The organism is Mesorhizobium sp. B2-6-2 (assembly GCF_006440615.1).
Lineage (GTDB): Bacteria > Pseudomonadota > Alphaproteobacteria > Rhizobiales > Rhizobiaceae > Mesorhizobium.
This window is the reverse complement of the sequence record NZ_VFUG01000006.1, coordinates 113,883-168,444: the sequence shown is the minus strand read 5'-3', so window position 1 is coordinate 168,444 and position 54,562 is coordinate 113,883. Positions and strand designations below refer to the sequence as shown.

Genomic DNA, 54,562 nt, shown 5'->3' with positions numbered 1-54,562 from the left:
CGAAAGCACCGGTTTTTGCAGAATCTTGATGCGGCCGACCGCGTTGAAACCCAGGAACGCGTTGACGCGGTTGATCACCTCGCCGGCCTCGTGCTGCAGATGCAGCGCCGCCATGCCCTCGCAGGCGATGATCAATGTCGCCGGCTCGAACGGGTCGTCCTCATGCAGCCGGCGCGGCCACTGGATCCTTTCCGGCCGCGAGTAGGCGGCAAGGCGCGGTCCGGCGATCTCTTCCCAGGACTGCACCAACCCTATCGAGATGCCGGCGCGCTTCTTCAGCACCGGATCGAGGATCTCGGTCGCGAGATCGCTCACCGGAACGGGATTGCCGAAGGGCCTTTTCCCTGCCATGTGCGTTCTCCAGTCCCCAGCTCATCCGATCAATGACACCGCTCGATCAGACCCGCAAGGCATCACAGAAGGCCCCGTCCGGCGATACGGGATCCGGAGATACCAGCAAAGCTGGATCCCGGGATATCGGGGCCCGCCTGCTTGCCTGGTATGATGCGCATCATCGCGACCTGCCCTGGCGCGTGACGCCAAGCGCGTTTGCGCGCGGCGCAAGGCCCGACCCCTATCGCGTCTGGTTGTCCGAGGTGATGCTGCAACAGACCACGGTCGAGGCGGTAAAAGCCTATTTCCGCAATTTCGTCGAGAAATGGCCGACCGTCGAGGCGCTGGCGGCGGCACCGGCCGAGGACGTGATGAAGGCCTGGGCCGGGCTCGGCTATTATTCCAGGGCGCGCAACCTGAAGGCCTGCGGCGACCTCGTGGCGCTGCGAGGCGGCCGCTTTCCCGACACTGAGGCGGGCCTGCGCGAATTGCCCGGCATTGGTGCCTACACCGCGGCGGCGATCGCGGCGATCGCCTTCGACCGGCCGGCGGCAGTCGTCGACGGCAATGTCGAGCGGGTCGTGGCCCGGCTCTATTCAATCGAGACGCCGCTCAGCGAAGCCAAACCGCAAATCCGCGCCTTGGTGGAAAAGCTGGTCCCGCAAACGCGGCCCGGCGATTTCGCCCAGGCGATGATGGATCTCGGCGCGACGATCTGCACGCCGAAGCGGCCGCGCTGCATGCTGTGCCCGGTGCGCGAGGATTGCAGCGCCATTCTCAGCGGCGATCCGGAACGCTTTCCGGTCCGCCTGCCGAAGGCCGACAAGCCGCTGCGCAAGGGTGCCGCCTTCGTCGCCGAGCGCGATGACGGCGCCATCCTCTTGCGCAAGCGGCCCGACAAAGGCCTGCTCGGCGGCATGACCGAAGTGCCGACCACCGCCTGGACCGCCAGGGTGGATGGCGCGACGACAGCGGACGCCGCGCCTTTTCCCGCCGATTGGCGGCGCGCCGGGCAGATCGGCCATGTCTTCACCCATTTCGCTCTCGAGCTCGACATCTTTCATGCCCACGTCAAGCGCGATGCGCCCGACGGGCATTTCTGGTCGCTGGCCCATGAAATTTCCGGGGAAGCGCTGCCCACCGTCATGAAAAAGGTAATCGAGACGGCCATACCGGGCGCGACCAAAAAGCAGCACCCGCATTGAAAGGACCGCAATGACCGAAATCCGCCATATCGTCTTTGACATCGGCAAGGTGCTTATCCATTACGATCCGGACATTCCGTTCAGCCGCCTGATCCCCGATGCCGAGGAGCGGAGGTGGTTCTTCGACAATGTCTGCACGAGCGCCTGGAACATCGAGCAGGATCGGGGGCGGACATGGGAAGAGGCCGAGGCGGCACTGATCGCCGAACATCCCGATCATGCCGAGAACATCCGAAATTTCCGCCGCCACTGGCATGAGATGGTGCCGCATGCCTACGAGGATAGCGTCGCCGTCATGCTCGGCCTGATCGAGAGGGGCCACGACGTGACGATGCTGACCAACTTCGCCGCCGATACGCTTGCCGAAGCCAGGCAACGTTTCGATTTCCTCAATCGGCCGCGCGGCGTCACCGTCTCCGGCGAGATCGGCCTGATCAAGCCGGATCAGGCGATCTACGACCATCACGTCGCCGCATTCGGGCTCAAACCGCTGGCGACGCTGTTCATCGACGACAGCCAGAAAAATGTCGATGGCGCCAAAGCGGCAGGCTGGCAGGCCGTGCTGTTCACCGACGCCAAGGCGCTTAAGGCAGACCTTGAGCGGCTGGGGATTGCAGCCTGATCTGAATCGCTTGCGGCGATCCGTTGACGTTTTGATTCAGCTTCAGGCGGATCAGGCCCCTGCCCGCTCCATGCCGAGGCGGGCGATGCGGCGCAGCTCGTCGATCGGGGTCAAGCCGCCGCTGCGTTCATAGTGCCAGAAGGTCCAGCCGTTGCAGGCATCCAGCCCCTGCACCTCGGCGCCGATCTTGTGGATCGAGCCGGCGCTGTCGCCGATGGCCAGCGTGCCGTCGGCGCGCACTTTGGCCGCCCAGCGCTTCTTGGCGTCGTAGAGCGTCGCGCCCGGCGTCATCAGGCCGTTGTCGAGCAGGCTGATGAAGGCGACGCGCGGTTCGGCGCGCTTGCCGGAAAGCACGGTGAGATCGGCGCTTTCCAACGGGCGCACCGCGGCGATGCGCTCATTGGCGGCATCGATATAGGCTTGTTCGCGCTCGATGCCGACAAAGTGGCGGCCAAGGCGCTTGGCGACGGCGCCGGTGGTGCCGGAACCGAAGAAGGGATCGAGCACGACGTCGCCCGGCTTGGTCGAGGCCATCATGATGCGGGCAAGCAAGGCTTCCGGCTTCTGCGTCGGATGCAGCTTGTTGCCATTCTCGTCCTTGAGCCGCTCGCCGCCGGTGCAGATCGGAAACAGCCAGTCGGAGCGCATCTGCAGGTCGTCGTTCGAGGCCTTCAGCGCTTCGTAGTTGAAGGTGTAGCCCTTGGCCTTCTGGTCTCGCGAGGCCCAGATCATCGTCTCATGCGCGTTCTGGAAGCGGCGGCCGCGGAAATTCGGCATCGGGTTGGTCTTGCGCCAGACGATGTCGTTGAGGATCCAGAAGCCGAGATCCTGCATGCGGGCGCCGACGCGGAAGATGTTGTGATAGGAGCCGATGACCCAGATGGTGCCGCTGGGCTTCAGCACGCGGCGCGCCGCGAGCAGCCAGGCACGAGTAAAGGCGTCGTAGGCCTCGAAACTCTCGAACTGGTCCCAGTCGTCGTCGACGGCGTCGACCTTGGACTGGTCGGGCCGGTGCAGGTCGCCGTCGAGCTGCAGATTGTAGGGCGGGTCGGCGAAGATGACGTCGATCGACTTTTCCGGCAGCCGGTCGAGCGCGGCGACGGAATCGCCTTTCAGGATGGTGTCCAGCCATTCGGACCGCTGGGGGACGTGGGAAAGCTCGTCGAGAAGACGCATGGCAGACATCAAAACACCCAAAGCACGCGTTACGGTTTACTGGCTGTTATGGTTACCGATCAGCGTAAACATTCGGTGAAGGCTGCAGACGCATGCGCGGTTTGCGAAGACCGGCCCATTGGTGTATGCCGCACCGCTTGGGCCAGCCATGCCATGCTCCCCTTCTCAACTTCCGGATTGCCATGCCCCAGCCAGACCTTGTCATCTTCGATTGCGACGGCGTGCTCGTCGATTCCGAAATCATCGCCGCGCGTGTCGATGCCGAGCTTCTGACGTCGGCCGGATTCGAGATTTCGGCCGAGGAGCTTGCCGAGACCTATGCCGGCCTGACTTTCAAGGACATCATGCTGCGGGTCGAGGAGAAGTCGCGGATCCCATTCCAGGCCTCGCTGATCGACCGCGAGGAAGAACTCGTCGACCGCAAGCTGCGCGCAGACGTGCGCGTCATCGACGGCGCCCGCGAGGCGGTTGCCGCAGTCACCGCGCCACGCGCCGTCTGCTCCAATTCACGCACCGAGCGGGTTGAATTCATGCTGGAGAAAGTGCGGCTGCTGCCGTTCTTCGCCGGCCGCATCTTTTCGGGCCTTGATATTCCCAGCAAGAAGACCAAGCCGGCGCCGGACGTGTTCCTCTACGCCGCCGAAAAGCTCGGCGCCAACCCGAAGAACACTTTCGTGATCGAGGATTCCGTGCACGGCATCGCCGGCGCCAGGGCCGCCGGCATGCGCGTCATCGGCTTCACCGGCGCCGGGCACAGCTATCCGGGCCATGCCGATGCGCTGACCGAGGCCGGCGCCGAAACGGTCATCCGGCGCTGGGCGGAGCTCAACAGCACGATCGCGGCGCTGTCGGAGTGGTCGGAAGACGCCTGAGACACTATCGGTTCTTTATGACTGCGCGGACAGACGCAAACGAAACGCTGTCTCTCAATCCAGACCTGCCGCTCTCCGAAGAGCATCGTTCATGCGGGTTTGCCATCTCGTGCCGCCCGCCTTGAAACGCTCGATAACGTCAGGGTCGAGTCGAAGAAGGACCGCCAGCTTGGCGTTTGATAGCCGGGGGCGACCTCGCCTGATCAGATTCGGCTGAGCGTCTGGATCGGTCCGCGCCGCTGCAGTTATAGCAGCGTCTTCTTCATCACTATTGAAAGCTGCCTTAATTCTATCCAGCAGAACAGCCGTCCGGTCCTCTTTGGCTGAACGATCCGAATTTCGGCCTGCCTCGTCGATGGGGCGCTGCTTAGTAGCCCCTTTCGATGTAGGTGACATAGCCAGTCGCCGTCTCAGTTCGTCGCCGGGACGCGCTTCTTCCCCTTGCCTTTCGACTTGTCGGCCGAGGCGGCCGGCATGTTCTCGTCATAGCCGGCATAGGCCTGGTAGTCGCGCGCGGTCGGCTCCGGCACCACGACATTGTTGTCGACGAAGACGAATTGGGTAGCGGCCGATGGGTCGGTAATTTGCACCTGGTACGGATGCAGCTGCGAATAAAGCACCTCGTCGCCATGCTGAACCGCGATGCGGATCGGCATGGTGACGGTGCCGGGCGCGAACATCGGCCCCGGCACGACCTTGCCGGCGACGGCTATCTTCATCGACATCTGGCCGTTGGCATGGGTGCAATCGCGCGTCACGTCGGTGATCGACGCCTGGTAGATGATCTTCGCCGGATCGTGAGCGGGATCGATCGGCTGGCCGTTAGGTCCGGTCTGTGCGGCCGCGGCGGCTGCCTGGGCCTCGGCGTCGGCCGCGGCGTCAACCTTCTTTTTCTTGGGCTTCGCCGTCGTGCCCTTGGCATAGGTGTTGAAATAGGCGGTGCCGTCGCGCAGCGTCACTTTCGGGCAATAGGCGCGCAACTGGCTGGCGAGGATCTTGGGATCCTGCGGCGGCGGCGGCGCGACGGGATCCTTCTTGGTTAAACCAAAGTTAAGAATACCATTGTCGCTCGATTGGCAGCCGGCGGCGGCAAGCATAAAGCCGGTGAGCGCCAGACCCGCGACAAAACGACGGTTGACCGAATAAAACGCCATGAAACTGCACTTCCCTCTCACAAAGCCGGTGACGTATAGCAACCGCGCGGCAAAAATGCGACTGAGCGGGCTCGGAAAATTAACCAATTGCCGTGGATGACGCGACCGGCAGCAATAGGCCTTTGACGATGCAATATGTGAGTACCCGCGGGGATGCGCCCGCGCTTGGATTTTCCGACGCTGTGCTGGCCGGCCTGGCGCGCGACGGTGGGCTTTACGTGCCGCGCGAGTGGCCGCAGTTTTCGGCCGCCGACATCCGCGCCATGCGCGGCCTTGCCTATCCGGACCTTGCCATCCGCGTGCTAACGCCGTTCCTCGGCGGCGAGATCGCGGCGCCCGTCTTCGAGCGGCTGGTGCGCGAGGCCTATGCGACTTTCCGGCATGAGGCCGTCTGCCCGCTGGTGCAGACCGGGAAAAACACCTTCATCCTCGAGCTGTTCCACGGCCCGACCCTGGCCTTCAAGGACGTGGCGATGCAGTTGCTGGCGCGGCTGATGGATCATGTGCTTTCAGAACGCGGCCAGCGCGCCACCATCGTCGGCGCGACCTCGGGCGACACCGGGGGCGCTGCGATCGACGCATTCTCCGGCCGCGACCGCACCGACATCTTCATCCTGTTCCCGCACGGCAAGGTCTCGCCGGTGCAGCAGCGCCAGATGACGACGTCGAGCGCGGCAAACGTCCATGCGCTGTCGGTCGAGGGCAATTTCGACGACTGCCAGGGCCTGGTGAAGGACATGTTCAACGACCACGCCTTTCGCGACAGAGTGTCGCTGTCGGGTGTGAATTCTATCAACTGGGCCCGAATCATGGCCCAGATCGTCTATTATTTCTCGTCTGCGTTGTCGCTCGGTGCGCCCGACAGGCCGGTCTCCTTCACCGTGCCGACCGGCAATTTCGGCGATATTTTCGCCGGTTACGCCGCCAAGCGCATGGGCCTGCCGATCGAGCGGCTGATTATCGCCACCAACGACAACGACATCCTGGCGCGCACGCTGGCGAGCGGCGAATACCGCACCAGGGGCGTGTTCGCCACGACCTCGCCGTCGATGGACATCCAGGTGTCGTCGAATTTCGAGCGCTTGCTGTTCGAGGCAGCGGGCCGCGATGCCGAGACGGTGCGGCGCTATATGAACGGCCTGAAGCAGTCGGGCGCCTTCACCGTCGAGGAAGGCGAGCTCAAGCGCATCCGCGCCGAGTTCGACGCCGGCCGCGCTAGCATCGACGAGGTCGCCGCCACCATCCGCGCGACGCTCGAGGCGAGCAACTACCTGCTCGATCCGCATACGGCCGCCGCCGTTCATGTCGCCGCCGCCCAGGACTCCGGCGCGGTGCCCATGGTCGTGCTCGGCACCGCGCATCCGGCGAAATTCCCGGCGGCGGTCGAGGCCGCGAGCGGCATCACCCCTGCCCTGCCCGCATGGCTAGGCGGCTTGATGACAGCCGACGAAAAATACACGATACTTCCATCCGACTTGAAAATGGTGGAAGATTGCGTGGACCGCCACTCGCGGGCGGCGCATTAAGGAGTACTTGCCATATGGGTGTTGAGGTAAGCCGTCTGTCGAACGGCCTGACAGTCGCCACCGAAACCCTTCCAAGCATCGAATCGGTTGCCCTTGGTGTCTGGGTGAAGTCAGGCGCCCGCAACGAGCGCGACGAAGAGCATGGCATGGCCCATTTGCTCGAGCACATGGCGTTCAAGGGCACGAAGCGCCGCAGCGCCTTCGAGATCGCCTCGGAAATCGAGAATGTCGGCGGCGAGATCAACGCCGCCACCAGCGTCGAGACGACCTCCTACTACGCCAGGGTGCTTTCCGACGACGTGCCGCTGGCGGTCGATATCCTGGCCGACATCCTGCAGGAATCCGAATTCGATCCCGACGAGCTGGAGCGCGAGCAGCATGTGATCCTGCAGGAGATCGGCGCCGCGCACGACACGCCCGACGACATCGTCTTCGACCGCTTCACCGAAACGGCCTTCCGTCATCAGACCATCGGCCGCTCGATCCTCGGCACGCCGGAGACGGTCAAATCCTTCACTTCCAAACAGCTGCACAGCTTCATCGAGCGCCAATATGACGCCGAGCGGATGGTCGTCGTGGCCGCCGGCGACGTCAAGCACGACAATTTCGTGCGCGAGGTCGAGAAGCGGCTTGGCGGCTTCCGCGCCAAGGCGGCGGGCAATATCCCTCAATACGCGCAATATGTCGGCGGCGACTTCCGCGAGGACCGCGACCTGATGGATGCGCAGATCGTGCTCGGCTTCGAAGGCCGCGCCTACCATGTGCGCGATTTCTACGCCTCGCAGGTGCTGTCGATGATCCTGGGCGGCGGCATGTCGTCGCGGCTGTTCCAGGAGGTGCGCGAGAAGCGCGGCCTCTGCTACTCGGTCTATGCCTTCCACTGGGGTTTTTCCGACACCGGCATCTTCGGCGTGCATGCCGCCACCGGGCAGAGCGACATCGCCAAGCTGGTGCCGGTGATCATCGGCGAATTGCAGAAGGCCGGCGAGAGCATCCAGCAGGACGAGCTCGACCGGGCGCGGGCGCAATATCGCGCCGGCCTGATCATGTCGGCCGAAAGCCCAGCGAGCCGCGCCTCGCAGATTGCCCGGCAACTGCTGTTGTTCGGACGGCCGATCGCCAAGGAGGAATTGATGGAGCGGCTTTCGGCGCTGACCGTCGAACGGCTGACCGACCTCTCCTCGCGGCTGTTCTCGACCAAGCCGACGCTTACCGCGGTCGGCCCGGTGGGCACGCTGGCGCCCTACGAGGCGATCCTCGAATCGCTTGCGGGCCCGCAGACGACGGCCCGCCGGCTCGCCGTCTAATCTTCGACCAAAACCGTGTTCGCGCTCCCTTTCTTTCGCCGCGACCTGCCGGCACTGAAGGGCGACAAGGTCACGCTGCGCGTGCCCTTGACCAACGACTACCGCGAATGGTCGGCCGTGCGCGGCGAAAGCCGCGCCTTCCTCGAACCCTGGGAGCCGCGCTGGCAGCCGGACGAGCTCGACCGCAATGCCTGGCGCCTGCGCATCAGCCGCTACCGCGAAGATTATGCCCAAGGCACGGCCATCGCCTTCTTCATCTTCGAAAAATCGAGCGGCAAGCTCGCCGGCGGCATCACGCTCGGCAACATCCGCCACGGCGTCGCGCAGAGCGGCCATATCGGCTACTGGATCGGTGAACGCTTCGGCGGCCGCGGCATGATGACCGAGGCGGTCAAGCTGGTGTCGCGCTTCGCCTTCGATACGCTGCGGTTGCACCGGATCGAAGCTGCCTGTATTCCCGAAAATGCCCGGTCGATCCGTGTGCTTGAAAAAGCCGGATTCCGGCGCGAAGGACTTCTGCGATCCTATCTCAGGATCAATGGCATCTGGCAGGATCACTACCTCTACGCCCGGATCGCGGACGATCCGCCGGGCGATGGAACGAAGGGCTGATTGTGACGAATTTTCCGCGATTAGCGTCGCTGTTCGCCCTCATCATGACGGTCGTCGTCACGCTTTTTTCCGCCATGCCGGCTTTTGCCGTCGAGCCGATCAAGATCGCGCGCGACGACAAGGCGCTGGACCTGTCGCGGGCTGTGGAAATCTACCGGAACCAGGGTGAGAATTTCCAGGTCTCGACGGCGCCCGGCCCCGACGGCATCGTTCGGCGCATCGAGGTGGAAGCCAATGACGCTCGCTCGAGCGGCGACTGGGCCGTCTTCGCGCTCGCCAACACCACCGACCAGCAGCTCGACCGGCTGATCGTCGCGCCGCATTTCCGGCTGGTGAATTCCGGCATATTCTGGCCGGATCTCGGCTCCACGCGCATCGCCGCCATCACGCCCAGCGAGGGCTTCGCGCTCGACCGCCAGACAAGCCCGGACGCCGACGTGTTCCGGGTGACGCTGAACCCCGGAACGGTGGTGACCTTCATCGCCGAGCTCGCCTCGCCGAAACTGCCGCAGGTCTATCTCTGGGAGCCGGATTCCTACAAGGACTCGGTCAACTCCTATACGCTGTTCCGCGGCATCGTCATCGGCATTTCGGGGCTTCTTGCGCTGTTCCTGACGATCCTGTTCGTGGTCAAGGGAACCTCGATGTTCCCGGCGACCGCGGCGCTCGCCTGGGCGGTGCTGGCCTATATCTGCGTCGATTTCGGATTCCTCAACAAGATCATCGAGATATCGCCCGGCAACGAGCAGATCTGGCGGGCCGGCACGGAGGTGGCCTTGGCCGGAACCTTCGTGGTGTTCCTGTTCGCCTATCTCAATCTCAACCGATGGCATGGTCATTTCAGCTACGGCGCGCTGGTCTGGATCCTCGGGCTGCTGTTGATCGCGGGGGTGGCCATCGTCGATCCGGCGGTCGCCGCCGGCGTTGCCCGCATCTCGTTCGCCGCCACCGCGCTCACCGGCCTCGGCCTGATCATCTTCCTCGGCATTCGCGGCTATGACCGCGCGATCATGCTGGTGCCGAGCTGGGTGATGGTGCTGCTATGGCTATGCGGGTCGTGGATGGCGATCACCGGCATGCTGGACAACGACATCGCCCAGCCGGCGCTGGGCGGCGGGTTGATCCTGATCATCCTCTTGATCGGCTTCACGGTCATGCAGCACGCCTTCGCCGGTGGCGCGCTGCACCAGGGCCTGTTCTCCGACCTCGAGCGGCAGGCGCTCGCCGTCGCCGGCTCGGGCGACATCGTCTGGGACTGGGACGTGCTGCGCGACCGCGTGGTGACCAAGCCGGACATCAGTCTGCAGCTCGGCCTTGCGCCCAACAGCCTTGGGGGCGCGGCGCGCAACTGGCTGCCGGTGCTGCATGCCGACGACCGCGACACGTTCCGCACCACGCTCGACGTGGTGCTGGAGCATAGGCGCGGCAAGGTGGCGCAGAACTTCCGCCTGCGCGGCGCCGACGGCCATTACCACTGGTTCTCGCTGCGCGCCCGCCCGGTGATCGGCTCCGACGGCGAGGTGATCCGCTGCGTCGGCACCATGATCGACGTCACCGAGCAGAAGAAATCCGAGGAAAGGCTGCTGCACGACGCCGTGCATGACAATTTGACCGGCCTGCCGAACCGCGAATTGTTCATGAACCGGCTGGAAGCGATCATCTCGATCGCCCGCACCGAGGAGAAGGTGCGCCCGACGGTCTTCATCATCGATATCGATCGCTTCAAGCAGGTTAATGACGGCCTCGGCATCTCCGCCGGCGACACCATTCTGCTCACTGTCGCGCGCCGGCTGCACCGGCTGCTCAAGCCGAAGGATTCGCTGTCGCGCTTTGCCGGCGACCAGTTCGCGCTGATGCTGCTTTCGGAACAGGACCCGGCCCGCATCGCTGCCGTGGCGGACGCCATCAAGCACGCGATCAATAATCCGATCACCTTCGCCAAGCGAGAAATCGTGCTCACCGCATCGATCGGCCTGATCACCTGGACGACGGCGCAGACTTCGGCCGAGGACATGGTCAAGGATGCCGAGCTTGCCATGCACCAGGCCAAGCGTTTCGGCGGCGATAGAATCGAGCCCTTTCGTCCCGCCTTCCGCACCGTCGGCACCGACCGGCTGCAGTTCGAATCCGACCTTCGCCGCGCCATCGAGCGGCGCGAGTTCACGCTTGCCTACCAGCCGATCGTGCGGCTGGAGGACGGCAGCGTCGCCGGCTTCGAGGCGCTGCTGCGATGGGACCATCCGCGCCGCGGCATGATCCCGCCGGGGGACTTCATTCCGGTCGCCGAGAATTGCGGGCTGATCGTGCAGCTCGGCCTGTTCGCCATGCAGCAGGCGGCCGAGGACCTCGCCACCTGGCAGAAGCAGATCGGCGACGCGCCGCTCTCGGTCTCGGTCAACCTGTCCAGCCGCCAGCTCATCCGCCGCGACCTGGTCAGCGACGTCCGCTCGGTGATCGCGCGCGCCAATCTAAAACCGCGCTGCTTCCGGCTCGAGCTCACCGAATCCCTGGTGATGGACAATCCCGAGCAGACCGCGCATGTGCTGACCAAGCTGAAGCAGCTCGGCATCGGACTGTCGCTCGACGATTTCGGCACCGGCTATTCCTCGCTCTCCTATCTGACGCGCTTCCCCTTCGACACCATCAAGATCGACAAGAGCTTCGTCGACGACGCCACGCCGAAGCGCGCCGTGCTGCTCAAATCGATGGTCAACATGGCGCATGAGCTCGGGCTTTCGGTCGTGGCGGAAGGCATTTCGGATGAAAGCGACGCGCTGGAGTTGCGCCAGATGGGCTGCGAATATGTGCAGAGCTTCATGTTCGGCGCGCCGATGCCCGGCGACCAGGTATTGAAGACGCTGAGGGAGCAGTATCCGCTGACCCAGGCTTAGAGGCCGTTTGGAAACTCTGCTCCTGCGGCCATCTGGCGGCGCTTTCTGCGCTTCCGGTGCTCACGTGCGTTAAGCACGCTCCGCTCCGGTTCTCGAAATCACCACCATATGACTCGCATGAGCGAGTTTCGAAACGGCCTCTGCGTCTGCTCGGTAGGCTAAGCGTGCCCGGCGGCGGCGCTCAGATGGGCGAGGTCGATGCCGATCGAGGCAAGGATACGGTCGTATTTGCGCTCGATATCGATGTCGAAGAGAAGCTCTGGCGTCGCTGGACAGGTGAGCCAGCCATTTTCGGAGATCTCCGTTTCGAGCTGGCCAGCGCCCCAGCCGGAATAGCCGAGCGCCATGAGGGCATGGCGCGGGCCGCGGCCGGTCGAGATGGCGCGCAGGATATCGACGGTTGCCGTCAGGCAGATGTCGTCGGAGACGTTGAGAGAGGATTCCACGCGATAGTCGCCCGAATGCAGCACGAAGCCGCGGCTGCGGTCGACGGGGCCGCCGTTGCGCACGACGAAATCGCGCGTATGCGCCGGCAGGCGGATCGCTTCCTGCTCGTTCATGATGCCGAGTTGCACAAGCAAGTCCGGAAACAGCATCTGCTGCGTCTGGTTGATGATCAGTCCCATCGCGCCCTCGTCGCTATGGGCGCAGATGTAGATGACGGAGCGCGCGAAACGGTCGTCCTTCATGCCGGGCATGGCAATCAGAAACTGATCGTCGAGGAAACCGCGTCCGGCGGCCGACTTCTTGTGGCGCAGCAAGTCCATGGCCTCAGCGTAACGCGTTTCGGCAGCGCCGAAAAGATGGTGCCAGTCCCCGATGTCACGCAAATATGATACCGGGAGAGCGATGAAGTCATTGCGCGGCCAAGAACGGACGGTCAAATCACCGCATGCGATACATGAAATTACTGGTTCTCGGCGTCGTTTTCGGGTGGGCTACAAGCCTGCCGGCCGAGGCCTCCTCCTCCAACTGGTACAACAGTGAAGGCGGCAAGGTTCGGCTGGTGACCACCGGCAAGCCCGACGAGGCCGGCAAGATCCACGGCGTGCTCGACATCGCGTTGAAGCCCGGCTGGAAGACCTATTGGCGCGATCCAGGCGACGCCGGCGTGCCGCCGCAACTCGACATATCGGGCAGCACCAATGTCGCCGACGCGCAATTGTCGTTCCCGCCGCCGCAGCGGCATGACGACGGCTACGGCAAATGGGCCGGCTACGATCGTCCGGTGTCGCTGCCGGTGACGTTCACGCTGTCTTCGCCCGACCAGCCGGCGACCATCGATGCCAACATCTTCCTCGGCATCTGCGAGACGATCTGCATTCCAGTGCAGACCCGGCTCAGCGTCGATCCCGGGTCCGATCCCGATAACGCGAGCGACGCGGCCCTGGTGAAAACCGCGCTTGCGACGCTGCCCTCCCCGGCGCGGTCCGATTTCGGCATCAGCGTGCTGTCCAGCAACCATGAGACCCTTGTCGTCCAGGCGCAGTCGCCCGGCGATCCGCAATCCGTCGATCTCTTCATCGCCGGCGAGCGCGACTACATGTTCGGCGCGCCGGTGCGCAGTCAGAAGGATGGCAAGCTCGTCTTCACCGTGCCGATCCTCGACCGGCCGTCGGCGGCGCCGACCGATGGCGGGCTGTATTACACGCTGACCAGCGCCGAGGGTTCGGTGGACGGCCTGCTGCCTTTCCCTTGATCCAGGGTCTTTCCGAGCCGCAATTCCGCACGGAAAACCGCTGCACACTTTTCCTGGAATTGCTCTGAAGAGTTGCCGGAGCCCGCGCAGTCCGATATCGAAGGCATCGATCCTTCCCATCCCACGAGCGAGGCACCCCATGACCATTGCGGTTGGCGAAAAACTGCCCGAGGCGACCTTCAAGACGATGACCGCGGACGGCGCAAAGTCGATCACCGGCGACGAGATCTTCACCGGCAAGAAAGTCGTGCTGTTCGGCGTTCCCGGCGCCTTCACGCCGACCTGCAGCAACAACCACCTGCCTGGCTATCTGGAGAACCATGACGCCATCCTGGCCCGCGGCGTCGACACGATCGCCGTCGTTTCGGTCAACGACGTGCATGTCATGGGCGCCTGGGCGCGGTTCACCGGTGGCGAAGGCAAGATCCTCTATCTCGCCGACGGCAGCGGCGATTTCGCCAAGTCGGTGGGACTCGACAACGATCTTTCCGCTACCGGCATGGGCCTGCGCTCGAAGCGCTTCTCAATGATCGTTGACGACTGCAAGGTGGCGGCGCTCAATGTCGAGACCAAGCCAGGCGTCGACGAGAGTGGCGCGGCGAAAATCCTCGAGCAGCTCTAGATCAGGATCAGTTTCGTTGACCACATGATCTTGTCCGAAAACCGGTTCCCACTTTTTGCGTTCGCTGACCTTCGGTTCAGGATCATGCTCTGATGCTCGACACCATCTGGCGCGCAGTGGCGATCGGCATCGGCGCCACGGTGTTCATGGATATCTGGGCGATCGTCCTCAACAAGGCAATCGGCCAGCCATTGCCCAACTGGGGCATGGTCGGACGCTGGGTGCGGCATCTGCCGGAGAGGGTCTTTCACGACGATATCGGCAAGGCGGCGCCCTATGCGCATGAAAAGGCGCTCGGCTGGGCATTCCACTACCTCGTCGGCATTCTCTACGGCGTGATCCTTGTCGTGCTCGCCGGCGCAGGCTGGCTGGCGGCGCCGACATTCCTGCCGGCCTTCATTCTCGGCATCGTCACGGTCGGGGCCGGCTGGTTCCTCCTGGCGCCGGGCATGGGCGCCGGCTGGGCGGCGTCCAAGCTTCCCAATCCGATGAAGGTGCGCGCGCTCAATCTCGTTGCGCACACGGTGTTCGCGCTCGGCATGTTCTCGACGGCGCTGCTGATCCGCTGACGATTCCGGCACCGGCAGATGAGCTGAATCAGAACAGACGGTTCAGGTCCCGGCGCCCGTCCACGACGCGAACGATCTCGACCAACTCTACCGGGCCGTCGTCCGCGTCCGGTACCGTTTCGTAGAGCAGTACAAACGGCGCTGCCACCAACATGCGCGTCGCGGCCCGAATGTCAGGCCGCCTTACGCCCATGCGTGGTTAGTCCGCCAACTGCAGCGCCCGGTCCTCTATCCAGTCGTAGTAGCGATCGGCGGCCCTCAAGCTTTCGCTGCCGATGGTTACATAGATGTCGATTAAATCGGCTCTGGCCGCTGGTGACCAGACTACCTTAACGGCCATTCGGCGCGGCGTCCTTGAGCCTCTGCCGAGCTTCCTTTCTGAGGGCGTCAAAGTCCAAGGGCTCCGGTCTCCCGCTCGCCTTGCCCTCGTCCCAGAGCTGTTGCAGACGGCGCAAGTCCTCTTGGCGCAGTTCTCGCTTGGCCAACCAGTCTCGCACCGCTTCGCGCACGATTTCGCTCGTGGTCGCGTATTCGCCGGTTTCCACGGCCTCACGCATGACGGCCGCCTGCTGCGTCGTGACCGCCACGCTGATTTTTTCCACGTTTGCCATCGGCAGCTATCCTTGCTCTATGGTAGTAAATAATACTCCCTTTGCAGGACTGCAATCAATGGCACTGCTGATCCGCTAGACGATCAAATGCTGTGATCGGACCTCCTCCCGCCGTCGGCCGGCCTGGCTGCAGACCTAATAACTCTGGGTCGAGCGTCGCGCCTTTGCTAGCGCCGGCCGCTTCGGCTGCGCTGCGGGCTGCGCCGCCAAAACAGGCTTCACCGGACCCTTCTTGAACGGTGCCATGCCCTGCCGGGCCAGTTCGTCGGCGCGCTCGTTCTCCGGGTGGCCGGCATGGCCCTTAACCCAGTGCCAGACGACCTTGTGACGCCGGTTGGCCTCGTCGAGCGCCTGCCAGAGCTCGCCATTTTTGACCGGCTTCCTGTCGCCGGTCTTCCAGCCGTTTTTCTTCCAGCCGTGGATCCATTTGGAGATGCCGTCCATGACGTATTTGCTGTCGGTGTAGAGGTCGACCGCGCAAGGCTCCTTCAGCGCGTTGAGCGCGGTGATGGCGGCGAGCAACTCCATGCGGTTGTTGGTGGTCTCGGCCTCGCCGCCGGACAGCTCCTTGGTGACGCCGTTGTAGCGCAGCACTGCGCCCCAGCCGCCCGGCCCGGGATTGCCCGAGCAGGCGCCGTCGGTGAAGATCTCGATCTGCTTGTTCATGACAGCCCGTATTCGGATGGCGACTTGATGGCGCGGTGGAAGCGCATGCGGCGGATATATTCGGTCGGATCGCGCTTCATCACCAGCCCGCCATCCGGAATGGTCAGCCAGTCATAGAGGCGGGTCAGCATGAAGCGCAGCGCCGAGCCGCGCGCCAGCATCGGCAGCGCCGCCTTCTCGTCGTCCTGAAGCGGGCGCACCGACTGGTAGCCGGCCAGCAGCGCCGTCCCCTTGGTCAGGTTGAAGGAAAAATCCTTCTCGAAGCACCAGGCGTTGAGACAGGTGGCGACATCATAGGCGTAGAGATCGTCGCAGGCGAAATAGAAGTCGATCAGCCCCGACAGTTTCTCGCCGAGGAAGAAGACGTTGTCCGGGAACAGATCGGCGTGGATGATGCCCTTCGGCAGGCCGGTGGGCCAGTTGCGCTCGAAATCGGCGAAATCGGCGTCGACCTCAGCTGCCAAGCCGGGCTCGACCTCGTCGGCGCGCTCGTGCGAGGCCGCCCAGAGCTTGCGCCAGCCGTCGATGGCCAGCGCATTCGGCCTTCGCATCTGAAAATCCTGGCCGGCAAGATGCAGGCCGGCGAGCGCCTTGCCGACTTCGCCGCAATGCGCGGCGGTCGGCCGCCTGAGCGACAGGCCTTCGAGGAAGGTGATGATGACGGCGGGCCGGCCGGCGAGCGTGCCGATGACGGTGCCGTCATGCGCGGTCACCGGCAGCGGGCAGGAAATGCCTTTCCTGGCGAGATGGCCCATCAGGCCGAGAAAGAACGGCAGGTCGGCCTTGTCGACGCGCTTCTCGTAAAGCGTCAGGATGTAGGAGCCGGTCGAGGCGTGGACCAGGAAATTGGAATTCTCGGTGCCTTCGGCGATGCCCTTGTAGGAGAGCAACTCACCCACCGGATAGGCCTTGAGGAATGCGGTCAGCTCGCCTTCGTTGACGTCGGTGTAGACGGCCATCCGGTTTCACGCCGCTCCGTTGACGAAGGCCATGTCGGCCGCCGTCAGTTCGACATCGCGCAACACCCGCATCACCGGAAAATCCTCCGTTTCCGTGGCCGTGACGGCCAGATCGATGGTGACATCGAAGCGTTGCCGGAACGCGTCGATGATCTCGTCGACGATGATTTCCGGCGCCGAGGCGCCAGCCGACAGGCCGAGCGTCCTGATCCCGGCGATCTCATCCCACGGAATTTCAGCGGCGCGCTGCACGAGAAGCGACATCGTCGCGCCGGCGCGCTCCGCCACTTCGACAAGGCGACGCGAATTGGACGAATTGGGAGCGCCGACGATGAGGAAAAGATCGGCGCCAGCCGCCGTCTCCTTCACCGCTTCCTGGCGGTTGGTAGTGGCGTAGCAGATCGATTCGGCCGCGGCCGCATGCAGTTCGGGAAACCGCTCTTGCAGCGCGCGAATGATGCCCGCGGTGTCCTCGACCGACAAGGTCGTCTGGGTGACGAAGCCCAGCGCCGAAGCGTCGACGGGCACGAAGCGCGCGGCGTCAGCCTCGGTCTCGATCAGCGTCACCGCGCCTTCCGGCAATTGGCCCATCGTGCCGATCACCTCCGGGTGGCCGGCGTGGCCGATCAGGAGCACATGGCGACCGAGCCGCTGGTGGCGCATCGCCTGCTTGTGCACCTTGGAGACGAGCGGGCACGTGGCGTCGAGGTAGAAGAGATTGCGCGCCTGGGCGTCCGCCGGCACCGATTTCGGCACGCCATGCGCGGAAAAGACCACGGGCGACTGGCGATGCTCCGGCGGAATCTCGGACAGTTCCTCGATGAAGACGGCGCCGAGGCTCTGCAGCCCTTCGACGACGTAGCGGTTGTGCACGATCTCGTGGCGGACATAGACCGGCGCGCCGTATTTCTTCAGCGCCAGCACGACGATCTGGATGGCGCGGTCGACACCGGCGCAGAAGCCGCGTGGCTGGCAGAGTCTGATCGTCAGCGGTGGCTTTTTCTGGGTCATGAATGCAAGGCCGATTCAGTCGGAACCAAGAACATGATGCCGAAAAGTGTGAAGCGGTTTTCGGACGACATCATGCTCTATCTGTTTGATTAGGCGAAATGAGGTGCGCACCCCTGCCCTGTCAAGAGCGACGGCGCTCACTGCTCCTGCGCCGGGCGGCGCAACCTTAGGATCAGCACGGCCGCGAGAGCCGCGGCCAGCCCGTACCAGGTGACGGCATATTGCAGGTGGTTGTTCGGCAGGTCGATGATGGTGACGCCGCCGACCGGCAGGCCGCCGGGATTCGGCGTCTTGTCGGCATCGACGAAGAACGGCACCAGCACGAAACCGGCAGGCAAACCGGCGGTCGCTGCCATGACGTCGCGGTCCTTCCAATAGAAGATGTTCTTGGCGACGTCATTGTCGGGAAGCATCATCGACGGCTTCGCGGGCAGCGGATTGCGGGCGAGCCCGGTCACCGTCACCTTGCCGGCAATTTCGCCCTGCCGGCGCTTGGAGGGATCCTTGAGGTCATAGGGAACGAAGCCGCGGTTGACGAGCACGAAGCGGCCGTCCTCGAGCTCCAGGGGCGTGTAGACGTTGAAACCGCTGTCGCCTTGCCAAGTGGAAAAGAAGTGCCGCTCGCCCTGGTGCAGGAAAGTGCCTGTCACCGTCACGGGCGTGTAGTCGACATCGTGGGAAGCGGCGAATTCCTTCTCCACGTCCGCCAGCGCCAGCGGTGCGGAATGGGTGCGCTTGTCGATGGTTGCGAGCAGGCCTTCCTTCCAGTGCAGGCGCTGGACCTGCCAGGTGCCGAGCCCGATCAGGATCACGAACAGGACAAGGCCGAGGCCAAGCAGCAACGCCGTGCGCGGCCGCGAAGGGCCGGCAACCAAACCGGTCGTCTCGCTCATTCGTTGGAATCCAGCCTGCCCTCCGAGGCCTTTTTCGAATACTGCAAGGTGATCAGCACACCCTTGATCAGGCGTAGCGCCGTCAGGCACAGCACCAGGGCGAGCGGTATCCACAACATGAAGTGCAGCCAGAGCGGCGGGCTGAACGTCACCTCCATCCACAATGCGAGACCGACGACGACGAAGCCGATGATCAGGATGACGAACACGGCCGGCCCGTCGCCCGCATCGGCGAAGGAGTAGTCGAGCCCGCAATTGTAGCAGCGCTTGCCGATGGTAAGGAACCCCGAGAACAGCTTGCCTTCGCCGCAGCGCGGACAGCGGCCATGCAGGCCGGCCGAGATCGGATCGATGGGTGGCCAGATCGCCTTGTCTTCGCTCATCTTCTCACCCTAGACCTTTTCGCCCCAAAGAATAAGGCGGCCACGTCGCCGCAGCCGCCCTTGGGACTCCCAAACCCGTCGGTTTAATGGCCTTCGATCATGGCGCCGTTCGAGGCCCAGACATAGATCGCGCTGAACAGGAACAGCCAGACCACGTCGACGAAGTGCCAGTACCAGGCGGCCGCCTCGAAGCCGAAATGCTGCTTCGGCGTGAAGTCGCCGCGCATCGCGCGCACGAGGCAGACCAGCAGGAAGATGGTGCCGATGATGACATGGAAGCCGTGGAAGCCGGTCGCCATGAAGAAGGTGGCGCCGTAGATCGAATCCCTGAAGCCGAACGGAGCGTGCATGTACTCGTAGGCCTGCACCATGGTGAACAGCATGCCGAGGCCGACGGTCAGCACCAGGCCGTTGATCAGGCCCTTGCGGTCGCCATGCAGAAGCGCGTGGTGCGCCCAGGTCACCGTCGTGCCCGACAGAAGCAGGATGATGGTGTTGTAGAGCGGCAAGTGGAAGGGATCGAGGACTTCAAGCCCCTTCGGCGGCCACACACCGCCGGTGAAGGCGGTGCGGGCATACTGGTTCGCCTCGCCGGGGAAGAGACTTGCGTCGAAGAAGGCCCAGAACCAGGCGACGAAGAACATCACCTCCGAGGCGATGAACATGATCATGCCGTAGCGCAGATGCAGCGACACGACGCGCGTGTGATGACCCTCATGCGCTTCCTTGATGGTGTCGGACCACCAGGCGAACATCGTGTAGAGCACGATGATCATGCCGATGAAGAACAGCCACGGATTGGCGATGTTGTGGCCGAAGACCGGGAAGTTGCCGGCCTTCAGATACTGCATCAGGCAGACGCCGCCGATTGCGGTGACCAGCGCGCCGATCGAACCCAGGAAAGGCCACGGGCTGGGGTTGACGAGATGGTAGTCGTGTTGTGGTTTTGCGTGCGCGTCTGCCATATCAACCCCCGAGGCTTGCGTCGGAATCTGGAACTTTGTTGCTGCTGCCAGCGGCCGGCGCCGACGAGGCGACCGGCTTTTTGTTTTCGACCGGGAACATCGTGTAGGACAGGGTGATGGTCTTCAAGTCCTTGAGTTCCGGCACGTTGACGATGTCTGGATCGACATAGAACACGACCGGCATGTCCAGCGTCTCGCCGGGCTTCAGCGTCGTGTCGGTGAAGCAGAAGCACTCCACCTTGTTGAAATAAGCGCCAGCCATTTCCGGCTGCACGTTGAACGAGGCGCGGCCGGTGATGGTGCGGTCGAACTTGTTGGTGGCGCTGTAATGCGCCTGCGCCGTCGCGCCGATCTTGATCGTCACCGAGCGGGCGACAGGCTCGAACTGCCATGGAATGCCGTTGGTGTTGGCATCGAAGCGGATGGTTATGTCGCGGTCGAGCACGCGTCCGGCATATTGTTTCTCGGCGCGCTGCGTGGTCCCGCCATAGCCGGTGACCTGGCAGAACATCTTGTAGAGCGGCACCGCCGCATAGGCCATGCCGACCATGCCGGTGAAGAAGGCGAGGCAGACGGCGGCGACGATGCCGTTGTTCACCTTGCGGGGCTTGCTGCTGGCCTCGCCGCCCATCAGCCGCCTCCCAGCAGGCCGGAGCCGGTGATGCTGGCCCCGCTGTGACCGAAGCGCACGATGGTGGCAGCATAGAAGACGACGACCAGCGCTGCCAGCGCGAGACCGATGGCGATGGAGCGGTTGCGGCGCGCCTTCTGCTGGCGTTCGGTCAGCGTGACCAGTTCGAGTTTCTTGTCGGCCACGATCATGCTCCCCCCATCATGAGGACGCGCCCGACCACGCAGTCGACGAGATAGGCGGCAAAAATAGCGAAGAGATAGAGCAGCGAATAGCCGAACAGGGCCTTGGCCGGCTTCATCGCGCGATCATCGTCGGCCATGGCAAGCACTTTCCAGGCATACCAGACGAACCCCGCGCCGAGGGCCGCCGAGACGACGCCATAGCCGGCCGTTGTGTAGCCGAGCGCCCAGGGCAGCACCCCGACCGGCGCCAGGATCAGCGCATAGGCAAAGATCTGCCGGCGGGTCGAGGCCTGGCCGGCGACGTTCGGCATCATCGGGATGCCGGCGCGGGCATAATCGTCGGACTTGAAGAGAGCCAGCGCCCAGAAATGCGGCGGCGTCCACAGGAAGATGATCAGGAACAGGATCACGCTTTCGAGGCTGACCGAGCCGGTCACGGCGGCCCAGCCGATCACCGGCGGGATGGCGCCGGCGGCGCCGCCGATGACGATGTTCTGCGGCGTCCAGCGCTTCAGCCACATGGTGTAGACGACGGCGTAAAAGAAGATGGTGAAGGCCAGAAGCGACGCCGACAACCAGTTGATTAGCACGCCGAGCGTCATCACGGACAATACCGACAGCACCAGGCCGAAGCTCAGCGCTTCGCCTGGCGTGACGCGGCCGGACGGCACCGGGCGGCCGGCGGTCCTGGTCATCACCGCGTCGATGTCGGCGTCGTACCACATGTTGAGCGCGCCGGAGGCACCGGCGCCGATGGCGATCGCCAGGATGGCGATCACCGCCATGAGCGGATTGATGGTGGCGGGTGCCGCGATCATGCCGACAAAGGCCGTGAAGACGACCAACGACATGACGCGCGGCTTCAACAGGGCGAAGAAATCGCCTGCTGTCGCTTCCGACATGCGAAAGCCCGCTTCCTCCATCAATCTGTCCTCGGCAAGCGCCATGCGTACTTAAAGTCCATCATTCCGTTGGCAAAGACCGCCGGACGAGCCGGCGGCCGCGTATGCGTTGTGACGCCGCCTACTTGATCTTCGGCAGCTGTTCCCACTGGTGGAACGGCGGCGGCGAAGGCAGCTGCCATTCGAGCGTGGTGGCACCCTCGCCCCACGGGTTGGCGCCGGCGACACGCTTCTTCTGGAAGGCCTCGAACACGCCGTAGAGGAAGATCGCGACACCGACGGCTGCGATGTAGGAGCCGTAGGACGACACCATGTTCCAGCCCGCGAACGCGTCCGGATAGTCGACGGTACGGCGCGGCATGCCGGCCAGGCCGAGGAAGTGCTGCGGGAAGAAGATCAGGTTCACGCCGACGAAGGTGACCCAGAAGTGGGTGTTGGCGATAACCGGCGAGTACATGTAGCCGGTCATCTTCGGGAACCAGTAGTACCAGCCGGCGAAGATCGCGAACACCGCGCCCAGCGACAGCACATAGTGGAAGTGGGCGATGACGAAATAAGTGTCGTGCAGCGAGCGGTCGAGGCCGGCATTGGCCAGCTGAACGCCGGTGACGCCACCGATGGTGAACAGGAAGATGAAGCCCAGCGCCCACAGCATCGGCGGCTTGAAGGAGATCGAACCGCCCCACATGGTGGCGATCCAGGAGAAGATCTTCACGCCGGTCGGCACCGCGATGACCATGGTGGCGAACACGAAGTAACGCTGCGTGTCGAGCGACAGGCCGGTCGTGTACATGTGGTGCGCCCAGACGATGAAGCCGACGGCGCCGATCGCGACCATGGCGTAGGCCATGCCGAGATAACCGAAGACGGGCTTCTTCGAGAAGGTCGAGACGATATGGCTGACGATGCCGAAGCCCGGCAGGATCAGGATGTACACTTCGGGATGGCCGAAGAACCAGAACAGGTGCTGGAAGAGGATCGGGTCACCGCCCTGGTCCGGCACGAAGAAAGCGGTGCCGAAATTGCGGTCGGTGAGCAGCATGGTGATGGCGCCCGCCAGGACCGGCAGCGACAGAAGCAGCAGGAAGGCGGTGATCAGCACCGCCCAGGCAAACAGCGGCATCTTGTGCAGCGTCATGCCGGGAGCGCGCATGTTGAAGATGGTGGTGATGAAATTGATGGCGCCGAGGATCGACGACGCGCCGGCGATATGGATCGACAGGATCGCGAGATCCATCGCCGGGCCGGGCTGCCCGGACGTCGAGAGCGGCGGATAGATGGTCCAGCCGCCGCCGACGCCGAAGGCGCCCGGCGCGCTCGGCACAAACATCGAGGAGAGCAGCAGGATGAAGGCCGGCGGCAGCAGCCAGAACGAGATGTTGTTCATGCGCGGGAAGGCCATATCCGGCGCGCCGATCATGATCGGCACCATCCAGTTGGCGAAGCCGCCGATGAGCGCCGGCATGACCATGAAGAAGATCATGATCAGGCCGTGCGCGGCGCCGAAGGCGTTGTACATGCTCTTGCCGCCGTCGATGGCGGCGTCGCCCTGCATGCCGTAGACCATCTGGGCCAAGCCGCTGAAGATCTGGATGCCCGGCTCCTGCAGCTCCATGCGGATGGCGACCGAGAGCGCGCCGCCGACGATGCCGGCCATGATCGCGAAGATCAGGTAGAGCGTGCCGATGTCCTTGTGGTTGGTCGAGTAGACCCACCGGACCCAGCCATGTGGCCTGTGGTCGCCGTGATCGTGAGCTGCAGCCTCTGCCATGTTCCGCTCCGTTCCCTAAATCTTGCTAACCCGCGGCATCAGTTGCCGGCGGCCGCTACCTTGTTGGTACCATCGATCTCGGCCATCAGCGCCTTGTTGGCGGCAGGCACGTCGGACTTGGCCGTATCCAGCCAGGTCTTGAACTGCGCATCGGACACCACGCGCACGGCGATCGGCATGAAGGCATGGTCCTTGCCGCAGAGCTGCGAGCACTGGCCGTAGTAGAGGCCTTCCTTCTCCGCCTTGAACCAGGTCTCGTTGGTGCGGCCGGGAACGGCGTCCATCTTGATGCCGAAGGACGGCACGGCGAAGGAATGGATGACGTCGGTGGCGGTGATCAGCACGCGCGTCATGGTGTTGACCGGCACGACCAGCTCGTTGTCGACCGCCAGAAGGCGCGGATAGCGGGCGCGGTCTTCCTTGCCGGCCTTGGCGCGGTCGCCATCCTGGAGAACCGCCGAGTTGAAGGAGAAGGTCTTGTCGACCTGGTACTCGTAATCCCAGTTCCACTGGTTGCCAGTCGCCTTGACGGTGAGCTTGGCTTCTTCCGGCGGCGTGTACTGCGCGGTGAGCAGCTGGAAGGAAGGAATGGCGATGAGCAGGAGCACGATCACCGGCCCGACCGTCCAGATCACCTCGATCAGCGTGTTGTGGCTGGTCCTGGACGGCACCGGATTGGCGCTGGCGCGGAACCTGACGATGCAGACCAGCAGAAGCACCAGCACGAGGATGGTGATCGGGACGATGAACCACATGGTGTAGTTCCCGAACCGCTCGATCTGCCGCATCATGTCGGTCGCGGGCGCCTGGAAGGTCATCTCCCATTCCCGCGGCTGGTCGGCACGGGCCGCCGCACTGGAGAAGAGCACGGCCGAAGCGGCCGCACCTGCCAAGAATTCAGCGCTTGCCAGGAATTTCCTCATCGCCCTCTCGTCTCCCATTTCCCGCGATCTGGTCGCACCAATAACGGACGCTGCCAGGATCGGGAATCCCGGGTCTGTCCCGAGGGTGGTTCAAACCATACTCTATTTCCCTCCGCAAGAAAGGAGCGGAGGAAACCGTGCGGCATTTTTGCGCGCAGGCCGAAGGCCGCGTTCGGCGCCCGCCATGCTATATGCGCGACGGTCGCAATTCGGGCGAATTTGCTTTGGAAAAGCATGCAATTGCCGGTATCGGGGCGGACCGGCGGAGGTCTCGTCCTTTACTTGGCCCCGGCGCGGCTTAAAGTGCCGTGATTCGCAATGGAGCCGTTATGACTTCCTGGCTTTCGAGAACCCTGGCGAAGGTCGTCCTTGCCGTCGCCTTGCTCGGTGTCGGCGTAGCCGTCGGCGCCCCCGCCTCGCCTAACGACGCCAAGCCGCCGAGCGGCACGGTGAAGTCGACGCATGGCGCGTGGTCGATCATCTGCGATACGCCTGCAGGTGCCACCTCAGAGCAATGCGTGATGATGCAGAACGTCGTCGCCGAGGACCGCCCTGAAATGGGCCTTTCGGTCGTGGTGCTGCGCACCGCCGACAACAAAGCCGAGATCCTGCGCGTGCTGGCGCCGCTCGGCGTGCTGCTCCCCAACGGCCTTGGTCTCAACGTCGACGGCAAGGATATCGGCCGCGCCTATTTCGTGCGCTGCTTCCAGGACGGCTGCTACGCCGAGGTGATCCTTGAAAAGCCGCTGCTCGACACGCTGAAGAGCGGCACGTCGGCCACCTTCATCGTCTTCCAGACGCCCGAGGAAGGCATCGGCATTCCCGTCGATCTCAAGGGCTTTGCGGACGGCTTCGCCGCCCTACCTTGATCTTCTTGCCCATGCACCGCGGCCATTTCCGACGCTGAGGTCGGATGGCGAATGCGGATTTGGCGGCAGGAGGCTCCATGCGCACGTCGTTGTCCGCTTGCATCGCTGGGCTGGCGCTGACCAGTGCGGTTTCGGTCGCCCGGGCAGAGGATGCCGAAATCCTCCAGAGGCCCGATCCGGCGGCGGTTCTCGATATCGCCAAGGGCTTCGGTTCCGCCAGGATGGGCAAGGACGACAACGGCGATCCGATGATTTCGGGGCGGATCGACGGCGTTAAATACCTGATCTATTTCTATGGCTGCGAAGACCACGAGAACTGCAAGTCGCTGCAATTCGCGACCGGCTACGCCGACCCGCTTACCGCTGACCAAGCCAACGCCTGGAACGCAAAATACCGCTGGGTGAAGGCCTATTCGGGCGACGGCTCGAATTTCAGGATGGATGTCAGCTTTGCCGGCGGCATCACCAGGGCCAATCTCGAGGAGCAGTTTTCCAATTGGAACGCGATGGCCGGCAACATCAAGGACTTCGTCAGCGGCAAGTGACGGCGGCGCAATCGTCGGCTTGACCCAGTTGGCGATTGTGCGACGGCAGCTTCGCGCCTACATGCCGAGGAACGATTTGTTTCCATGAATGGATTTGCCATGAACAGCCTGATCGGCCAATTCGACATTTCCGACGATCGCGTCAAGGAGATCGTCACCGAGACCATCAAGGGCGCCGACGACGGCGAGCTGTTCCTCGAATACAGCGAGAGCGAAGCGCTGATGTTCGACAATGGCCGGCTGAAGACGGCCAATTTCAACACCGACCAGGGGTTCGGCCTGCGTGCCGTGGCCGGCGAAGCGAGCGGCTATGCGCATTCCAGCGATCTCTCCGAAGCCTCGCTGCTGCGCGCGGCCGACGCCGTCTCGGCTGTCAAGGGCGGCTATTCCGGCACATTGGCCGGAGCGCCCGCCCGCACCAACCGCCATCTCTATGGCGACGAGAACCCTATCCCCTCGCCGTCCTTCGAGGCCAAGGCCAAGCTGTTGCAGGAGATCGACGGCTGGCTGCGCGCGAAGGATCCGCGCGTGCGCCAGGTGACGGCGTCGCTTGCCGCCTCGTGGCAGCATGTCGAGATCGTGCGCGGCGACGGCCAGATCGTGCGCGACATCCGCCCGCTGGTCCGCATCAACGTCTCGGTCGTTGTCGGCAGCGGCGACCGGCAGGAGAGCGGCTCCTACGGCATGGGTGGCCGCAAGAGCTTTGGCGAATTCGTCGGCGAGGAAAGCTGGAAGCATGCGGCCAGTGAGGCGCTGCGGCAGGCGCTGGTTAATCTCGAGGCCGTCCCTGCGCCGGCGGGCACGTTCGACATCGTGCTGTCCAGCGGCTGGCCGGGCGTGATGCTGCACGAGGCGGTCGGGCATGGGCTCGAAGGCGACTTCAACCGCAAGAAGACATCGGCCTTCGCCGGCCTGATGGGCCAACAGGTGGCGGCGAAGGGTGTCACCGTGGTCGATGACGGCACCATCCCCGAGCGGCGCGGCTCGCTGACCGTCGACGACGAAGGGACGCCCTCGGCGCGCAACGTGCTGATCGAAGACGGCAAACTCGTCGGCTATATGCAGGACCGCCAGAACGCCCGGCTGATGGGCATGAAGGCGACCGGCAACGGCCGCCGCGAGGGCTATGCGCACCAGCCGATGCCGCGCATGACCAACACCTATATGACCTCGGGCGACATGGAGCCGGAAGAGATCATCGCCTCGGTCAAGAACGGCATCTACGCCGTTTCCTTCGGCGGCGGGCAGGTCGACATCACGTCGGGCAAGTTCGTGTTCGGCTGCACCGAAGCCTATATGATCGAGAACGGCAAGGTGACGCAGCCGATCAAGGGCGCGATGCTGATCGGCAACGGCCCTGACGCCATGCACCGCGTCAGCATGATCGGCAACGACATGAAGCTCGACAGCGGCATCGGCATGTGCGGCAAGGCCGGACAGGGCGTGCCTGTCGGCGTCGGCCAGCCGCATCTGCGGATGAACCAGATGACGGTGGGCGGCACCAGAGTTTGAGGTCTAACCGATACCTTCGTCTTACACAGGTAAGGTGCTATGACCACCTCTGAAAAGCTGACGACCACCATCTCGACCAAAGGGCAAGTGATCCTGCCCGGCGCCATCCGGAAACGGAGACAGTGGGGCCCGGGAACGAGGCTCGAGGTTGAGGAAACGGCTGAGGGAGTGCTTTTGAACCTGGCGCCTGTGTTCGCGGCGACGCAGCCGAACGATGTCTTTGGCTCCCTGCCATCCCCTGGCGCGCCGAGGACACTGGAAGAAATGGACGCCGGCGTCCTCGCCGAAGCACGGCGGCGCCACGCTCGCTATTGATGCCAACATTGTCGTTCGCTGCCTGACGAACAAACATCCCGAGCAGTCTCCGCGCGCCAAGCGGTTGATTTCGGCTTGAATGCATCCTCCACCTTGAAGTGAACACAATCGTGTTAGGACATTATTAATTGTTTAATTGGCGGGGCGGGCGTTTGCGCATTAGCTTCTCGCCAGTCTTCTCGTTGCGGTGGTGTCGGCAATGCAGCGTTCCCCCGGCGTCCTGACCTCTTCTTTCCTCATTGGCCTCGCTTCGCTGGTTGGCGCATCATCGCTGCAAATCAGCCCTGCAGCGGCGCAGTCGTCGCTGTTCAAGCTAGCGGCTGCGAGCTCCGCCACAGTCGGCGGCAGCACCAGCGTCCCATATGGCTGGCTCGATTTCTGTCATCGCCGGCCGAAGGAATGCAAAGTGCCTGCCCTGCCTGCCACAAGCGTCAGGCTGACGGCGCAGAACATGAGCATCCTCAAGCGGGTAAACCAGAAGGCGAACCGGTCCATCAAGCCCATCAGCAATTACGACCACTGGGGCACGACGATGGACCACTGGGACTATCCGACGGACGGCAAGGGCGACTGCAAGATCTACGCGCTCTACAAGCGCAAGCTCCTCCTGGAAGCGGGCTTCCCCCGGCAGGCGCTGCTGATGACGGTGGTGCGCGATCTCCACAATGAGGGCCACACCATTCTGACGGTGAAAACCGACAAGGGCGATCTCGTGCTGGACAATCTGGTCGACGAGGTCAGGCCCTGGAACGCAACCGGCTATTATTTCCTGAAACGCCAATCGCAGCAGAACCCGAACACCTGGGTGTCGATCAACCAGCGCGGCGGCACGGCGAAACGGCTGTCTCCGAATTCGTAAGGGCCAGAGCGTTTCACGGAAACGGCGAGCCGCTCTATCTGCTTGGGTTGCAATTCCGCACGGAAGGCTATGGCGAAGTCGCCGAGCCCGAACCTTTCACCTTTTCCCGCAATCGCTCCCGGCGTGACCAGAGCGGTCTGGTCTGCTTTGACGGCCTGATCCGTCACATTCTCCACCTCGCAAATTCATAGGCCGAAAAATCCGGCCCATGAACGAGCGTCGCCGCCCGCGGCCAGGCAAGCCTTGCTGGCCTACTGCTGGCAGGGCGGCTCGCCAGGATGCCCGCAGGTCGGCTTCTTGTTTCCCTGCGGCGGCTGCTCCCTGGGCTGCTGCGGCAGGCGCCGTTCCTGTATCTGAGGCTGAGGCCGTAGCTGCTGCTGCAAGCGTCTTTCTTGCATCTGAGGCTCAGGCCTCAACTGCTGCAGGCGTCTCTCTTGCAGCTGAGGCCTTGGCTGCGCCTGGAACTCCGGCCTTTGCGGCCTGAGCACCTGCACGTTCGGTCTTTCCTGCTTGAAGTTGCGCTGGGCGTTGGTGCCTGCGCCGGCGGAACCCTCTTCGCCGTTCGGCAGCCTGCGGAACTTCCTGTTTGCATTGGCCGAACCCTGATTCTGGCCGGAGAACACACTCGGATTGTTTCTCCTGAGCCGCTCCTGCACGCTCGCCCGATTGTCGGCCGGCGCGCCGTTGACGGTCGGCAGCTTGCGGAACTTCTTACCTCTATCGCCTCCGTTGACCGAGCCTTTATCGCTCGGGCCGACAGCTGTCTGGCCTGCCGACAGATCCTTGCGTATCAGCTTCCTCGGCCTGCCTTCGTTCTGACCGGACAACGCATTCGGATTGTTCTTCCCGAACCTCTGCTGGGCGTTCCGCCCGTCCTCGCCCGGCGCGCCGTTTACGGTCGGCAGCTTGCGGAGCTTGCCCCTCTTGCCCTGATCGTTGACAACTCCGTTCTGCTGGCCGTTGCCCGTAACGGCGGCGCCGGCATTCCCGGTAGCCTGCTGGTTGCCACTCGCCGTGCCTTGCTTGCCCTGCACCTTCCTGTTGGGCGCGTTCTGGCCGTTGAGCACCGGCTTGCCGTTGACGAGCGGCAGCGCTTTGCCGTCAGCTCCCCGCAAGGCGTGATCGGTCGGGAGCTTGCCCGTCGTCTTCGCCTGCGGCGTCGCACCCGGCTGCTGGCCCTGCGTGACAGCCTGGCCCGGCTTCAGCGGCTGGCCGCCCTGGTTCTGCTTGAACAGCGCTGCCCTTTTCTGCAGCAACGGCGGCAGCGTCACCTTGGCTGCCAGGGAGGCCGCGCCCGCACCAGCCGCCATCTTCCGGCCGGTGGTGAGGCCGCTCGGTGCATTGGCGCTCGGCTGTCCGGCCTGATTGGCCGGCTCGTTGTTGATCGTCGTGTTGTTGATGACGGTCGTGTTGTGAATGTTGTTGAAGATGATGTCGTTCGGCGGCGGCACGATGTCACGCGGCGGCCTGACCCAGACCGGCACGGGGACGAAGACCGGCGTCGGCAGGACGTAAACATCGACCGGCGGCGGGGGCGGCGGCAGCACGACGAAATCCGGCGGCGGCGGCGGCAGGAATACCACGTCGATCGGCGGCGGCGGCTCGAAGTCGAAATCGGGATCGTCGAAATAGAGCACCGGCCTGTCGACATAGATGATTTCCTCCGGCGGCGGCGGCGGCACGTCGTAGACGATGACGGTGAAGCTCGTCGGTGGCTCGAGCTCGGCGTCGAAATGCTCCAGGCGGCGGCGCGCGTCCCAGGCATGCAGCCCGTGCGGATAGCGCCCGAGGTAGGACCAATAGGCCTCCGGCGTATCCCGCAGCCACGTTTCGCGCCAGGTGATCGCCTCGCGCCGCGCCGCGATGATGGCCCGCACACGCTTTGCCATCGGATCGTGCGGATAGGCGACGAGGAATTCCTCGTAGCCGCGCATGGTGTCGCGATCGAGTGCCGCGACATAAGCGTCATGCGCATTGAAGTCGCGGATCGGTCTGGTTCGGTTGGCCCGTTCTTCGGCCTCCGAAACCTTCGGCGGCGGCGCGTCCGGAGCGCGTTCGAAGAAGACGAAGGGCGCGCTGACCTTCGAGGCGTCCCACGGAACTTCGGCGCCTTGCGTCACCTCGTTGACGCGTAGCCGCGTGCGGTCGAAAACATCGTCAAGCGATATGCCGCCTTCGCGCATCATCTCGGCGAGCGCCTGAGCATAGGCGCCGTATGGGCCCTTGCCTTCCGGCGCAACCGTTCCGGGCGCCGCGTTGAACGCAATCAGCATGTTGGGGTCGGGGTCGACCAGCGCGAGCCCGCTGGCCAGCGGCTGGCTCATTTTCGGAAGAGCATTCGGCCGTGCCGCGTCGAGGACGACGATATTGACCTTCGCCGGCAGTCCCGCCAGAGACCTGGTGATATCGGAGAGCCGCATGGCCTGCAGCGGCACGTCGGCCGGATTGGCGATCTGGGCGTCGACCGGCAAGAAATAGTTCTCGCCTTCGAACTGCACGCCGCGGCCGGCGAGGTATACGAAAACGGTCGCGTCCGGACCGGCGGCGGAAACCTTTCCAAGGAAATCGCGCAGCGCGCCACGCAACGATTCCTGGTCGACATCGCGTGCGCCGACCACATCGAACCCAGCTGCCTGCAGGGTCTGCGCGATCAGACCGGCGTCATTCGCGGAGGTGACCAGCGCATCCGACGGATAGGCGGCGTTGCCGATGACGAATGCGAGACGTTTCTGCTGTTGGGCGAGCGCGCCCGTCGTGGACGCGACGGCGAACGCGACGAAAACGACGACAAGGCCGATGACTTTCCGAAGCGAGCGCATTGCAATCCGCCATCCTTGTCCGCCATTCATTCAACGCGATAACGCCGGAGAGGCAGGAATGTTTCCCTAACCGCAGAATTAAGACCCCGCAAAAAGGCGGCTTTAGGGCGCAATTCCGTCGAAAGAACAGAGGCTTCATAGTTTTCACGCGAGCCTCCGGCCGCGAGCTACCGCCGCCGCTTCGGCTTCTCCAAAAGCGCGACGGCCTCGACATGCGGCGACCACAGGAACTGGTCGATCGGCGTGACGCTCTTCAGCGTATAGCCGCCATCGATCAGGATGCGCAGATCGCGTGCGAGCGTCACCGGATTGCAGGACACGGCGGCGACCAGCGGCACGTCGGAACGGGCGATCTGCTTCGACTGGTCCTCGGCGCCGGCGCGCGGCGGATCGAAGACCAGCCCGTCGAAGGCGTTCAACTCCTTGAAGGTCAGCGGCCGGCGAAAGAGGTCGCGGCGTTCGCTGGTCACCCGCTTCAGGCCGCCGGCAAAGCGGAAGGCGCGGTCGAGCGCGGCAAGCGCCGGCGCATCGCCCTCGACGGCATGGACCTCGGATTGCGCGCCGAGCCTGAGCGCGAAGCTGCCGCAGCCGGCAAACAGGTCGGCGACCTTCCTGGCGCGCGACAGATGCTGGCCGACGAGGCTTGCCATCGCCTGCTCGGCGGCCTCCGTCGCCTGCAGGAAGGCGCCGGGCGGCACGGCGACCGCGACCGGTCCGAACTGCACCACCGGCTTCTTCGGCTCGACGACAATCTCGCCGTCGACGGAAAGCCGCGCCAGGCCCTCGGCCATGACGAAATTCGACGCAATGCGGCGCTGATGGTCGCCAAGCTTGCCGGCATCCTGCACGGCAATGTCGAGGCCCGAGGCCGTGACTGTCACCGTCATATGAAACGCCTTCGGCGTCGCGCAGACCAAGCCGGCCAGGGCGCGCAATTTATCGAGCGCCGAGACGATCGCCGGCAGCGAGATCGGGCATTCCTCGATCGGGATGATCTCGGAGGACAGCGCGCGCACGAAGCCGAGCAGCATGCCGGCGTCCGTGCGCCTGGCGCTGAACGTGACGCGGCGGCGGGTATGCGGCGCGCAAGGCACCAGCGCAGCGATCTCGCAAGCGATGCCCTTGACCTTCAGCGCCTGCACAACCTTCTCGCGCTTCCATTGCCGGTAGGCTTCAGCCTCGTAATGCTGCAGCGCGCAGCCGCCGCATTCGGTGAAATGGCGGCAGGCCGGCTCGATCCTATGCGGCGAGGCTTCCAATACCGACATCAGCGCGGCGCGGTCCTTCTGGCGCGCGGCCGTGACCGTTTCGCCGGGCAGCGTGAACGGGATAAAGACCTCCCCGCCTTCGGCATTGGCGATGCCGTCGCCCTGCGAACCGAGCCTTGCAATGGTGAAGCGTGTGCTCATCGCCCGTCCTTCATGGCGGCGAGCAGGAATTCGCGGTTGCCGTCGCCGCCTTCGATCGGCGACGGCTGGAGTCCCAGCACGCGCCAGCCGGGAACGCCAGCCAACCAGTCGCGCAGGTTCCCTGCAATCCGCTCGGCATCGCCCGGGTCCTTGAGCAGGCCGCCCTTGCCGATGGCCTCGCGACCCGCCTCGAATTGCGGCTTGACCAGCAGAACTGCGTTGGCGCCCTCGCCCGTCAATCCCAGCGCCGGCGGCAGCGCAAGCTTCAGCGAGATGAAGCTGACGTCGCAGACAAGGAAACCGGGAATACGGCCGCCGAGATCGGCTGCCGTCAGATCGCGCGCGTTCAGCCCTTCGATCACGGTCACACGCGGGTCGCCGGCAATGTCTGGATGCATCTGGCCGTGACCGACATCGATCGCTGTGACATGCGCCGCGCCGCGCTCGAGCAGCACCTGGGTGAAGCCGCCGGTCGAGGCGCCGATATCGAGCGCCTCGCTGCCGGAAGGATCAAGGCCGAAACGGTCAAGGCCGGCGATCAGCTTCAGCGCCGCGCGCGATACATAGGCCCGCGCCGGATCGTCGATGGCGACTAGGCAGTCCGACGCGACGGGCTGGCCGGGCTTGCGGGCGACGGCGCCGTCAACCGTAACCGCGCCGCGCTCGATCGCGTCGCGGGCGCGCGAACGGCTGGCAAACAGGCCACGCCCGACGAGCAGTTCGTCGAGCCGCTGGCGCCGGCTGGCTGGCAAAGGGGAACTCATCGGCCTTCATTGGCGAAAGCCGGGCGCGAACGCAATGGTTGAATATGGCGCAAGAGGCTGCAGAATGCCGACAGGAACAGGCGGTTCGTCAGCCGGTGGAGGTGGCAATGCTGAGGGGTACCTGTCATTGCGGCGCGGTTCATTGGACGCTGGAAGGCGATCCCGGTGGTATCACCGCATGCAATTGCACGCTTTGCCGCCGCTACGGAGCGCTCTGGGCCTATGACTATGTCGATGAGCGCATTCGCGTCGCCGGGCCGCTGAAATCGTACACACGCGCTGAGGTGGCGGAGCCCGCGCTGGAAATCCTGTTCTGTCCGACCTGCGCCTGTGTGGTCGCCTGGCGAGGCCTGCGTTCCGGCAAGGGCGGCCGCACGCGCATCGCCGTCAATGTCAGGCTGGCGCCGCCCGAGGAGGTCGCCGACCTGCCGATCGACCATTTCGACGGCCTCGACACTTTTGACGACCTGCCGCGCGACGGCCGTTGCGTGCGCGATATGTGGTTCTAGAAAATGGTGCGCGACACCTGGCGCTCGACGGCGGGCATCAGGCCGTCATTGCCGGAGGCTTGCTTGCGCGGCGGCTCAACCGGAGTGAGCGCGACGGGACCTGCATCCGGCAGCACGACGAGTTGAGGAACCTGCTTATAGGAGAAGCCGCCGCGAATATTGCCCATCTTGCCGGCAACGATATCCAGCACCGCCTTTTCGAGATTGCGGTCGTAACGCGTCTCGGCTGCGACCGGCGCAATCATGCCCGCCAAAAGGGCCATGCCGCACAGAAGCGTTTTCATTTTTGTTAACTCCCTGCCTGGCCCGAACTTCTAGCAGGGCGCCGTTGAGAATCGGCCAAGAGACAGGGTAAGCGAACCGCCAAGCGGGAGCGTTAACAGATACTTACATCTGGCAGCCGGCAAACCGATTGAGCGTCTTGAAGCTCTGATTCAGGCGCGCTGCGCCTGCACGCCGCGACCGAACGCAGCAAAGACAGTGTGCACGATACCGGCCGAATCCAGGCCGGCATCGGCATACATCTTTTCCGGCTTGGCATGGTCGGTGAACGCGTCCGGCAGCACCAGCGGCCGCACCTTGAGGCCGCTTTCCAGCAGGCCTTCATGGGCGAGGAAATGCAGCACCTGGCTGGCGAAGCCGCCAATGGCGCCCTCTTCGACGGTCACCAGCACCTCATGCGAACGGGCGAGCCGCCGGATGAGATCCTCGTCGAGTGGCTTGGCGAAGCGGGCGTCGGCAACGGTCGTGGAAAGGCCCGCAGCGCCAAGTTCCTCGGCCGCCATAAGGCAATCCTGCAGCCGCGTGCCGAAGGAAAGCAGCGCGACCTTGGTGCCTTCCTTCACGATGCGGCCTCTGCCGATCTCCAGCAGCGCCCCGCGCTCCGGCATGTCGACGCCGACACCATTGCCGCGCGGATAGCGGAAGGCGATCGGGCCGTCATCATAGACAGCCGCGGTGCGCACCATGTGGCGCAGTTCCGCCTCGTCTGCCGCGGCCATGACGACAAAGCTCGGCAGCGTGGTCAGGAAGGTCGTATCGAAAGCGCCGCAGTGAGTGGCGCCGTCGGCGCCGACGAAACCGGCGCGGTCTATCGGAAAACGCACCGGCAGTTTCTGGATCGCCACGTCATGGACGACCTGGTCGTAAGCGCGCTGCAGGAAGGTGGAATAGATGGCGGCGAAGGGCTTGTAGCCCTCAGTAGCAAGGCCGGCGGCGAAGGTCACCGCATGCTGCTCGGCAATGCCGACATCGAAAGTTCGCTTGGGAAACACCTCACCGAAGAGATCGAGACCGGTGCCGCTCGGCATGGCGGCGGTGATGGCGACGATGCGGTCGTCGTCACGCGCTTCCTGGATCAGACTCTCGGCGAAGACCTTGGTATAGGCGGGCGCGTTGGCCGGCGCCTTGGCCTGCGCGCCGGTGATGACATCGAATTTGTTGACGCCGTGATATTTGTCGGCTGCAGCCTCCGCCGGCGCGTAGCCCTTGCCCTTCTGGGTCACGACATGGATCAGCACCGGGCCTTTGCCGTTGTCGCGGACGTTCTTCAGCACCGGGATCAGATGTTCGAGATTGTGACCGTCAATGGGGCCGATGTGATAGAAGCCGAGCTCCTCGAACAAGGTGCCACCGGTGACGTAACCACGCGCATGCTCGACCGCACGGGTGATGGCGCGGTCGGCACGCTTGCCTAGGTAGGAAGTCAGCTTCTTGCCGAAATCACGTAAGCCCAGATAGGCCTTGCCGGAAGCGAGCCTGGCCAGATAGGCGCTCATGGCGCCGGTCGGCGGCGCGATCGACATGTCGTTGTCGTTGAGGATGACGATCAGCCGGGCGTCGAGCGCGCCGGCATTGTTCAGCGCCTCGAAAGCCATGCCGGCCGACATCGAGCCGTCGCCGATGACGGAAATGACATTGTTGCGGCCGCCCGACAAGTCGCGCGCCATGGCCATGCCGAGACCGGCCGAAATCGAGGTCGAGGAATGCGCGGCGCCGAACGGGTCGTATTCGCTCTCGACCCGCCGGGTGAAACCAGAGAGGCCGCCTTCCTGGCGCAGCGTACGGATGCGGTCGCGGCGGCCAGTCAGGATCTTGTGCGGATAGGCCTGGTGGCCGACGTCCCAGATCAGCCGGTCCTGCGGCGTGTTGAAGACATAGTGCAGCGCAACCGTCAGCTCGACGACGCCGAGGCCGGCGCCGAGATGACCACCGGTCTGCGACACGGCGTCAATGAGCTCGGCGCGGAGTTCCGCGGCAAGCTGCGGCAGCGCGCTTTCATCAAGCGTCCGCAAATCCGCCGGAATGCGGACCTTGTCGAGCAGCGGCGTGTCTGGCTTCACTCGGGCGCGTCCTGCCTTATCGATCGAACACGGCGCTACCAGCAGATTGCGCCATAATCATGCGCGGGAATAGGCCGCCGGCGGGCGAATGTAAATGCGCGCCAGTGACGCGCAAGGCGGACCCTAGTTCTCGGGCAGCGGAATAAACTCTTCCTCATCGCCGGGAACGATATCGAAGCGGCCCGTCTTCCATTCCTGCTTGGCCTGCTCGATGCGTTCCTTGGAGGACGAGACGAAATTCCACCAAATGTAGCGCTTGGAGCCCAGCGAAGCGCCGCCGAACAGCATGAAATGCGCACCGCGCTCGGAAGAAACGACTATCTCCTCGCCGGGCTTGAACACCAGAAGCCGTTCGGCCGGGAAAACATCGCCGGCGATCGAGATGTTGCCCTCCAGCGTGTAGATGGCGCGCTCCTCGGCATCGGCTGGAATCTTCACGCTGGCACCGGCGGCCAGCCTGAGATCGGCGTAGAGCGTGTCCGATGCGGTCGCCACGGGCGAGCGAAGGCCTGAGAACGCGCCGATCACGATGCGGCCGCTGACGCCCTCGGCATCGATCTGCGGCAAGCTGGCCACCGACGTGTTCGCGAACACCGGAGCAATCTCCTCCTTGCCGTCGGGCAGCGCCAGCCAGGTCTGCAAGCCCGAGACCGACATCGGCGCGCCGCGCAATTCCTGTGGCGTGCGCTCTGAATGAACGATGCCGCGCCCGGCTGTCATCAGATTCACGTCGCCCGGCGCGATCACCATTTCGGTGCCGAGCGAATCGCGATGCCTGATCCTGCCGTCGAACAGGTAGGTGACGGTGGAAAGCCCGATATGCGGATGCGGACGCACGTCGAGCGCATGGCCGGCGCGCAGGATCGCAGGGCCCATGCGGTCGAAGAAGATGAACGGCCCGACCAGCCGGCGCTTTGCCGTCGGAAGAGCGCGGCGCACCTCGAAGCCGCCAATGTCCTTGGCGTTCGGAACGACCATCAGCTCGATCTGGTCGCAGGCGAAGGCATCGCCGGGTTCAGGGTCGTTTCCGGGAAAAAAGCTCATGACTACCCTCAGGCGAAACGCAGCGCCGACCTTGCCTTCGCCTTGGCGGCCTCTTCCTCGCGATTGCGCGGTTCCTGGTTGGTTTCGAGCGAATCGATCAATTCGCGCGCAGCGGCCGCGATCGCTTCCACTGCGTGATAAAAAGCGTGCTCGTTGCGCTTGGACGGCTTCGTTGAGCCGGCCAGCTTGCGCACGAACTGAAGCGCTGCGTCATGCACTTCGTCATTGGTCGCCGGCGGCTCGAAATTGGCCAAGGTCTTGATGTTGCGGCACATGGCTTGAACTCCTTACCTGCTTTCTTTGCCCTTACCCGGTCTGAGATCATCCGCTGAGGTGTTGAGATTCAGGTCAGGCCGAGCCGAAAATGGTGATTTCCGAGAACCGGAGCGGAGCGTACTTGAAGTACGTGAGCACCGGAAGTTGCCATTTGCAGGCCGGCTTCACCTGAATATCAACACCTCAGTCGGCGTCCAGCGGTTCAGTTCCCATCGGCTTGCCGTCGCGCGACAGCCTGATCTTCTCGACCTTGTCCTCGGCCGCTTTCAGCAGCCGGTCGCAATGCGCCTTCAGCGCTTCGCCGCGCTCATAGATCTTGATCGACTGGTCGAGCGGGACGTCGCCGCGCTCAAGATCATCGACGATCTTCTCAAGCGCGTCGAGCGCCTGTTCGAAGCTCATCGCCTTGACGTCCTCATTGCCTTCCAATGCCATACCCTATCCCTTCATCAGCCGCCCGACATGGGCGGCGACTGAAAATGCCAGTCCCTGCAGATCGTAGCCGCCTTCCAGCAGGCTGACGAGCCTGTTGGAGCTATGGCGGCCGGCGCGTTCCATCAATTGCCCGGTCGCCCAGTCGAAATCGTCCTCGGTCAGGTTGATCTCGGCCAGCGGATCGCGGTGGTGCGCGTCGAAGCCGGCGGAAATGATAATCAGGTCCGGCGCGAACGCATCGATGGACGGCAGCACGCGCGACAGGAATGCGTCGCGGAACAGGTCGCTGCCGGTCTGCGGCGAAAGCGGCGCGTTGACGATGTTGCCGGCGCCGGTCTCGCCCTTCGCGCCGGTGCCTGGGTAAAGCGGCATCTGGTGCGTCGAGCAATAGAGCACCGACGGGTCGTCCCAGAAAATGTCCTGCGTGCCGTTGCCGTGATGGACGTCCCAGTCGACGATGGCGACGCGCTCGGCCTGGTGCTTGTTCTGGGCGTAGCGGGCGGCGATCGCCGCCGTGTTGAACAGGCAGAAGCCCATCGCCGTGGTCTTCTCGGCATGATGTCCAGGCGGACGCGCGGCGACGAAGACGTTTGCCGCACGGCCCTCGAAGACGTCGTCCACCGCCGCGTTGGCACCGCCGATCGCGGTGATCACGGCCTGCCAGCTTTTCGGGCTGGCGCTGGTATCGGCGTCGATCGACACGATCCCGCTCTCAGGGATCGCCGCGCGCACGCGCTCGACGAAATCCTCGGGATGCGCATAGAGGATCGTTTTCTCGTCGCCTTCCGGCGCCTTGACGCGGTCGAGCGCCGAAAACGCCTCGTCGTCGAGCACGCGCTCGATGGCACGCAGGCGGTCGGGCCGCTCGGGATGGCCGGGCGGCGTGAGGTGTTCGAGGAAGATCGGGTGCGTATAGAGACGGGTGGCCATGGCGCCTAATCTAGGGACCTGGCGGCCGAATGACCATGTTTGGCAGGCCGAATGGCTGGGGAAATCGCGTCTTGCCGTGTCGCTAACGCCATTGGCGCGGCCCAAGCTTCGCTGTAAGGTCGCATCGCTGCCAGGTGCCCGCGACGCGGGAGAATCGGGAACACGGTTGAACTCCGTGGCGTGCCCAACACTGTAAGGGGGACCGCGCCGGCACACGCCACTGTCGAAGACGGGAAGGCGCCGGATGCGGGACGATCCCGAGCCAGAAGACCGGCCCGGCAGACATGGTTTTCCGCTTGGTCAGGCGGGGGACTGCTTGTCGCAAGGGGAAAAGCGATGACGGCAGCAGCGATCGCCGCGAGCGGCGACGACTTTGACCAATTGGCGCGCGACGCGGTCTACCGGGCGATGTTCACCAGGCGCGACGTGCGCAGCCATTTTGTCCCCGACGATCTCGATGACAATGTGCTGGCCCGGCTCATCACCGCCGCCCATCACGCCCCGTCGGTCGGCTATATGCAGCCGTGGAATTTCATCGTCATCCGCGACGCCGCAAGGCGGCAGCAGGTGCGCGACCTGTTCCTCGCGGCGCGCGAGCAGGAATTGCCGGCGATCGAGGCGGAACGGCAGGCGCTCTACCGTAAGCTGAAGCTCGAAGGCATCTGCGAAAGCGCGCTCAACCTGTGCATCACCTGCGACCGGCAGCGCTCGAAGGACTCGCCGCTCGGTCGCTGGCACAATCCGGAGATGGACCTCTACAGCACTGTCTGCGCGGTGCAGAATTTCTGGCTGGCGGCGCGGGCCGAAAGTGTCGGCGTCGGCTGGGTGAGCATCATCGAGACCGAGGCGCTGAAGCGGCTTCTCGCGATCCCGGAGCATGTCACGCCGATCGCCTATCTCTGCGTCGGCCGCGTCTCGGCCTTCGCGCCGAAGCCGGACCTCGAGGCGCATGGCTGGGGCAAGCGCCTGCCACTGCCCGAACTGGTCATGAGCGAGACGTTTCGCGGCGCCGGCGAGGCGCCGCTTAAATCGGCGATCGCAAAGCTCGGCGGCGCATCAAAGCCATGATCAGGCAGCCCTCGGCGTGTCCCAGCGCGAGCCGCCGCCAAAAGAGCCCAGCGCCTTGTCGCGCAATTCCCTGAATTTGGACGAGGTCTCGGCGAGCCGCCGGTCCCATTCGGGATTGGGCGCTTGGCCTTCAATGGCTTCAAAATAAACCTGCATCAGCGAGGCGATGGCGAAGGGCTCGATGAAGGCTGCCTTGAAGGCCCAGGCAAAGACGATGGCTAGCACGAAGGCCCAGCCGGCAAGCTGGCCCGGCATGACCCACAGAATGGCGGCCGCGGGCGCCAGCATCAACAGGAAGATGACGAAGGACACGCCCCACATGATCGCCGCCAGCCAGACGGCGTTCTTGACCATGTGCTTGCCGTTCTGCGCGTAGAGCACGACGCCTTGCCTTGCCGTCTCGAAAGGCGAGCTCGAATTGATGCGGATGTTGTAGCCGAGGATGATCTCGTCGACATAGGTCAGCGACAGGCGGATCACCGTGTTGATGAAGCTTACAATGCCGCTCAGGCCCGGAATGGGCAGGAAGGCGGCGATGCCGCCGATCAGGCCGGTGATGGCTCGGATGGCGCCCTTGACCAGCTGGTCGACGACGAAAAGGATGTTGGCCTCGGCAAAGCGCTGGGCGACCACTTCCTTGGCGTAGGCGATCTGGCCCTGGCCGTCGGGAACGTCACGGCCGTCGATCAGATGCACCATGACGGCGATATGGCCCGCTTTCAGCACATAGAGGATGTATTCGCGGATCCAGTAGACGGCGATCGAGACGACGCCGAAGCCGACCACGCCGCCCCACAGCGCGAAGGACATCGGCCCGTCGGGATCGGTGGAGATGTGACCGACGCCGTAGCCGACGCTGGCGCCCGTGCCGGTCGCCATGATGTAGGCGACCGTGATGCCGAAATAGACGATCATGCGAAAGACGATGAACGGCCATGTCCGCATCATGATCGACACAGATCTGGCGATGCTGAAGTCCCACATGCCCCGAGTCCCCCTCATCCTGCGCATGATCCCGAAAATCGGAATCGATTTTCGGAAAAGGATCATGCGCCGAATTAAAGTTTTACAGCGTTCCTTTGCGCGTTCAAAGAACGCGCGGCGCTGTAATAGATGGCGAAGGAGGATGCGCTCGCCCCGGCGATTGTCAATCGCGGCAGGGTTGCGCCGGCCCGAAACCGGTGCACAAGCCGGTGGCTTGGTTACCTGAGCGTGCCGTCAAGGCTTCTTTCGCAGGCCTTCGAGCAACTGCTTGAAGGCAGCAATCGCTTTTTTCGAGGTCGCCTCGGGATCCGTCGAATTGGCAATGCGCTGCGCGGCCTGGCTGCTGGCGCCATTGATCAGCCGTGAGGTCGTCTCGGGATCAAGCTCCGGAACGACCTCGCCCTCTTCCTGCAGCCTGGTCAGATGGTTGGTCATCGAGGCGATGCAGGCGCTGGCATTCGGCCACTGCGCCGGGTCGCCGAGCACCGCCGGGCCGTCGCGGAACATGATGCGCTGGATTTCCGGCTCCAGCGCCATCTCGATATAGGTGGTGCATTCGTCGACGAAATGCTGCCAGCGGGTCGGCGCTTTCGAAGCCACCTCGTTCACCCGCACAGCCATTTCGCCGTCGATCTCGGCGATCACCGCCTGAAGCAGCCCCTTCTTGTCGCCGAAATGATGGTAGAGCGCACCGCGCGTGAGGCCGGCCGATGCGGTGAAATCGTCCATCGAGGCCTCGGCATAGCCGATCGTGCCGAAAGCATGGCGAGCGGCTGCGATCAGCTTGGCGCGCGTCTCGGCGATCATCTCCTTGCGCGGTCTGTGCATGGCTCTGGCCCTATTCACATACGCCTCGTATGCCAATTGACATACGCGGCGTATGAACTATCTCACAGTCATACGCAGCGTATGTAATTCTAGTATGCACCGTTGTCGAGGAGCAGGATCATGCGAAACCCTTATTCGGACATCTTTCGGGCTCCCGGCACGAAAGGCTTCGCCGCGGCGGCTTTCATCGCGCGCTTGCCGATCGCCATGGCCCCGATCGGCATCGTGGCGATGCTGTCGCAGACGCATGGCGAATACTGGCTGGCCGGCGCCGTCTCGGCGACCTATGCGCTGGTCAACGCTTTCCTGTCGCCGCAAGTGTCGCGGCTGGTGGACCGACGTGGCCAGACGGCGATCGCAGCACCCATGACGCTCGTCTCGGTGCTTTCCTTCGCGACATTGATCGTCGCGGCCAACCAGCACTGGCCGATCTGGACCTTGTTCGGGTCGGCGCTACTTGCCGCCGCCATGCCCAGCATCCCGGCGCTGGTCCGGGCGCGCTGGACCGAGATCTTCCGCGACCGGCCGGAGCTCAACACGGCGTTTGCCTTCGAATCGGCCGCTGACGAGTTGGTCTATGTCGCCGGCGCCTCGCTGTCGGTGGGCTTGAGCGCGGCACTCTTCCCGGAAGCCGGGATGGTCGTCAGCACGTTGCTGCTTGCGCTCGGCTCGGCGGCATTCCTGCTGCAGCGCTCGTCCGAGCCGCCGGTCCGCCCGGCGGAACATGGCGCGACCGGGTCGGCGATCCGCCTGCGGCCGGTGCAGATCATCACCTTTGCGCTGATCTTCGTCGGCGCGACCTTCGCCACCACGGAAGTGACGACGGTGGCGATCACCAAAGAGCTCGGCCAACCTGAGGCGGCGAGCCTCGTCATCGGCGTCTATGCGCTGGGATCCTTCGTGCTCGGCATCATCGTCGGCGCGCTCAGCCTTAAGGCGCCGCTGCAGCGGCAACTGGCGGTGGCGGTCACCGTGATCGCGCTCACCACCTTGCCACTGCTCTTCGCCGACACCGTGCCGACGCTGGCGCTCGCGGTCTTCGTCAGCGGCGTCGCGATCTCGCCGACCTTCATCACCGCCTTCGGCCTGATCGAACGCCACGTGCCGGCGGCGATGCTGACCGAAGGCGTTACCTGGGTGACGACCGGCATCGGCATCGGCATGGCGCTGGGCTCCTTCGCCGCCGGCTGGATGGTCGACAATTTCGGTCCGCAGAACGGGTTCTGGGTTTCGGTGGCTGCTGGAGGGATCGCCTTGGCTACCGTGCTCGCCGGCCAACGCCGGCTGGCGACGGATGATTGCGATGTGGACAGGGGCGAGGCGGTGGTTCCGGCGGAGTGACGGTTATCCGGCTACGGTCAGCGCAGACGTTGGTAGTTGGCCGGAGCCTCCGCGACATCGTCATCCACGGGCGGAGCGACGCGAAGCGGAGCGCAGACCCGAGGATCCATTCCGCGACCTTGATCGTAGAGCGCAGCGGAGCAGAATTCTGCACCGTTGCAACGCTTCGAAATCACGGAATGGATCCTCGGGTCTGCGCGCGTCGCTTCGCTCCTTGCTCCGCCCGTGGATGACGACGTCGCGGAGGCTTCAGCCAATCGCCTCCGTCGCGAAGGCTCCGCCTCCGTCGCAGAGGCGCCGGCCAATCAGCAACGCCGGCGGGCTGCCGCCAGGACCTCCGGTGCGTCAGTCTTTCAACAGACTACAGAATTTCCGTCTTGGCGATGTGAATCCCAAATCCTTCGAGGCCGACATAGTGGCGCTCGCGCGAGGCGATCAGGTTGATCGAGGAGATGCCGAGGTCCTTCAAAATTTGAGCGCCGAGGCCGATCTCGCGCCATTCGTTCTCGCGGCGGCGGGCTTCCTCATGGTCCTCGCGCTCGCCGCTCGCGGGCCGCTTGCGCTCCTGATGGGCGACACCGACCGAGCCTTCACGCAGGTAGACGATGACGCCGCGCCTGCGCTCGCCCATCGCCTTCATGATGCCGTCGAGCCGGTGGCTGGTGCCGAAGACGTCGGTGACGACATCCTCCGAATGCAGCCGTACCGGCACCTCTTCGCCATCGCGGATATCGCCGAAGACGACCGCGAGATGGTGCATGGAATCCCAAGGCAGCGTGTAGGTGAAGGCCTGCGCCTTGCCACCGGGCGTGTCGATGTCGGAGCAGGCGACGCGTTCGACCAGCGTCTCCTTGCGCTGCCGATAGGCGATGAGGTCGGCGACGGAGACCTGCTTCAGCCCATGTTCCTCGGCGAAGGCCTGCACTTGCGGCCCGCGCTTGACCGTGCCGTCGTCATTGACCAGTTCCGAGATGACGCCGACCGGCGGCAGACCGGCGAGCTTGCAGAGATCGACTGCGGCTTCCGTATGTCCGGAGCGCATCAAGACGCCGCCTTCGCGCGCGATCAGCGGGAAGATGTGGCCGGGGCGCACGAAATCGGACGGGCCGACATTGCCATTGGCAAGGTTGCGCACGGTGAGCGTGCGGTCGTCGGCGGAAATGCCTGTTGTCGTGCCATGCTTGAAATCGACGCTGACGGTGAAAGCGGTGGTGTGCGCGGAATCGTTGTCCGCCACCATCGGCGCGAGGTTCAGCCGCCTCGCGTCCTCGCGCAGCATCGGCGTGCAGACGATGCCGGAGGTGTTGCGTACGATGAAGGCCATCTTCTCCGGCGTGCAGTGGACGGCGGCGACGATCAGGTCGCCCTCGTTCTCGCGCCCGTCATCGTCCATGACGACGACGATCTCGCCGCGCTCGAAGGCACGGATCGCTTCGACGATCTTCTTCTGGTCGTATGGCATCGGCGCTCGCTTCGCTCGCAGGCAGTAGGCAGTAGGCAGTAGGCAGTAGGCAGTAGGCAGTAGAAGAAAGAAAACGGCTGTGTCGGGCGGTCTACTGCCTAATCGCTACTGCCTACTCCCTTCCTGTCTGTCCTCTATGCCGCAGATAATGATCGGCGACCGCGCAGGCAACCATGGCTTCGCCGATCGGCACGGCGCGGATGCCGACACACGGATCGTGGCGGCCCTTGGTCATCACCTCGACATTCTTGCCGTCCTTGTCGATCGACTGGCGCGGGGTCAGGATCGAGGAGGTCGGCTTGACGGCGAAGCGGGCGACGATCGCCTGGCCGGTCGAGATGCCGCCCAGTATGCCGCCGGCATGGTTGGACAGGAACACCGGCTTGCCGTCATTGCCCATGCGCATCTCGTCGGCATTCTGTTCGCCGGTGATGCGGGCCGCCTCGAAACCATTGCCGATCTCGACGCCCTTGACGGCGTTGATCGACATCAGGCCGGACGCGATGTCCTGGTCGAGCTTTGCATAGATCGGCGCGCCGAGGCCAGCCGGCACGCCGTCGGCGACGATCTCGATCACCGCGCCGACCGAGGAGCCGGCTTTGCGGATGCCGTCGAGATAGGCGGTGAAGACCGGGACCGAGGCGGGATCCGGGGTGAAGAACGGGTTTTCGGCGTCGCCGACGAAATTCCAGTTCCAGTTGGCGCGGTCGATGGATTTTTCGCCCATCGACACCAGCGCGCCGCGCACCGTCACGCCGGGCACTATCCTGCGCGCCAGGGCGCCCGCCGCCACTCTGGCCGCCGTCTCGCGCGCCGAGGAGCGGCCGCCACCGCGGTGGTCGCGCAGGCCGTATTTGACGTCATAGGTGTAGTCGGCATGGCCCGGCCGGTATTGGCGGGCGATCTCGCCATAGTCCTTGGAGCGCTGGTCTACATTCTCGATCAGCATCGACACCGGTGTGCCGGTGGTGATCATCGTCTCGCCGTCCTCATCGAGGATGAAGCCGGACAGGATCTTGACCTCGTCCGGCTCGCGGCGCTGGGTGACGAAGCGCGACTGCCCGGGGCGGCGGCGGTCGAGCTCGGCCTGGATATCCTCGCGCTTGAAGCGGATGCCGGGCGGGCAGCCATCGACAACGCAGCCGAGCGCGGCGCCATGGCTTTCACCCCAGGTGGTGACGCGGAAGAGATGGCCGAATGTGTTGTGAGACATGAGAATACGCCCTGCCCCGGTGAGGGAACCCGGTTAAGGCTGCCTTCTATTGGCGTTTTCCACAGTGGTCAAACGCTGATCGGGTGTGCATCAAACTGTGATGTGGCGGATTTAGTTTTGACACATTCGGTTGGTTTCTGCTCTTTTCCCATCCGCCGTTGAGGACCCGCCGCTGACAAGCCGGCGCAATGACCTAAAGAGGACGACGATGCGTACCCTGATTGGCGCGGCCTGCGCCATGTTGCTGATTTCCACCGCCGCCGCGTTCGCCGGCCAAACCGAAGGCCTGATCAAGAAGGTCGACAAGGACACGCTGACGCTGACGCTCGACGACGGCAAGGCCTACAAGCTCAACGCCGAGACCGATATCGACTCGCTGAAGCCCGGCATGGACATCGTCATTGCCTATGACGTGGCCAATGGCGAGAATGTCGTGACCGATATGCAGTTGCCCGACAGCGACCAGAACTAATCTTTCGAGTTAGAGGCTGGAGCGTCCGTGTTTCGTCATTCTAGGGTCTGCGCGCGTCGCTTCGCTCCTGCTTCGCCCTAGAATGACGAAGCGGAGTGCCTTCAAAGCCACTCCAGGCTGCGGCCCTCCAGCCGCAGCAGGCGGTCCTGGGGGATTTCGAGGCTGGCGGCCTCCTGCTTGGAAATGCCGGTGACCAAGCGGAAGAAGCAGCGCATGACGCCGCCATGGGTGACGCAGACGGTCGGCTGGCGCAGCGCGTCCAGCCACGGCTTGATCCGCTCGAGCAGCATCTCGTAGCTTTCGGCGCCCTCGCCCGGCGGCTGGAAATCCCATTTGGCGTGGCGGCGGCCGTCGGTTGAACCGGGGGCACGTTGCTCGAGCTCGGCGAAGGTGAAGCCCTGCCAGTCGCCGAAACTTATCTCCACCAGGCGCGGATCGGTGCCGTAGGCGGAGGGATCGAGCCCGATCGCGGCGCGCATCCGCTCCATCGTCTCGCGCGTGCGCCGCATCGGGCTGGCGACAAAGTCGAAATCCGCAGGATTTCTGATGAGTTCCGCCAGCCGCAGGCCGTTCTGTGCCGCCTGTTTGCGGCCGAGCGCGTTGATGTCGGTGTCGGCCTGACCCTGCAGTCGGTGCTCGGCATTCCACTCGGTCTGGCCGTGACGCGCGATGTAGACGAGCGGATACATCAGGTCTTCCAAGGTCGGGCCAGGGCCTGGGACGAAGGATAGGCGAAGGTAAGGATCAGTCTTTGACGGTCGAGATATCCGGCGCGTCGACCGCCTTCATGCCGACAACATGGTAGCCGGAATCGACATGATGGACCTCGCCGGTCACGCCGCGCGACAGGTCCGACAGGAAATAGACGCCGGAATCGCCGACCTCTTCCTGGGTAACCGTCTGCTTCAGCGGCGAATTGTACTCGTTCCACTTCAGGATATAGCGGAAATCACCGATGCCGGAGGCGGCCAGCGTCTTGATCGGACCGGCCGAGATTGCGTTGACGCGGATTTTCTTGGCGCCGAGGTCGACGGCGAGATAGCGAACGCTGGCCTCCAGCGCCGCCTTGGCGACGCCCATGACGTTGTAATGCGGCATCACCTTCTCGGCGCCGTAATAGGTCAGCGTCAGCAGCGAGCCGCCATCGGTCATCAGCGGCTCGGCGCGCTTGGCGATGGTGGTGAAGGAATAGACCGAAATGTCCATGGTGCGCAGGAAATTGTCGCGCGTCGTCTCGACATAACGGCCCGTGAGCTCGTCCTTGTCGGAAAAGGCGATGGCGTGGACGAGGAAGTCGAGCTTGCCCCAGTGCTTGGCGATGTCGGCGAAGACCGCGTCGAGGCTATCCGGGTCGGTCACGTCGCAATGGCCCGCGACATGCGCGTTGAGCTCGGCCGCCAGCGGCTCGACGCGCTTCTTGAAGGCTTCGCCCTGATAGGTCAGCGCGATTTCGGCGCCATGGTCGGCGCAAGCCTTGGCGATGCCGAAAGCGATCGACCGATTGTTCGCGACGCCGAGGATCAGGCCCCGCTTACCGGCCATCAGGCCCTGTCCACCCGCCATGTGCAAGCTCTCCGCAAGAATATCTGCTTTGTGGAGAGCCCTATCGCACAGGCACAAAGCCCCTTCAAGCGCCCAAAGGACACTGTAACAGGAACAAAATTCCCTCAATCAGCCTTTTTGGCGGCGCATCAAGGCCTCGAGCTCGGCATCGCCGCCTTCCGGCAGCATCAGCCGCACATGGGCATAGAGATCGCCATGGCCGCCTGCCTTTTCCGGCAGGCCCCTGCCCTTGAGGCGCAGCACCTTGTCCGAGCTTGACCATGCGGGCACGTTGACCGCGAGCTTGCCGGTCGGCGTCTCGACCGCCACTTTGGCGCCGAGCACCGCATCGGCCAGATCGACGGGAAGATCGACATGCAGGTCGCGGCCTTCGATGCGGTAGCGCGAATGGCGGCGGATATGGATCTTGACCAGCGCATCGCCAGGCTGGCCTGGACCCTGCTCGCCCTGGCCCTTCAAGCGGATCGTCTGGCCATCCTCGACATAGGCCGGCAGCTTGACCGCCACCTTGCGGCCGTCGGGGAACATCGCCGTCACCTTATCGGCGGTGGCTGCCTCCTCGACACTGATATCCATAGTGACGTTGAGGTCAGCGGCCTGGACCGGCTGACGGCGGTCGGCCCGGCCGGCGCCGCGGGCGCCGGAGAAGGCATCGCCAAAAATCTGGCTGAAGATGTCGCTGTTGCCGTCGAACGGATCGCCGCCCGGGCGCCCGCTGCGAAATTCGAAATGCGCGCCGCCGGGGCCTTGCTGACGGCGGAATCCGGCGAACGGATCGCCGCCGGCCGCGCCTTCAAAGCCCTGGAATTTAGGCTTGCCGTCGGCGTCGATCTCGCCGCGATCGTAGGCGGCGCGCGTCTTCTCGTCGCCGACGATCTCGTAAGCCTGGTTGGCGGCGGCGAAACGGTCCTTCGCCTTCGGATCATTCGGATTCTGGTCCGGATGATATTTCTTGGCGAGCTTGCGGTAAGCCGATTTTATGTCCTTGGCCGATGCGTTCTTGGCAACGCCCAGCACCTCATAGGGGTCGCGCATGCTTCCTGCCTGCAAGAGAGAACGGATTTGTAGTCGCCCCCTATATGCGCTCGCATAGGAAGAAATTCCAGTGGCGCAAGGGCAATTGGCACCCGAAAATCAGAGTGCCGGACAATCAGAGCGCCTTGAATTCCTGCATGCGCCAGCCGCCGGCTTCGGCCAGGCACAGCTCGCCCTTGTAGAGTGCGACACCGTCGAAGCTCTCGCGCGTGGCGCTGAAGCGGCGGCAGGTCAGGCCGCCATCCTTCAGTTCCACCAGTTCGGTGATCGCGCCGCGGGACCCGGTTCCGGCATTGGCCCATGGCAGCGCCTGGCCGCCAAGCTCCTTCACGTCGGCGGAGGAAACGGCGTTGCCGATGGTGGTCTGGTCGGAGTCCTTGTCGGCCGCCGCGGCAGCCGGCGACGACGGCGCGCTGGAGGTGATGATCGAGCGGTCGACGTCGGCCTTTTCGAGGCTGAAGCCGCCGGCACCGCAAGCGGCAAGCGGTAGCGCCAACGTCACGACCACAGCCTTGACGCTGGCAGAAGCGATAACGCCCCATTGCCTGCTGTCAAAAGCTTGCGCGATACGCGACAATCGGCCAACTCCTCCCGCAACGGTAAAAATTCGGAAAACTATGAACGAAACTGAGTTAACAAGCAGTGACTTCACCGAGGCTGCGGAGCCGTTCAGACTCTTTGCCGCATGGCTGGAGGACGCCACCAAAAGCGAGCCCAACGATCCCAACGGCGTAGCGCTGGCAACCGTCGACGCCGACGGCATGCCGGATGTGAGAATGGTGCTGCTCAAGGGATTCGACGAAAAGGGATTTGTCTTCTACACGAATTTCGAGAGCGCCAAGGGCCGCGAGATTCTTGGCAGCATGAAGGCGGCGATGTGCTTCCACTGGAAATCGCTGCGCCGCCAGGTGCGCATACGCGGGCCGGTGGAGATCGTCAGCGACGCCGAGGCCGACGCCTATTACGCGACACGCCCGCGCGGCAGCCGCATCGGCGCCTGGGCCTCGAAACAGTCGCGGCCGCTGGAAAGCCGGTTCGCACTGGAGAAGGCGGTGGCCGAATACACGGCGCGCTACGCCATCGGCGAGATCCCGCGCCCGAAACATTGGTCGGGCTTCCGCATCCTGCCGCAGACGATCGAGTTCTGGCAGGATAAGCCGTTCCGCCTGCACGACCGCATCCTTTTCTCGCGCAACGCCGCCGGCTGGGACAAGACGCGGCTTTATCCCTGAACGGTACCGCAGGCGAAGGGCTCAGCCCTTCTTGCGCGTCATGAACGCAGTCAGCGCCGCGCGCGCCTCGTCCGACTTGAGCCGCTCGCGGAAATGTTCGCTTTCGACCTCGATGCGGGCGGTCAATTCCTCGCGCGGCGCGCGCATCAGGTCGCGCGCGATCTTCAGCGCCTGCGGCGGCTTGGCCGCGATGTCGTTGGCGGCGGCCAACACCGCGCTTTCGAGGGAGCCTTCCGCGACGACATCGTAGATCATACCGGCGGCCTTGGCGCGCTCGGCCGAAAAGCCTTCGCCGAGGCCGAGCAGCGCGAAGGCGCCCTGCCGGCCGAGGAGCCGCGGCGCGATCAGGCTGGAGCCGGCTTCCGGCACCAGGCCGAGATCGACGAAGGGCGTGCGAAAGAGCGTTCGCGGCGTGGCGAAGGTCAGGTCGCAATGCAAATTGAGTGTGGTGCCGATGCCGACAGCGATGCCGTCGACGCCCGACACCATCGGCTTTTCGGCCTTGGCCAGCGCCATCAGGAAATCCCAAACCTCGTTGCCGCCCTCGCCGCCTGTGGCGATGACCAGGAACTCGGCTAAGTCGTTGCCGGCGGAAAAGGCGCCTGGAACGCCGAGGAAGACATGGACGCGGACCGCCGGATCGGCATCGCCTTCGGCGAGCGCCGCCGACATTTTCGCATACATGGCGCGCGTCAGCGCGTTCTTCTTGTCCGGGCGGTTGATGCGGATGATCTGCACGGCGCCCTGGCGCTCGACGAGGATGTGGTCTGTCATGATTTTTTCCTTGTGAACGTCAAGCGGAAATCAGTTGCTTGCCGGCGGCGGCGAGGCTCTCGGCGCCGTCGACGACACGCTCCTTCAGGGCGCGCGTCTCGCCGAGCAGGTTTTCGGCGAAGAAGCGGCAAAGTGCGACGCGGCCGCGGTCGGCCAGCCCGCCTTGCGCCAGATAGGCGCCGCCGGCGGCGAGCGAGATCAGGCGCAGATAGGGCGTGGCGCCGGCCATCACGGCGTCGGTCTTGCCATCGGCCGTGAGCTTCTGCAGGAAACGCGTCGCCTCATCGAGATCGGCAAGCGCACGGTCGAGATTGTCGGCAGTGCGGCCGAAACCCTCAATGTTGGAGGTGCGCACCGCATCGGCCACCGCTTTCAACTCGCCGATATAGGAATGCACATGCTCGCCGCCGCCGAGCGGCAGCTTTCGCGCCACAAGATCGATCGCCTGGATGCCGTTGGTGCCTTCATAGATCGGCGCGATGCGCGCGTCGCGATAAAGCCCTGCGGCACCTGTTTCCTCAATGAAGCCCATGCCGCCATGCACCTGGACACCCAGCGAGGCGACCTCGACGCCGACATCGGTCGAGAACGCTTTAGCAAGCGGCGTCAGCAGGTTGGCGCGGTCGCGCCAATTGGCGGCGGCCTCGCCCTCGCCGACGCGCGCGCGGTCGATGGCGTGGGCGCAGGAATAACTGATCGAGCGGGCGATCTGGGTCAGCGCCTTCATGGTGAGCAGGTTGCGCTGTACATCGGGGTGATGGACGATCGGCGCCATGCCTGAGCCGGAATAGGCGGAAGCCTTGCCCTGGCGGCGCTCATTGGCATAGGCGATCGCCTTCTGGGTGGCGGCCTCGGCCACGGCCACGCCCTGCATGCCGACGGCAAGGCGGGCGTTGTTCATCATGGTGAACATGCAGGCCAGACCCTTGTTCTCCTCGCCGATCAGCCAGCCGATGGCGCCGGGTGTGGCGCCCTGAAAACCGTCGCCATAGATCATGGTGCAGGTCGGCGAGGCATGGATGCCGAGCTTGTGCTCGAGGCCGGAACAGAAGACGTCGTTGCGGGCGCCGAGCGAACCGTCGTCGTTGACGAAAAGCTTCGGCACCAAAAACAGCGAGATGCCGCGCGTGCCGGCCGGCGCGTCGGGCAGCCTGGCCAGCACCAGATGCACGATGTTGTCGGTGAAATCGTGCTCGCCATAGGTGATGAAGATTTTTTGGCCGAAGATGCGGTAGGTGCCGTCGCCTACGGGCTCCGCGCGGCTGCGCAAGGCCGCGAGGTCCGAGCCCGCCTGCGGCTCGGTCAGGTTCATCGTGCCCATCCACTCGCCGGAGACGAGTTTTGCGAGGTATTTGGCCTTGAGTTCCTCCGATGCGTGTTTGTCGAGCGCCTCGACCGCGCCCATGGTCAGCGTCGGGCCGATGCCGAAGGCCATGGCGGCGGAGTTCCACATTTCGAGCGCGGCGACGCCGAGCATCGTCGGCAGGCCCTGGCCGCCGAATTCTTCCGGACCCGACAGCGCGTTCCAGCCGCCTTCGATCCAGCGCCGGTAGAGTTCCTTCCAGCCGGGCGGCGTGGTGACGGCAGCGCCCTTCAGCACCGCACCTTGCTCGTCGCCGATCTTGTAGAGCGGAGCGACCTCCTCGCTGGCGAAACGGCCCGCCTCGGCCAGGATAGCGTCGACAAGGTCCTCGCCGAGATCGCCGAAAATGCCGGCGTCCAGCGCCGGCTTCAGCCCCGCCACCTGCTTCAGCGTGAAGGCTATGTCCTCGACCGGCGCGCGATACATGTCTGCTCCTCCCATTCCGGCCGAGCGTAGGCGCATGGCCGAAGCGAAGCCATCCACCTTTGGGCCGGCCTCCCGCCTTCTTTTTACGTAAACGTCAACTTTTGTCACGCGGATTTTGCGAGACTTCATCATCACGGGCGGAACGGGGGCGCAGCCCGACGATGGGTCCGACGATCGCTTCGAGCAAGCGTCAAGGTTCGAGACAATTTGCGCCCAACAAAGCGAATCGCAGACTTGGAGATTAGCCGCAGCGCCCGAGCTTCGTCATCCACGGGCGGAGCGGGAGCGAAGCGGACGCGTAGACCCGAGGATCCATTGGCCTTGGGCGTGGAATGCAGCGGAGCAGAATCCTGGATCGTCGAAACGCCTCAACGTCACGGAAAGGATTCTATGGTCTGCGCGCGTCGCTTCGCTCCTTGCTCCGCCATAGAATGACGAAATCGCGAAGGTCATGGCCAATCTCAGGGCTGCAATTACCACTCAAAACTTCTAAGATGAGCTACATCCGGCTGGTATGATCCGCCGATTGCAGCGCAAAGTGAACCCGACATCCCATGCTTGCCAGACCCGACGCCTATCGCTGCATCGAATGCGGGCTGCCCTACCGGGCGCCGGGCTTCCACTACTATCACGGCATGATCGAGGAAGGCCCCGCCTACTGGACCGATTGCGGCCTGTTGTGCTCGCCGCAATGCTCTCTCGCGCATCACAAGAAGCGCAAAACCGAAGGCACGCTGCCGCAGGAGCCGGCGCCCGATCCATTCGAGGTTCCGTCGCTCTTCAGGCGCTGACGCCTTCGCGTTTTTGAAAGCACTTCCTTAACCATGGCGGTTCAGGATCGTTCCCTGGTCAGTGGGGGACACCCTGATTGAAAAAGCCGGCGCGCCCTCTTCGCCGCCTGGCGCTTCTCGCGGCGGCGATTGCGCTGGGCACGGCGGCAAAGGCCTCGGATTTCTCCGAGCCATGGAAGAATGCCGACCGCCCGCTGGTCATCGACGCCTACGAATACAATTCGATCGACTGGAGGCAGCTGGTCACCGACAAGCGCATCGCCGGCTTCATCAACAAGGCGTCCGACGGGCTGCCGCCGCCCTATTTCTGCTTCGGCGCCGAAGCCGACGTCAAACTCTGCAAGGCGCAGTGGAAGCGCTATGCGGTGACGCGCGAATTGTTCCAGACGCGCAAGGTGGTGGCCAAGGCGCTTGGCCTGAAATGGGGCGCCTATCACCTGGCGCGGCCTGGCAACCCGGTCGAGCAGGCCAATAATTTCATCGATTTCGCCGAGCCGGCGCCCGACGAGCTGATGGCCCTCGACATCGAAGGCATCGATGCAACGCAATGGATGTCGCTGGAGGATGCGGAAGAATTCGTGCGCCAGGTGCATCGCCGCCTCGGCCGCTTCCCGGTGCTCTATGTCAACGGCAAGACCGCCCAGTATATCGCCGACAACCGCTACCAATATCGGCTCCTGTCGCGGCTGCCGCTCTGGTATGCCCGCTACAAGCCGGACATCGACGTGCATTTCCCGATGGGCAACTGGCAGGGCTACGCGCTCTGGCAATTCTCGGCGCACACCAATTGCGGCCGCTTCCGTTGCCCCTACCGCGTGCCCGGCACGCCCAACGACATCGACGTCAGCGTCGCGCCGATGAGCGCGGACGAGCTGCGCCGGCAATGGGCCTTTG

Annotated in this window: 58 protein-coding genes, 1 pseudogene and 1 riboswitch (2 of these 60 only partly in view); of the genes and pseudogenes, 22 read left to right on the top strand and 37 right to left on the bottom strand. The window is 64.1% G+C overall.

The features are described from left to right. A protein-coding gene (locus FJ419_RS15270; protein ID WP_140694474.1) for a DUF721 domain-containing protein crosses the window boundary here: on the bottom strand, positions 1-351 show its 5' portion. The gene continues 159 nt to the left of window position 1, outside the view; only the first 351 of its 510 coding nucleotides appear in the window; its start codon is at positions 349-351; the stop codon falls past the left edge of the window. Between the two features lie 32 nt (positions 352-383). Between FJ419_RS15270 and mutY the strand changes: the two genes are divergently transcribed. Both mutY and FJ419_RS15260 read left to right on the top strand, forming a co-directional pair. Beyond that, positions 384-1,538: an A/G-specific adenine glycosylase gene (mutY, locus tag FJ419_RS15265; RefSeq protein WP_140694471.1), complete on the top strand. Its 1,155-nt coding sequence runs from the start codon at positions 384-386 to the stop codon at positions 1,536-1,538. 10 nt (positions 1,539-1,548) lie between these two features. Then, entirely contained in the window at positions 1,549-2,160 is a 612-nt protein-coding gene (locus FJ419_RS15260) for an HAD family phosphatase (RefSeq protein WP_140694468.1), read from the top strand. 51 nt (positions 2,161-2,211) lie between these two features. Here the strand turns inward: FJ419_RS15260 and FJ419_RS15255 are convergent, their stop codons facing one another. Further along, a complete protein-coding gene (locus FJ419_RS15255) occupies positions 2,212-3,345 on the bottom strand; it encodes a site-specific DNA-methyltransferase (protein WP_140694465.1) in 1,134 nt (377 codons plus the stop codon). A 173-nt stretch (positions 3,346-3,518) separates the two neighbouring features. Between FJ419_RS15255 and FJ419_RS15250 the strand changes: the two genes are divergently transcribed. Continuing rightward, positions 3,519-4,208, top strand: a complete 690-nt coding sequence (locus FJ419_RS15250) for an HAD family phosphatase (RefSeq protein ID WP_140541548.1) — start codon at positions 3,519-3,521, stop codon at positions 4,206-4,208. A gap of 54 nt (positions 4,209-4,262) precedes the next feature. Here the strand turns inward: FJ419_RS15250 and FJ419_RS31175 are convergent, their stop codons facing one another. Next, a complete protein-coding gene (locus FJ419_RS31175; RefSeq protein WP_246679217.1) occupies positions 4,263-4,457 on the bottom strand; it encodes a BrnA antitoxin family protein in 195 nt (64 codons plus the stop codon). Positions 4,458-4,618: 161 nt separating this feature from the next. Continuing rightward, positions 4,619-5,362, bottom strand: coding sequence for a hypothetical protein (locus tag FJ419_RS15240; protein ID WP_140694459.1), 744 nt, complete (start codon positions 5,360-5,362; stop codon positions 4,619-4,621). A 128-nt stretch (positions 5,363-5,490) separates the two neighbouring features. On the opposite strand from FJ419_RS15240, the gene thrC reads away from it, so the two are divergent. Genes thrC through FJ419_RS15220 form a run of 4 tightly spaced genes read left to right on the top strand, consistent with a single transcriptional unit; the run spans position 5,491 to position 11,698 of the window. After that, complete coding sequence (gene thrC / locus FJ419_RS15235; protein WP_140694456.1) at positions 5,491-6,888, top strand: threonine synthase; 1,398 nt, start codon at positions 5,491-5,493, stop codon at positions 6,886-6,888. 14 nt (positions 6,889-6,902) lie between these two features. Then, on the top strand, positions 6,903-8,195 hold the full coding sequence (locus FJ419_RS15230; RefSeq protein ID WP_095766779.1) for a pitrilysin family protein: 1,293 nt from the start codon (positions 6,903-6,905) through the stop codon (positions 8,193-8,195). Positions 8,196-8,210: 15 nt separating this feature from the next. Then, a complete protein-coding gene (locus tag FJ419_RS15225; RefSeq protein ID WP_140541542.1) occupies positions 8,211-8,807 on the top strand; it encodes a GNAT family protein in 597 nt (198 codons plus the stop codon). 2 nt (positions 8,808-8,809) lie between these two features. Then, on the top strand, positions 8,810-11,698 hold the full coding sequence (locus FJ419_RS15220) for an EAL domain-containing protein (RefSeq protein WP_181170706.1): 2,889 nt from the start codon (positions 8,810-8,812) through the stop codon (positions 11,696-11,698). A 158-nt stretch (positions 11,699-11,856) separates the two neighbouring features. Here the strand turns inward: FJ419_RS15220 and FJ419_RS15215 are convergent, their stop codons facing one another. After that, on the bottom strand, positions 11,857-12,465 hold the full coding sequence (locus tag FJ419_RS15215; RefSeq protein WP_140694826.1) for a YqgE/AlgH family protein: 609 nt from the start codon (positions 12,463-12,465) through the stop codon (positions 11,857-11,859). A 125-nt stretch (positions 12,466-12,590) separates the two neighbouring features. Between FJ419_RS15215 and FJ419_RS15210 the strand changes: the two genes are divergently transcribed. From FJ419_RS15210 to FJ419_RS15200, 3 genes are all read left to right on the top strand, one after another. Further along, positions 12,591-13,397 carry a protein-disulfide reductase DsbD domain-containing protein gene (locus FJ419_RS15210; RefSeq protein WP_140694442.1) on the top strand — a complete coding sequence of 269 codons (807 nt, stop codon included), beginning with the start codon at positions 12,591-12,593 and terminating at the stop codon, positions 13,395-13,397. Positions 13,398-13,536: 139 nt separating this feature from the next. Continuing rightward, entirely contained in the window at positions 13,537-14,019 is a 483-nt protein-coding gene (locus FJ419_RS15205) for a peroxiredoxin (protein ID WP_140694428.1), read from the top strand. Between the two features lie 92 nt (positions 14,020-14,111). Next, positions 14,112-14,588: a DUF2938 domain-containing protein gene (locus tag FJ419_RS15200; RefSeq protein ID WP_140694413.1), complete on the top strand. Its 477-nt coding sequence runs from the start codon at positions 14,112-14,114 to the stop codon at positions 14,586-14,588. 28 nt (positions 14,589-14,616) lie between these two features. On the opposite strand, the pseudogene FJ419_RS15195 reads toward FJ419_RS15200, so the two are convergent. The 13 genes and pseudogenes from FJ419_RS15195 to coxB form a co-directional block, all read right to left on the bottom strand. Then, positions 14,617-14,928 (bottom strand): annotated as a pseudogene (locus FJ419_RS15195) (type II toxin-antitoxin system RelE/ParE family toxin). Next, on the bottom strand, positions 14,918-15,199 hold the full coding sequence (locus FJ419_RS15190; RefSeq protein ID WP_140694401.1) for a type II toxin-antitoxin system ParD family antitoxin: 282 nt from the start codon (positions 15,197-15,199) through the stop codon (positions 14,918-14,920). The pseudogene FJ419_RS15195 and the gene FJ419_RS15190 overlap by 11 nt, the downstream one beginning before the upstream one ends. A 135-nt stretch (positions 15,200-15,334) precedes the next feature. Then, positions 15,335-15,865, bottom strand: a complete 531-nt coding sequence (gene rnhA / locus FJ419_RS15185) for a ribonuclease HI (RefSeq protein ID WP_140694389.1) — start codon at positions 15,863-15,865, stop codon at positions 15,335-15,337. Beyond that, entirely contained in the window at positions 15,862-16,824 is a 963-nt protein-coding gene (locus FJ419_RS15180; protein ID WP_140694374.1) for a homoserine kinase, read from the bottom strand. Before FJ419_RS15180 ends, rnhA begins: the two co-directional genes overlap by 4 nt. A gap of 6 nt (positions 16,825-16,830) precedes the next feature. Beyond that, entirely contained in the window at positions 16,831-17,835 is a 1,005-nt protein-coding gene (gene ispH / locus FJ419_RS15175; RefSeq protein WP_140541535.1) for a 4-hydroxy-3-methylbut-2-enyl diphosphate reductase, read from the bottom strand. Positions 17,836-17,972: 137 nt separating this feature from the next. Further along, on the bottom strand, positions 17,973-18,728 hold the full coding sequence (locus FJ419_RS15170) for an SURF1 family protein (RefSeq protein ID WP_181170705.1): 756 nt from the start codon (positions 18,726-18,728) through the stop codon (positions 17,973-17,975). After that, a complete protein-coding gene (locus FJ419_RS15165) occupies positions 18,725-19,111 on the bottom strand; it encodes a DUF983 domain-containing protein (RefSeq protein WP_140694362.1) in 387 nt (128 codons plus the stop codon). The genes FJ419_RS15170 and FJ419_RS15165 overlap by 4 nt, the downstream gene beginning before the upstream one ends. 83 nt (positions 19,112-19,194) lie before the next feature. Continuing rightward, complete coding sequence (locus FJ419_RS15160) at positions 19,195-20,076, bottom strand: cytochrome c oxidase subunit 3 (RefSeq protein WP_140541533.1); 882 nt, start codon at positions 20,074-20,076, stop codon at positions 19,195-19,197. A gap of 1 nt (position 20,077) precedes the next feature. Then, positions 20,078-20,707, bottom strand: a complete 630-nt coding sequence (locus tag FJ419_RS15155; protein WP_140694348.1) for a cytochrome c oxidase assembly protein — start codon at positions 20,705-20,707, stop codon at positions 20,078-20,080. Continuing rightward, a complete protein-coding gene (locus FJ419_RS15150; RefSeq protein WP_140541531.1) occupies positions 20,707-20,898 on the bottom strand; it encodes a hypothetical protein in 192 nt (63 codons plus the stop codon). The genes FJ419_RS15155 and FJ419_RS15150 overlap by 1 nt, the downstream gene beginning before the upstream one ends. Next, positions 20,895-21,839 carry a heme o synthase gene (locus FJ419_RS15145; RefSeq protein WP_140694334.1) on the bottom strand — a complete coding sequence of 315 codons (945 nt, stop codon included), beginning with the start codon at positions 21,837-21,839 and terminating at the stop codon, positions 20,895-20,897. Before FJ419_RS15145 ends, FJ419_RS15150 begins: the two co-directional genes overlap by 4 nt. Positions 21,840-21,915: 76 nt before the next feature. Further along, on the bottom strand, positions 21,916-23,565 hold the full coding sequence (gene ctaD, locus FJ419_RS15140; RefSeq protein ID WP_140541529.1) for a cytochrome c oxidase subunit I: 1,650 nt from the start codon (positions 23,563-23,565) through the stop codon (positions 21,916-21,918). 38 nt (positions 23,566-23,603) lie between these two features. Continuing rightward, complete coding sequence (gene coxB, locus FJ419_RS15135) at positions 23,604-24,488, bottom strand: cytochrome c oxidase subunit II (protein ID WP_140694317.1); 885 nt, start codon at positions 24,486-24,488, stop codon at positions 23,604-23,606. Between the two features lie 329 nt (positions 24,489-24,817). Here coxB and FJ419_RS15130 point away from each other — a divergent pair, with 329 nt between their 5' ends. From FJ419_RS15130 to FJ419_RS15105, 5 genes are all read left to right on the top strand, one after another. After that, a complete protein-coding gene (locus tag FJ419_RS15130; protein ID WP_095766761.1) occupies positions 24,818-25,357 on the top strand; it encodes an invasion associated locus B family protein in 540 nt (179 codons plus the stop codon). Positions 25,358-25,434: 77 nt separating this feature from the next. Then, the gene (locus FJ419_RS15125; protein ID WP_181170704.1) at positions 25,435-25,902 is read left to right on the top strand and encodes a YbjN domain-containing protein; all 468 of its coding nucleotides are present in this window, start codon (positions 25,435-25,437) and stop codon (positions 25,900-25,902) included. A 99-nt stretch (positions 25,903-26,001) separates the two neighbouring features. After that, positions 26,002-27,414 (top strand): metalloprotease TldD, encoded by a 1,413-nt coding sequence (gene tldD / locus FJ419_RS15120; protein ID WP_140694276.1) that lies wholly within the window; start codon positions 26,002-26,004, stop codon positions 27,412-27,414. Between the two features lie 39 nt (positions 27,415-27,453). After that, positions 27,454-27,729 carry an AbrB/MazE/SpoVT family DNA-binding domain-containing protein gene (locus FJ419_RS15115; protein WP_140694271.1) on the top strand — a complete coding sequence of 92 codons (276 nt, stop codon included), beginning with the start codon at positions 27,454-27,456 and terminating at the stop codon, positions 27,727-27,729. 199 nt (positions 27,730-27,928) lie between these two features. Continuing rightward, the gene (locus FJ419_RS15105; RefSeq protein WP_181170703.1) at positions 27,929-28,588 is read left to right on the top strand and encodes a transglutaminase-like cysteine peptidase; all 660 of its coding nucleotides are present in this window, start codon (positions 27,929-27,931) and stop codon (positions 28,586-28,588) included. Between the two features lie 251 nt (positions 28,589-28,839). Here the strand turns inward: FJ419_RS15105 and FJ419_RS15100 are convergent, their stop codons facing one another. From FJ419_RS15100 to FJ419_RS15090, 3 genes are all read right to left on the bottom strand, one after another. Further along, positions 28,840-31,407 carry a caspase domain-containing protein gene (locus tag FJ419_RS15100; protein WP_140694267.1) on the bottom strand — a complete coding sequence of 856 codons (2,568 nt, stop codon included), beginning with the start codon at positions 31,405-31,407 and terminating at the stop codon, positions 28,840-28,842. Between the two features lie 167 nt (positions 31,408-31,574). Beyond that, positions 31,575-32,816 carry a class I SAM-dependent RNA methyltransferase gene (locus FJ419_RS15095; protein WP_140694262.1) on the bottom strand — a complete coding sequence of 414 codons (1,242 nt, stop codon included), beginning with the start codon at positions 32,814-32,816 and terminating at the stop codon, positions 31,575-31,577. Continuing rightward, positions 32,813-33,580, bottom strand: coding sequence for a TlyA family RNA methyltransferase (locus FJ419_RS15090; RefSeq protein WP_140694259.1), 768 nt, complete (start codon positions 33,578-33,580; stop codon positions 32,813-32,815). The genes FJ419_RS15095 and FJ419_RS15090 overlap by 4 nt, the downstream gene beginning before the upstream one ends. 107 nt (positions 33,581-33,687) lie before the next feature. On the opposite strand from FJ419_RS15090, the gene FJ419_RS15085 reads away from it, so the two are divergent. Beyond that, positions 33,688-34,089 carry a GFA family protein gene (locus FJ419_RS15085; RefSeq protein WP_140694255.1) on the top strand — a complete coding sequence of 134 codons (402 nt, stop codon included), beginning with the start codon at positions 33,688-33,690 and terminating at the stop codon, positions 34,087-34,089. Here the strand turns inward: FJ419_RS15085 and FJ419_RS15080 are convergent. The 6 genes from FJ419_RS15080 to FJ419_RS15055 all read right to left on the bottom strand — a co-directional run bounded on the left by FJ419_RS15080 (position 34,086) and on the right by FJ419_RS15055 (position 39,116). Beyond that, positions 34,086-34,373 carry a hypothetical protein gene (locus FJ419_RS15080; protein ID WP_140694251.1) on the bottom strand — a complete coding sequence of 96 codons (288 nt, stop codon included), beginning with the start codon at positions 34,371-34,373 and terminating at the stop codon, positions 34,086-34,088. The genes FJ419_RS15085 and FJ419_RS15080 overlap by 4 nt on opposite strands. A gap of 150 nt (positions 34,374-34,523) precedes the next feature. Next, positions 34,524-36,431, bottom strand: coding sequence for a 1-deoxy-D-xylulose-5-phosphate synthase (gene dxs / locus FJ419_RS15075; RefSeq protein ID WP_140694234.1), 1,908 nt, complete (start codon positions 36,429-36,431; stop codon positions 34,524-34,526). A 123-nt stretch (positions 36,432-36,554) separates the two neighbouring features. Further along, complete coding sequence (locus tag FJ419_RS15070; protein WP_140694220.1) at positions 36,555-37,475, bottom strand: pirin family protein; 921 nt, start codon at positions 37,473-37,475, stop codon at positions 36,555-36,557. Positions 37,476-37,483: 8 nt separating this feature from the next. Next, complete coding sequence (locus FJ419_RS15065; RefSeq protein WP_140694206.1) at positions 37,484-37,750, bottom strand: DUF2277 family protein; 267 nt, start codon at positions 37,748-37,750, stop codon at positions 37,484-37,486. Positions 37,751-37,934: 184 nt separating this feature from the next. Continuing rightward, on the bottom strand, positions 37,935-38,186 hold the full coding sequence (locus FJ419_RS15060) for an exodeoxyribonuclease VII small subunit (RefSeq protein WP_140694193.1): 252 nt from the start codon (positions 38,184-38,186) through the stop codon (positions 37,935-37,937). A gap of 3 nt (positions 38,187-38,189) precedes the next feature. Further along, positions 38,190-39,116, bottom strand: coding sequence for a histone deacetylase family protein (locus tag FJ419_RS15055; protein WP_140694189.1), 927 nt, complete (start codon positions 39,114-39,116; stop codon positions 38,190-38,192). Positions 39,117-39,231: 115 nt separating this feature from the next. Beyond that, positions 39,232-39,410, top strand: a riboswitch (cobalamin riboswitch). A 42-nt stretch (positions 39,411-39,452) separates the two neighbouring features. Here FJ419_RS15055 and bluB point away from each other — a divergent pair. Then, on the top strand, positions 39,453-40,184 hold the full coding sequence (gene bluB, locus FJ419_RS15050) for a 5,6-dimethylbenzimidazole synthase (protein WP_140694186.1): 732 nt from the start codon (positions 39,453-39,455) through the stop codon (positions 40,182-40,184). On the opposite strand, the gene FJ419_RS15045 is transcribed toward bluB, so the two are convergent. After that, complete coding sequence (locus tag FJ419_RS15045; RefSeq protein ID WP_140694178.1) at positions 40,185-41,168, bottom strand: hypothetical protein; 984 nt, start codon at positions 41,166-41,168, stop codon at positions 40,185-40,187. A 234-nt stretch (positions 41,169-41,402) separates the two neighbouring features. Beyond that, positions 41,403-41,996, bottom strand: a complete 594-nt coding sequence (locus FJ419_RS15040) for a TetR/AcrR family transcriptional regulator (RefSeq protein ID WP_140694176.1) — start codon at positions 41,994-41,996, stop codon at positions 41,403-41,405. A 120-nt stretch (positions 41,997-42,116) separates the two neighbouring features. Here FJ419_RS15040 and FJ419_RS15035 point away from each other — a divergent pair, with 120 nt between their 5' ends. Beyond that, positions 42,117-43,337, top strand: a complete 1,221-nt coding sequence (locus tag FJ419_RS15035; RefSeq protein WP_140694172.1) for an MFS transporter — start codon at positions 42,117-42,119, stop codon at positions 43,335-43,337. 361 nt (positions 43,338-43,698) lie between these two features. Here FJ419_RS15035 and ribB read toward each other — a convergent pair whose 3' ends face one another. After that, on the bottom strand, positions 43,699-44,799 hold the full coding sequence (gene ribB, locus FJ419_RS15030; RefSeq protein WP_140545701.1) for a 3,4-dihydroxy-2-butanone-4-phosphate synthase: 1,101 nt from the start codon (positions 44,797-44,799) through the stop codon (positions 43,699-43,701). 112 nt (positions 44,800-44,911) lie between these two features. Further along, entirely contained in the window at positions 44,912-46,012 is a 1,101-nt protein-coding gene (gene aroC, locus FJ419_RS15025; RefSeq protein WP_140694161.1) for a chorismate synthase, read from the bottom strand. Between the two features lie 208 nt (positions 46,013-46,220). On the opposite strand from aroC, the gene FJ419_RS15020 reads away from it, so the two are divergent. Next, positions 46,221-46,484, top strand: a complete 264-nt coding sequence (locus FJ419_RS15020; RefSeq protein ID WP_140545703.1) for a DUF1344 domain-containing protein — start codon at positions 46,221-46,223, stop codon at positions 46,482-46,484. A gap of 101 nt (positions 46,485-46,585) precedes the next feature. Here FJ419_RS15020 and FJ419_RS15015 read toward each other — a convergent pair whose 3' ends face one another. From FJ419_RS15015 to FJ419_RS15000, 4 genes are all read right to left on the bottom strand, one after another. Beyond that, complete coding sequence (locus FJ419_RS15015; protein WP_140694148.1) at positions 46,586-47,173, bottom strand: histidine phosphatase family protein; 588 nt, start codon at positions 47,171-47,173, stop codon at positions 46,586-46,588. Positions 47,174-47,228: 55 nt separating this feature from the next. Beyond that, the gene (gene fabI, locus FJ419_RS15010; RefSeq protein WP_140694145.1) at positions 47,229-48,047 is read right to left on the bottom strand and encodes an enoyl-ACP reductase FabI; all 819 of its coding nucleotides are present in this window, start codon (positions 48,045-48,047) and stop codon (positions 47,229-47,231) included. Positions 48,048-48,155: 108 nt separating this feature from the next. Beyond that, on the bottom strand, positions 48,156-49,082 hold the full coding sequence (locus FJ419_RS15005) for a J domain-containing protein (protein ID WP_140694138.1): 927 nt from the start codon (positions 49,080-49,082) through the stop codon (positions 48,156-48,158). 115 nt (positions 49,083-49,197) lie between these two features. After that, positions 49,198-49,659 (bottom strand): RT0821/Lpp0805 family surface protein, encoded by a 462-nt coding sequence (locus FJ419_RS15000; protein ID WP_140694127.1) that lies wholly within the window; start codon positions 49,657-49,659, stop codon positions 49,198-49,200. Positions 49,660-49,687: 28 nt separating this feature from the next. Here FJ419_RS15000 and pdxH point away from each other — a divergent pair, with 28 nt between their 5' ends. Continuing rightward, positions 49,688-50,314, top strand: coding sequence for a pyridoxamine 5'-phosphate oxidase (gene pdxH, locus FJ419_RS14995; protein ID WP_281405823.1), 627 nt, complete (start codon positions 49,688-49,690; stop codon positions 50,312-50,314). Positions 50,315-50,335: 21 nt separating this feature from the next. On the opposite strand, the gene FJ419_RS14990 is transcribed toward pdxH, so the two are convergent. Both FJ419_RS14990 and FJ419_RS14985 read right to left on the bottom strand, forming a co-directional pair. After that, entirely contained in the window at positions 50,336-51,088 is a 753-nt protein-coding gene (locus tag FJ419_RS14990; protein ID WP_140694104.1) for a crotonase/enoyl-CoA hydratase family protein, read from the bottom strand. A gap of 19 nt (positions 51,089-51,107) precedes the next feature. Next, positions 51,108-52,877, bottom strand: coding sequence for an acyl-CoA dehydrogenase family protein (locus tag FJ419_RS14985; protein WP_140694092.1), 1,770 nt, complete (start codon positions 52,875-52,877; stop codon positions 51,108-51,110). A gap of 554 nt (positions 52,878-53,431) precedes the next feature. Here FJ419_RS14985 and FJ419_RS14980 point away from each other — a divergent pair. Next, positions 53,432-53,668 (top strand): hypothetical protein, encoded by a 237-nt coding sequence (locus tag FJ419_RS14980; protein ID WP_140694088.1) that lies wholly within the window; start codon positions 53,432-53,434, stop codon positions 53,666-53,668. Between the two features lie 77 nt (positions 53,669-53,745). Beyond that, positions 53,746-54,562: the 5' portion of a glycoside hydrolase family 25 protein gene (locus tag FJ419_RS14975; RefSeq protein ID WP_140694076.1), read on the top strand. It continues 347 nt past the right edge of the window; only the first 817 of its 1,164 coding nucleotides appear in the window; its start codon is at positions 53,746-53,748; its stop codon lies off the right edge, out of view.

Excerpts from the sequence above, each read along its gene's own strand:
- FJ419_RS15255 (WP_140694465.1), bottom strand. The coding sequence starts at position 3,345 with ATGTCTGCCATGCGTCTTCTCGACGAGCTTTCCCACGTCCCCCAGCGG.
- FJ419_RS15260 (WP_140694468.1), top strand. The coding sequence starts at position 1,549 with ATGACCGAAATCCGCCATATCGTCTTTGACATCGGCAAGGTGCTTATC.
- aroC (WP_140694161.1), bottom strand. The coding sequence starts at position 46,012 with ATGTCTCACAACACATTCGGCCATCTCTTCCGCGTCACCACCTGGGGT.
- FJ419_RS15055 (WP_140694189.1), bottom strand. The coding sequence starts at position 39,116 with ATGGCCACCCGTCTCTATACGCACCCGATCTTCCTCGAACACCTCACG.
- rnhA (WP_140694389.1), bottom strand. The coding sequence starts at position 15,865 with ATGAACAAGCAGATCGAGATCTTCACCGACGGCGCCTGCTCGGGCAAT.
- FJ419_RS15060 (WP_140694193.1), bottom strand. The coding sequence starts at position 38,186 with ATGGCATTGGAAGGCAATGAGGACGTCAAGGCGATGAGCTTCGAACAG.
- ctaD (WP_140541529.1), bottom strand. The coding sequence starts at position 23,565 with ATGGCAGAGGCTGCAGCTCACGATCACGGCGACCACAGGCCACATGGC.
- mutY (WP_140694471.1), top strand. The coding sequence starts at position 384 with ATGACACCGCTCGATCAGACCCGCAAGGCATCACAGAAGGCCCCGTCC.
- FJ419_RS15100 (WP_140694267.1), bottom strand. The coding sequence starts at position 31,407 with ATGCGCTCGCTTCGGAAAGTCATCGGCCTTGTCGTCGTTTTCGTCGCG.
- FJ419_RS15065 (WP_140694206.1), bottom strand. The coding sequence starts at position 37,750 with ATGTGCCGCAACATCAAGACCTTGGCCAATTTCGAGCCGCCGGCGACC.
- FJ419_RS15230 (WP_095766779.1), top strand. The coding sequence starts at position 6,903 with ATGGGTGTTGAGGTAAGCCGTCTGTCGAACGGCCTGACAGTCGCCACC.
- FJ419_RS15205 (WP_140694428.1), top strand. The coding sequence starts at position 13,537 with ATGACCATTGCGGTTGGCGAAAAACTGCCCGAGGCGACCTTCAAGACG.
- FJ419_RS15130 (WP_095766761.1), top strand. The coding sequence starts at position 24,818 with ATGACTTCCTGGCTTTCGAGAACCCTGGCGAAGGTCGTCCTTGCCGTC.
- FJ419_RS15005 (WP_140694138.1), bottom strand. The coding sequence starts at position 49,082 with ATGCGCGACCCCTATGAGGTGCTGGGCGTTGCCAAGAACGCATCGGCC.
- FJ419_RS15125 (WP_181170704.1), top strand. The coding sequence starts at position 25,435 with ATGCGCACGTCGTTGTCCGCTTGCATCGCTGGGCTGGCGCTGACCAGT.
- FJ419_RS15215 (WP_140694826.1), bottom strand. The coding sequence starts at position 12,465 with ATGGACTTGCTGCGCCACAAGAAGTCGGCCGCCGGACGCGGTTTCCTC.
- FJ419_RS15210 (WP_140694442.1), top strand. The coding sequence starts at position 12,591 with ATGCGATACATGAAATTACTGGTTCTCGGCGTCGTTTTCGGGTGGGCT.
- FJ419_RS15155 (WP_140694348.1), bottom strand. The coding sequence starts at position 20,707 with ATGGGCGGCGAGGCCAGCAGCAAGCCCCGCAAGGTGAACAACGGCATC.
- FJ419_RS14980 (WP_140694088.1), top strand. The coding sequence starts at position 53,432 with ATGCTTGCCAGACCCGACGCCTATCGCTGCATCGAATGCGGGCTGCCC.
- FJ419_RS15045 (WP_140694178.1), bottom strand. The coding sequence starts at position 41,168 with ATGTGGGACTTCAGCATCGCCAGATCTGTGTCGATCATGATGCGGACA.
- FJ419_RS14985 (WP_140694092.1), bottom strand. The coding sequence starts at position 52,877 with ATGTATCGCGCGCCGGTCGAGGACATAGCCTTCACGCTGAAGCAGGTG.
- tldD (WP_140694276.1), top strand. The coding sequence starts at position 26,002 with ATGAACAGCCTGATCGGCCAATTCGACATTTCCGACGATCGCGTCAAG.
- coxB (WP_140694317.1), bottom strand. The coding sequence starts at position 24,488 with ATGAGGAAATTCCTGGCAAGCGCTGAATTCTTGGCAGGTGCGGCCGCT.
- FJ419_RS15165 (WP_140694362.1), bottom strand. The coding sequence starts at position 19,111 with ATGAGCGAAGACAAGGCGATCTGGCCACCCATCGATCCGATCTCGGCC.
- FJ419_RS15105 (WP_181170703.1), top strand. The coding sequence starts at position 27,929 with ATGCAGCGTTCCCCCGGCGTCCTGACCTCTTCTTTCCTCATTGGCCTC.
- FJ419_RS15085 (WP_140694255.1), top strand. The coding sequence starts at position 33,688 with ATGCTGAGGGGTACCTGTCATTGCGGCGCGGTTCATTGGACGCTGGAA.
- FJ419_RS15015 (WP_140694148.1), bottom strand. The coding sequence starts at position 47,173 with ATGTATCCGCTCGTCTACATCGCGCGTCACGGCCAGACCGAGTGGAAT.
- FJ419_RS15150 (WP_140541531.1), bottom strand. The coding sequence starts at position 20,898 with ATGATCGTGGCCGACAAGAAACTCGAACTGGTCACGCTGACCGAACGC.
- FJ419_RS15035 (WP_140694172.1), top strand. The coding sequence starts at position 42,117 with ATGCGAAACCCTTATTCGGACATCTTTCGGGCTCCCGGCACGAAAGGC.
- FJ419_RS15240 (WP_140694459.1), bottom strand. The coding sequence starts at position 5,362 with ATGGCGTTTTATTCGGTCAACCGTCGTTTTGTCGCGGGTCTGGCGCTC.
- FJ419_RS15145 (WP_140694334.1), bottom strand. The coding sequence starts at position 21,839 with ATGGCGCTTGCCGAGGACAGATTGATGGAGGAAGCGGGCTTTCGCATG.
- FJ419_RS15190 (WP_140694401.1), bottom strand. The coding sequence starts at position 15,199 with ATGGCAAACGTGGAAAAAATCAGCGTGGCGGTCACGACGCAGCAGGCG.
- FJ419_RS15200 (WP_140694413.1), top strand. The coding sequence starts at position 14,112 with ATGCTCGACACCATCTGGCGCGCAGTGGCGATCGGCATCGGCGCCACG.
- FJ419_RS15020 (WP_140545703.1), top strand. The coding sequence starts at position 46,221 with ATGCGTACCCTGATTGGCGCGGCCTGCGCCATGTTGCTGATTTCCACC.
- ispH (WP_140541535.1), bottom strand. The coding sequence starts at position 17,835 with ATGACCCAGAAAAAGCCACCGCTGACGATCAGACTCTGCCAGCCACGC.
- FJ419_RS15040 (WP_140694176.1), bottom strand. The coding sequence starts at position 41,996 with ATGCACAGACCGCGCAAGGAGATGATCGCCGAGACGCGCGCCAAGCTG.
- FJ419_RS15080 (WP_140694251.1), bottom strand. The coding sequence starts at position 34,373 with ATGAAAACGCTTCTGTGCGGCATGGCCCTTTTGGCGGGCATGATTGCG.
- FJ419_RS15090 (WP_140694259.1), bottom strand. The coding sequence starts at position 33,580 with ATGAGTTCCCCTTTGCCAGCCAGCCGGCGCCAGCGGCTCGACGAACTG.
- FJ419_RS15095 (WP_140694262.1), bottom strand. The coding sequence starts at position 32,816 with ATGAGCACACGCTTCACCATTGCAAGGCTCGGTTCGCAGGGCGACGGC.
- ribB (WP_140545701.1), bottom strand. The coding sequence starts at position 44,799 with ATGCCATACGACCAGAAGAAGATCGTCGAAGCGATCCGTGCCTTCGAG.
- FJ419_RS15160 (WP_140541533.1), bottom strand. The coding sequence starts at position 20,076 with ATGGCAGACGCGCACGCAAAACCACAACACGACTACCATCTCGTCAAC.
- FJ419_RS14990 (WP_140694104.1), bottom strand. The coding sequence starts at position 51,088 with ATGACAGACCACATCCTCGTCGAGCGCCAGGGCGCCGTGCAGATCATC.
- FJ419_RS15115 (WP_140694271.1), top strand. The coding sequence starts at position 27,454 with ATGACCACCTCTGAAAAGCTGACGACCACCATCTCGACCAAAGGGCAA.
- FJ419_RS15180 (WP_140694374.1), bottom strand. The coding sequence starts at position 16,824 with ATGGCCGTCTACACCGACGTCAACGAAGGCGAGCTGACCGCATTCCTC.
- FJ419_RS15170 (WP_181170705.1), bottom strand. The coding sequence starts at position 18,728 with ATGAGCGAGACGACCGGTTTGGTTGCCGGCCCTTCGCGGCCGCGCACG.
- FJ419_RS15250 (WP_140541548.1), top strand. The coding sequence starts at position 3,519 with ATGCCCCAGCCAGACCTTGTCATCTTCGATTGCGACGGCGTGCTCGTC.
- thrC (WP_140694456.1), top strand. The coding sequence starts at position 5,491 with ATGCAATATGTGAGTACCCGCGGGGATGCGCCCGCGCTTGGATTTTCC.
- bluB (WP_140694186.1), top strand. The coding sequence starts at position 39,453 with ATGACGGCAGCAGCGATCGCCGCGAGCGGCGACGACTTTGACCAATTG.
- FJ419_RS15070 (WP_140694220.1), bottom strand. The coding sequence starts at position 37,475 with ATGAGCTTTTTTCCCGGAAACGACCCTGAACCCGGCGATGCCTTCGCC.
- fabI (WP_140694145.1), bottom strand. The coding sequence starts at position 48,047 with ATGGCGGGTGGACAGGGCCTGATGGCCGGTAAGCGGGGCCTGATCCTC.